The 54,547-nt window shown below is 60.0% G+C and carries 63 protein-coding genes, 1 rRNA gene, 1 other RNA gene and 1 riboswitch (1 of these 66 cut by a window edge); of the genes, 38 read left to right on the plus strand and 27 right to left on the minus strand.

All coding sequences use genetic code 11. The features are described from left to right. The 3 genes from rrf to ACB033_RS10440 form a co-directional block, all read left to right on the plus strand. Window positions 1-103 (plus strand): 5S ribosomal RNA (gene rrf / locus ACB033_RS10430); the annotation flags it as partial. A gap of 295 nt (window positions 104-398) precedes the next feature. Further along, the gene (gene tmaR / locus ACB033_RS10435; RefSeq protein WP_139725713.1) at window positions 399-716 is read left to right on the plus strand and encodes a PTS system regulator TmaR; all 318 of its coding nucleotides are present in this window, start codon (window positions 399-401) and stop codon (window positions 714-716) included. A gap of 216 nt (window positions 717-932) precedes the next feature. Continuing rightward, window positions 933-4,016: a transglycosylase domain-containing protein gene (locus tag ACB033_RS10440; RefSeq protein WP_124249689.1), complete on the plus strand. Its 3,084-nt coding sequence runs from the start codon at window positions 933-935 to the stop codon at window positions 4,014-4,016. An 85-nt stretch (window positions 4,017-4,101) separates the two neighbouring features. On the opposite strand, the gene yjgA is transcribed toward ACB033_RS10440, so the two are convergent. After that, entirely contained in the window at window positions 4,102-4,626 is a 525-nt protein-coding gene (gene yjgA / locus ACB033_RS10445; RefSeq protein ID WP_005306010.1) for a ribosome biogenesis factor YjgA, read from the minus strand. A 113-nt stretch (window positions 4,627-4,739) separates the two neighbouring features. On the opposite strand from yjgA, the gene pmbA reads away from it, so the two are divergent. Continuing rightward, window positions 4,740-6,083 carry a metalloprotease PmbA gene (pmbA, locus tag ACB033_RS10450; RefSeq protein WP_139725712.1) on the plus strand — a complete coding sequence of 448 codons (1,344 nt, stop codon included), beginning with the start codon at window positions 4,740-4,742 and terminating at the stop codon, window positions 6,081-6,083. Window positions 6,084-6,169: 86 nt separating this feature from the next. On the opposite strand, the gene murA is transcribed toward pmbA, so the two are convergent. The 7 genes from murA to mlaF are packed head-to-tail and all read right to left on the minus strand — an operon-like array spanning window position 6,170 to window position 10,690. Then, window positions 6,170-7,426 carry a UDP-N-acetylglucosamine 1-carboxyvinyltransferase gene (murA, locus tag ACB033_RS10455; RefSeq protein ID WP_010635923.1) on the minus strand — a complete coding sequence of 419 codons (1,257 nt, stop codon included), beginning with the start codon at window positions 7,424-7,426 and terminating at the stop codon, window positions 6,170-6,172. 17 nt (window positions 7,427-7,443) lie between these two features. Next, window positions 7,444-7,701, minus strand: coding sequence for a BolA family iron metabolism protein IbaG (gene ibaG / locus ACB033_RS10460; protein WP_005306001.1), 258 nt, complete (start codon window positions 7,699-7,701; stop codon window positions 7,444-7,446). Beyond that, window positions 7,701-7,973 carry a lipid asymmetry maintenance protein MlaB gene (locus ACB033_RS10465; protein WP_005305991.1) on the minus strand — a complete coding sequence of 91 codons (273 nt, stop codon included), beginning with the start codon at window positions 7,971-7,973 and terminating at the stop codon, window positions 7,701-7,703. Before ACB033_RS10465 ends, ibaG begins: the two co-directional genes overlap by 1 nt. Next, window positions 7,970-8,602, minus strand: coding sequence for a phospholipid-binding protein MlaC (gene mlaC, locus ACB033_RS10470; protein WP_005305988.1), 633 nt, complete (start codon window positions 8,600-8,602; stop codon window positions 7,970-7,972). Before mlaC ends, ACB033_RS10465 begins: the two co-directional genes overlap by 4 nt. A 9-nt stretch (window positions 8,603-8,611) precedes the next feature. Then, complete coding sequence (gene mlaD / locus ACB033_RS10475) at window positions 8,612-9,103, minus strand: outer membrane lipid asymmetry maintenance protein MlaD (RefSeq protein ID WP_099359775.1); 492 nt, start codon at window positions 9,101-9,103, stop codon at window positions 8,612-8,614. A gap of 7 nt (window positions 9,104-9,110) precedes the next feature. Beyond that, window positions 9,111-9,890, minus strand: coding sequence for a lipid asymmetry maintenance ABC transporter permease subunit MlaE (gene mlaE / locus ACB033_RS10480; RefSeq protein ID WP_005305981.1), 780 nt, complete (start codon window positions 9,888-9,890; stop codon window positions 9,111-9,113). Further along, entirely contained in the window at window positions 9,890-10,690 is an 801-nt protein-coding gene (mlaF, locus tag ACB033_RS10485; RefSeq protein WP_005305979.1) for a phospholipid ABC transporter ATP-binding protein MlaF, read from the minus strand. Before mlaF ends, mlaE begins: the two co-directional genes overlap by 1 nt. A 207-nt stretch (window positions 10,691-10,897) precedes the next feature. Here mlaF and ACB033_RS10490 point away from each other — a divergent pair, with 207 nt between their 5' ends. The 10 genes from ACB033_RS10490 (at window position 10,898) to npr (ending at window position 17,712) form a co-directional block, all read left to right on the plus strand. Continuing rightward, on the plus strand, window positions 10,898-11,893 hold the full coding sequence (locus ACB033_RS10490) for a KpsF/GutQ family sugar-phosphate isomerase (protein WP_139430587.1): 996 nt from the start codon (window positions 10,898-10,900) through the stop codon (window positions 11,891-11,893). Next, window positions 11,893-12,447 (plus strand): 3-deoxy-manno-octulosonate-8-phosphatase KdsC, encoded by a 555-nt coding sequence (kdsC, locus tag ACB033_RS10495; protein WP_017766397.1) that lies wholly within the window; start codon window positions 11,893-11,895, stop codon window positions 12,445-12,447. Before ACB033_RS10490 ends, kdsC begins: the two co-directional genes overlap by 1 nt. Further along, a complete protein-coding gene (gene lptC / locus ACB033_RS10500; RefSeq protein WP_010635927.1) occupies window positions 12,444-13,004 on the plus strand; it encodes an LPS export ABC transporter periplasmic protein LptC in 561 nt (186 codons plus the stop codon). The genes kdsC and lptC overlap by 4 nt, the downstream gene beginning before the upstream one ends. Continuing rightward, the gene (gene lptA / locus ACB033_RS10505) at window positions 12,991-13,518 is read left to right on the plus strand and encodes a lipopolysaccharide transport periplasmic protein LptA (RefSeq protein WP_010635928.1); all 528 of its coding nucleotides are present in this window, start codon (window positions 12,991-12,993) and stop codon (window positions 13,516-13,518) included. Before lptC ends, lptA begins: the two co-directional genes overlap by 14 nt. Before the next feature lie 3 nt (window positions 13,519-13,521). After that, window positions 13,522-14,247 (plus strand): LPS export ABC transporter ATP-binding protein, encoded by a 726-nt coding sequence (gene lptB / locus ACB033_RS10510; RefSeq protein ID WP_005305964.1) that lies wholly within the window; start codon window positions 13,522-13,524, stop codon window positions 14,245-14,247. A gap of 65 nt (window positions 14,248-14,312) precedes the next feature. Continuing rightward, a complete protein-coding gene (locus ACB033_RS10515; protein ID WP_010635929.1) occupies window positions 14,313-15,752 on the plus strand; it encodes an RNA polymerase factor sigma-54 in 1,440 nt (479 codons plus the stop codon). A 21-nt stretch (window positions 15,753-15,773) separates the two neighbouring features. After that, window positions 15,774-16,061 carry a ribosome hibernation promoting factor gene (hpf, locus tag ACB033_RS10520; RefSeq protein WP_005305957.1) on the plus strand — a complete coding sequence of 96 codons (288 nt, stop codon included), beginning with the start codon at window positions 15,774-15,776 and terminating at the stop codon, window positions 16,059-16,061. Between the two features lie 2 nt (window positions 16,062-16,063). Further along, entirely contained in the window at window positions 16,064-16,510 is a 447-nt protein-coding gene (gene ptsN, locus ACB033_RS10525) for a PTS IIA-like nitrogen regulatory protein PtsN (RefSeq protein WP_005305951.1), read from the plus strand. A 42-nt stretch (window positions 16,511-16,552) separates the two neighbouring features. Continuing rightward, the gene (gene rapZ, locus ACB033_RS10530) at window positions 16,553-17,419 is read left to right on the plus strand and encodes an RNase adapter RapZ (protein ID WP_371140510.1); all 867 of its coding nucleotides are present in this window, start codon (window positions 16,553-16,555) and stop codon (window positions 17,417-17,419) included. Window positions 17,420-17,439: 20 nt separating this feature from the next. Further along, window positions 17,440-17,712, plus strand: a complete 273-nt coding sequence (npr, locus tag ACB033_RS10535) for a PTS phosphocarrier protein NPr (protein WP_005305943.1) — start codon at window positions 17,440-17,442, stop codon at window positions 17,710-17,712. A 15-nt stretch (window positions 17,713-17,727) separates the two neighbouring features. Here npr and ACB033_RS10540 read toward each other — a convergent pair whose 3' ends face one another. The 12 genes from ACB033_RS10540 to ACB033_RS10595 form a co-directional block, all read right to left on the minus strand. Then, window positions 17,728-19,632 (minus strand): transcription antiterminator, encoded by a 1,905-nt coding sequence (locus ACB033_RS10540; protein ID WP_258118569.1) that lies wholly within the window; start codon window positions 19,630-19,632, stop codon window positions 17,728-17,730. A gap of 104 nt (window positions 19,633-19,736) precedes the next feature. Beyond that, window positions 19,737-20,477: a KDGP aldolase family protein gene (locus ACB033_RS10545; RefSeq protein WP_371140511.1), complete on the minus strand. Its 741-nt coding sequence runs from the start codon at window positions 20,475-20,477 to the stop codon at window positions 19,737-19,739. Further along, the gene (locus ACB033_RS10550) at window positions 20,477-21,592 is read right to left on the minus strand and encodes a DgaE family pyridoxal phosphate-dependent ammonia lyase (protein ID WP_371140512.1); all 1,116 of its coding nucleotides are present in this window, start codon (window positions 21,590-21,592) and stop codon (window positions 20,477-20,479) included. Before ACB033_RS10550 ends, ACB033_RS10545 begins: the two co-directional genes overlap by 1 nt. Next, the gene (locus ACB033_RS10555; protein WP_139725708.1) at window positions 21,576-22,715 is read right to left on the minus strand and encodes an amidohydrolase/deacetylase family metallohydrolase; all 1,140 of its coding nucleotides are present in this window, start codon (window positions 22,713-22,715) and stop codon (window positions 21,576-21,578) included. Before ACB033_RS10555 ends, ACB033_RS10550 begins: the two co-directional genes overlap by 17 nt. 43 nt (window positions 22,716-22,758) lie before the next feature. Further along, a complete protein-coding gene (locus ACB033_RS10560; RefSeq protein WP_011707606.1) occupies window positions 22,759-23,409 on the minus strand; it encodes a DUF4310 family protein in 651 nt (216 codons plus the stop codon). An 11-nt stretch (window positions 23,410-23,420) separates the two neighbouring features. After that, window positions 23,421-24,197 (minus strand): DUF4311 domain-containing protein, encoded by a 777-nt coding sequence (locus tag ACB033_RS10565; protein WP_016352193.1) that lies wholly within the window; start codon window positions 24,195-24,197, stop codon window positions 23,421-23,423. A 40-nt stretch (window positions 24,198-24,237) separates the two neighbouring features. Then, window positions 24,238-24,534, minus strand: coding sequence for a DUF4312 family protein (locus ACB033_RS10570; protein WP_005305919.1), 297 nt, complete (start codon window positions 24,532-24,534; stop codon window positions 24,238-24,240). Further along, window positions 24,534-24,899: an SFCGS family glycine-rich protein gene (locus ACB033_RS10575; RefSeq protein ID WP_139725707.1), complete on the minus strand. Its 366-nt coding sequence runs from the start codon at window positions 24,897-24,899 to the stop codon at window positions 24,534-24,536. Before ACB033_RS10575 ends, ACB033_RS10570 begins: the two co-directional genes overlap by 1 nt. Further along, a complete protein-coding gene (locus tag ACB033_RS10580; RefSeq protein ID WP_139725706.1) occupies window positions 24,900-25,262 on the minus strand; it encodes a PRD domain-containing protein in 363 nt (120 codons plus the stop codon). Between the two features lie 298 nt (window positions 25,263-25,560). After that, window positions 25,561-26,682: an outer membrane-stress sensor serine endopeptidase DegS gene (gene degS / locus ACB033_RS10585; RefSeq protein WP_005305911.1), complete on the minus strand. Its 1,122-nt coding sequence runs from the start codon at window positions 26,680-26,682 to the stop codon at window positions 25,561-25,563. 89 nt (window positions 26,683-26,771) lie between these two features. Further along, entirely contained in the window at window positions 26,772-28,133 is a 1,362-nt protein-coding gene (locus ACB033_RS10590; RefSeq protein ID WP_042049868.1) for a Do family serine endopeptidase, read from the minus strand. Between the two features lie 81 nt (window positions 28,134-28,214). After that, window positions 28,215-28,595: a YhcB family protein gene (locus ACB033_RS10595; protein ID WP_005305902.1), complete on the minus strand. Its 381-nt coding sequence runs from the start codon at window positions 28,593-28,595 to the stop codon at window positions 28,215-28,217. A gap of 140 nt (window positions 28,596-28,735) precedes the next feature. Between ACB033_RS10595 and zapE the strand changes: the two genes are divergently transcribed. The 8 genes from zapE to ACB033_RS10635 all read left to right on the plus strand — a co-directional run bounded on the left by zapE (window position 28,736) and on the right by ACB033_RS10635 (window position 34,909). Then, window positions 28,736-29,830, plus strand: a complete 1,095-nt coding sequence (gene zapE, locus ACB033_RS10600) for a cell division protein ZapE (protein ID WP_139725705.1) — start codon at window positions 28,736-28,738, stop codon at window positions 29,828-29,830. 266 nt (window positions 29,831-30,096) lie between these two features. After that, window positions 30,097-30,525: a 50S ribosomal protein L13 gene (gene rplM, locus ACB033_RS10605; RefSeq protein ID WP_005305895.1), complete on the plus strand. Its 429-nt coding sequence runs from the start codon at window positions 30,097-30,099 to the stop codon at window positions 30,523-30,525. A gap of 15 nt (window positions 30,526-30,540) precedes the next feature. Then, on the plus strand, window positions 30,541-30,933 hold the full coding sequence (gene rpsI / locus ACB033_RS10610; RefSeq protein WP_005305893.1) for a 30S ribosomal protein S9: 393 nt from the start codon (window positions 30,541-30,543) through the stop codon (window positions 30,931-30,933). A gap of 295 nt (window positions 30,934-31,228) precedes the next feature. Further along, window positions 31,229-31,819 (plus strand): ubiquinol-cytochrome c reductase iron-sulfur subunit, encoded by a 591-nt coding sequence (gene petA, locus ACB033_RS10615; protein WP_139725704.1) that lies wholly within the window; start codon window positions 31,229-31,231, stop codon window positions 31,817-31,819. Between the two features lie 2 nt (window positions 31,820-31,821). Then, window positions 31,822-33,039, plus strand: a complete 1,218-nt coding sequence (locus ACB033_RS10620; RefSeq protein WP_005305888.1) for a cytochrome bc complex cytochrome b subunit — start codon at window positions 31,822-31,824, stop codon at window positions 33,037-33,039. Beyond that, a complete protein-coding gene (locus tag ACB033_RS10625; RefSeq protein WP_017788266.1) occupies window positions 33,036-33,770 on the plus strand; it encodes a cytochrome c1 in 735 nt (244 codons plus the stop codon). The genes ACB033_RS10620 and ACB033_RS10625 overlap by 4 nt, the downstream gene beginning before the upstream one ends. A gap of 87 nt (window positions 33,771-33,857) precedes the next feature. Continuing rightward, on the plus strand, window positions 33,858-34,487 hold the full coding sequence (sspA, locus tag ACB033_RS10630; protein ID WP_010635939.1) for a stringent starvation protein SspA: 630 nt from the start codon (window positions 33,858-33,860) through the stop codon (window positions 34,485-34,487). Then, window positions 34,484-34,909: a ClpXP protease specificity-enhancing factor gene (locus ACB033_RS10635; protein ID WP_005305878.1), complete on the plus strand. Its 426-nt coding sequence runs from the start codon at window positions 34,484-34,486 to the stop codon at window positions 34,907-34,909. Before sspA ends, ACB033_RS10635 begins: the two co-directional genes overlap by 4 nt. A 45-nt stretch (window positions 34,910-34,954) precedes the next feature. Here ACB033_RS10635 and dolP read toward each other — a convergent pair whose 3' ends face one another. The 4 genes from dolP to ACB033_RS10655 are packed head-to-tail and all read right to left on the minus strand — an operon-like array spanning window position 34,955 to window position 38,358. Continuing rightward, on the minus strand, window positions 34,955-35,533 hold the full coding sequence (dolP, locus tag ACB033_RS10640) for a division/outer membrane stress-associated lipid-binding lipoprotein (protein WP_005305875.1): 579 nt from the start codon (window positions 35,531-35,533) through the stop codon (window positions 34,955-34,957). Between the two features lie 4 nt (window positions 35,534-35,537). Next, a complete protein-coding gene (locus ACB033_RS10645; RefSeq protein ID WP_005305871.1) occupies window positions 35,538-36,128 on the minus strand; it encodes an SIS domain-containing protein in 591 nt (196 codons plus the stop codon). Window positions 36,129-36,137: 9 nt separating this feature from the next. Continuing rightward, a complete protein-coding gene (locus ACB033_RS10650; protein WP_026458929.1) occupies window positions 36,138-36,509 on the minus strand; it encodes a YraN family protein in 372 nt (123 codons plus the stop codon). Further along, window positions 36,451-38,358 carry a penicillin-binding protein activator gene (locus ACB033_RS10655; RefSeq protein WP_081013004.1) on the minus strand — a complete coding sequence of 636 codons (1,908 nt, stop codon included), beginning with the start codon at window positions 38,356-38,358 and terminating at the stop codon, window positions 36,451-36,453. Before ACB033_RS10655 ends, ACB033_RS10650 begins: the two co-directional genes overlap by 59 nt. A gap of 79 nt (window positions 38,359-38,437) precedes the next feature. Here ACB033_RS10655 and rsmI point away from each other — a divergent pair, with 79 nt between their 5' ends. The 16 genes from rsmI (at window position 38,438) to lfiJ (ending at window position 53,572) form a co-directional block, all read left to right on the plus strand. Then, a complete protein-coding gene (rsmI, locus tag ACB033_RS10660) occupies window positions 38,438-39,271 on the plus strand; it encodes a 16S rRNA (cytidine(1402)-2'-O)-methyltransferase (RefSeq protein ID WP_139430593.1) in 834 nt (277 codons plus the stop codon). Window positions 39,272-39,333: 62 nt separating this feature from the next. Then, window positions 39,334-39,720, plus strand: an RNA gene (gene rnpB / locus ACB033_RS10665) — RNase P RNA component class A. 228 nt (window positions 39,721-39,948) lie between these two features. After that, window positions 39,949-40,824 (plus strand): lateral flagellar motor switch protein LfiM, encoded by an 876-nt coding sequence (gene lfiM, locus ACB033_RS10670; RefSeq protein WP_371140513.1) that lies wholly within the window; start codon window positions 39,949-39,951, stop codon window positions 40,822-40,824. A gap of 7 nt (window positions 40,825-40,831) precedes the next feature. Further along, window positions 40,832-41,209, plus strand: a complete 378-nt coding sequence (lfiN, locus tag ACB033_RS10675; protein ID WP_005305855.1) for a lateral flagellar motor switch protein LfiN — start codon at window positions 40,832-40,834, stop codon at window positions 41,207-41,209. Further along, window positions 41,209-41,943, plus strand: a complete 735-nt coding sequence (gene fliP, locus ACB033_RS10680; RefSeq protein WP_005305852.1) for a flagellar type III secretion system pore protein FliP — start codon at window positions 41,209-41,211, stop codon at window positions 41,941-41,943. Before lfiN ends, fliP begins: the two co-directional genes overlap by 1 nt. Window position 41,944: 1 nt before the next feature. Beyond that, a complete protein-coding gene (lfiQ, locus tag ACB033_RS10685) occupies window positions 41,945-42,214 on the plus strand; it encodes a lateral flagellar biosynthetic protein LfiQ (RefSeq protein WP_005305849.1) in 270 nt (89 codons plus the stop codon). Further along, on the plus strand, window positions 42,211-42,993 hold the full coding sequence (lfiR, locus tag ACB033_RS10690) for a lateral flagellar biosynthetic protein LfiR (protein ID WP_005305847.1): 783 nt from the start codon (window positions 42,211-42,213) through the stop codon (window positions 42,991-42,993). Before lfiQ ends, lfiR begins: the two co-directional genes overlap by 4 nt. After that, window positions 42,990-44,126 (plus strand): flagellar biosynthesis protein FlhB, encoded by a 1,137-nt coding sequence (flhB, locus tag ACB033_RS10695; protein WP_005305844.1) that lies wholly within the window; start codon window positions 42,990-42,992, stop codon window positions 44,124-44,126. Before lfiR ends, flhB begins: the two co-directional genes overlap by 4 nt. 3 nt (window positions 44,127-44,129) lie before the next feature. Next, window positions 44,130-46,205: a lateral flagellar biosynthesis protein LfhA gene (gene lfhA, locus ACB033_RS10700; protein WP_005305840.1), complete on the plus strand. Its 2,076-nt coding sequence runs from the start codon at window positions 44,130-44,132 to the stop codon at window positions 46,203-46,205. 195 nt (window positions 46,206-46,400) lie between these two features. Further along, a riboswitch (cyclic di-GMP riboswitch) is annotated at window positions 46,401-46,488 on the plus strand. A 138-nt stretch (window positions 46,489-46,626) separates the two neighbouring features. Further along, window positions 46,627-48,003: a lateral flagellar response regulator transcription factor LafK gene (lafK, locus tag ACB033_RS10705; RefSeq protein ID WP_139725703.1), complete on the plus strand. Its 1,377-nt coding sequence runs from the start codon at window positions 46,627-46,629 to the stop codon at window positions 48,001-48,003. Window positions 48,004-48,015: 12 nt separating this feature from the next. Continuing rightward, window positions 48,016-48,342, plus strand: a complete 327-nt coding sequence (gene lfiE / locus ACB033_RS10710; protein ID WP_017409393.1) for a lateral flagellar hook-basal body complex protein LfiE — start codon at window positions 48,016-48,018, stop codon at window positions 48,340-48,342. A gap of 17 nt (window positions 48,343-48,359) precedes the next feature. After that, the gene (gene fliFL / locus ACB033_RS10715) at window positions 48,360-50,102 is read left to right on the plus strand and encodes a lateral flagellar M-ring protein FliFL (RefSeq protein WP_099359814.1); all 1,743 of its coding nucleotides are present in this window, start codon (window positions 48,360-48,362) and stop codon (window positions 50,100-50,102) included. Beyond that, a complete protein-coding gene (fliGL, locus tag ACB033_RS10720; RefSeq protein WP_005305826.1) occupies window positions 50,089-51,117 on the plus strand; it encodes a lateral flagellar motor switch protein FliGL in 1,029 nt (342 codons plus the stop codon). The genes fliFL and fliGL overlap by 14 nt, the downstream gene beginning before the upstream one ends. A gap of 12 nt (window positions 51,118-51,129) precedes the next feature. Further along, window positions 51,130-51,822: a lateral flagellar assembly protein FliH gene (lfiH, locus tag ACB033_RS10725; protein WP_139397679.1), complete on the plus strand. Its 693-nt coding sequence runs from the start codon at window positions 51,130-51,132 to the stop codon at window positions 51,820-51,822. After that, window positions 51,815-53,146, plus strand: coding sequence for a lateral flagellar FliI-like assembly ATPase LfiI (lfiI, locus tag ACB033_RS10730; RefSeq protein WP_139397680.1), 1,332 nt, complete (start codon window positions 51,815-51,817; stop codon window positions 53,144-53,146). The genes lfiH and lfiI overlap by 8 nt, the downstream gene beginning before the upstream one ends. A gap of 9 nt (window positions 53,147-53,155) precedes the next feature. After that, window positions 53,156-53,572, plus strand: coding sequence for a lateral flagellar protein LfiJ (gene lfiJ, locus ACB033_RS10735; RefSeq protein WP_099359789.1), 417 nt, complete (start codon window positions 53,156-53,158; stop codon window positions 53,570-53,572). 3 nt (window positions 53,573-53,575) lie between these two features. Here lfiJ and lfgN read toward each other — a convergent pair whose 3' ends face one another. The 3 genes from lfgN to lfgA all read right to left on the minus strand — a co-directional run. Continuing rightward, window positions 53,576-54,019: a lateral flagellar protein LfgN gene (gene lfgN / locus ACB033_RS10740; RefSeq protein WP_371140514.1), complete on the minus strand. Its 444-nt coding sequence runs from the start codon at window positions 54,017-54,019 to the stop codon at window positions 53,576-53,578. Continuing rightward, entirely contained in the window at window positions 54,016-54,291 is a 276-nt protein-coding gene (gene flgM, locus ACB033_RS10745; RefSeq protein WP_017782423.1) for a flagellar biosynthesis anti-sigma factor FlgM, read from the minus strand. Before flgM ends, lfgN begins: the two co-directional genes overlap by 4 nt. Before the next feature lie 76 nt (window positions 54,292-54,367). Further along, window positions 54,368-54,547, minus strand: the 3' end of a protein-coding gene (gene lfgA, locus ACB033_RS10750; RefSeq protein ID WP_193557972.1) for a lateral flagellar basal body P-ring formation protein LfgA. It continues 621 nt past the right edge of the window; only the last 180 of its 801 coding nucleotides appear in the window; its start codon lies off the right edge, out of view; its stop codon occupies window positions 54,368-54,370.

A 54,547-nucleotide genomic window follows, 5' to 3' on the forward strand; every position in this document is an offset into this window, starting at 1 on the left:
AGCGCAGTGGAACCACCTGACCCCATGCCGAACTCAGAAGTGAAACGCTGTAGCGCCGATGGTAGTGTGGCATTCGCCATGCGAGAGTAGGACACTGCCAGGCACCCAATTGAAGAAGCCCGCTCATCTGAGCGGGCTTTTTTATTGCCTGAAATTTAGCTTGATTCGTATTTGACCGCGGTTCTTCGATGCATGAGCAATGCCTGCCTCACACCTTATTCCCCACTCGGCTCTCCTCTGCCGAAACCCGGCGTCAGAGCTGCAATTAGGGTTGTATCTGCTTCATAACTCGGTAGAGTAAAGGGCATCTTGGGTTGGCCCGTACTCTCTCATGCTCGTTTCTCTGGTACGGATGCAACTTGGCCTGCTTTTATCAACCTTACGTCAGTGGTATCGATATGGAACAAGTAAACAAGTCCACCTTCAGCGATGTACTGGAATATGTGCGTATGTCCCGTCGTCAGAACAAGCTCAAGCGTGAAATTGCAGACAATGAGAAGAAGATCCGTGACAACCAGAAGCGGGTGCTGCTGCTCGACAACCTGAGCGATTACATCAAGCCTGGCATGAACATCGATGAGGTTCAGGCCATCATCGCCAACATGCGCGCTGACTATGAAGAGCGGGTGGATGATCACATCATCAAAAACGCCGAGCTCTCCAAGGAGCGTAAAGACCTGGGCACCAAGCTCAAGGCGATGAGCTCCAGCAAGTAAGCTCGCTCATTATTCTCCCAAAACACCGGCCCATGGCCGGTGTTTTGCTTTCTGCCATCAGCTCGGATCTCTCGCCGCTCTGCAACAATCGGCTCCCCTTTTCATGATCGCCCTGTTACCATCACTACAAAGCGGTCAATAGATTTCAAGCCATTGACTTGAAACGACTAAGCTTGAGTGAAACACAATAAATTGCGCAACCATGGTGGGGCTGATATGGGCGCATCAGAACAGACGGATTTGAACAAAGTGGCATATCAGGATTCATCTGTCCCAAGCGCGGACGGGAAGTACAAGCGCAAGCGTCGTCCCTGGTGGCGCTGGTTGTTCTGCTTTCTCTTTTTGCTGTGCCTGGCCGCCGTGATTGCTCTGGTGGGCTATGAGATGCAGACATCGCGCCTGCAGTCGCAGGAGATCTCCCGCTATGCCGCCAAGCTGACCTATCAGGTCGAGCCCGGTCTTAGCAAGCAGATTGCCTTCCCCGAGGATGGCCCCTTCGACAAGCGGCTGGGTTATGTGCTGCTGCCCATGATGCAGGAACGTCTGCTGCAGCGCGGCTACCAGGTCAGCGAGCAGGTGCATTTCTCCGATGCCTTGTATGACTACGCCAGCCGCGGCTTCTTCGTCCCCTATACCGAGAAGGTCCAGGCCGGTCTGACCCTGCATGATTGCCGGGCAGAGCCCTTCTATCAGTTCAAGTATCCGACCCACTATTATCCGGACTTTGCCTCCATCCCGCCGCTGGTGATCCAGTCGCTGCTGTTCATCGAGAACCGCGATCTGCTCAGCAATGAGCATCCGCTGGCCAACCCGGCCGTGGACTGGCCCCGTTTTGCCAAGGCGGCCATGTCCCAGGTGGGCAAGGCGCTGGATATGCAGGATCAGTCGGCCGGCGGCAGTACCCTGGCGACCCAGGTCGAGAAGTACCGCCACTCGCCGGATGGCCTGACGCTCTCCCCCACCGAGAAGATCCGCCAAATGGCGTCCGCCAGCGTGCGGGCTTACCGGCTTGGGCCGGAGACCCTGGAGGCGCGCAAGCTGGTTGCCTGGGCTTATCTCAACTCGGTGCCACTCTCGGCGGCCCCCGGTTATGGCGAGGTGCACGGTCTGGGTGATGGCCTCTGGGTCTGGTTCGGTGCCAATGTTGACGAGGTGAACCGGCTGCTGGATCCCGCTCGCAACCAGGATGCCTCGCTGGCGGAGCAGGGGCTGGCGCTGCGTCAGGTAGTCTCGTTGATGATTGCCCATCGCCGCCCCTCCTATTACCTGGCTCAGGGACGAGAGGCTCTGGCCACTCTGACCGACAGCTATCTGCGCCTGTTCGTGCAGGAAGGGATGATCACGCCGCCGCTGATGGAGGCTGCGCTGAAGGCCAAGATCGCCTTCCGTGACTTCCTGCAGTCTCCGGCGGTGACCAAGGTCAACAACAACAAGGGGTTGCAGGTTGCCCGTACCCGTCTCAGCCGTCAGCTCGGGGTGCAGCTCTACGATCTGGACCGGCTCGATCTGACGGCCGACACCAGCCTCAACATGCCGCTGCAAAACGAGGTTTCCCATTACCTGCAACAGTTGGCTGATCCGACGTTTGCCGCTCAGGTCGGCCTGTTTGGTGAGCGCCTGCTCTCGCCGGAGAAGACGGGGGATGTGAAGTACAGCTTCACCCTGTTCGAGAAATCGCCGCAGGGCTTCAAGGTGCGGGTGCAGACCGACAACACGGATCAGCCGTTTGACATCAACGAGGGCAGCAAGCTGGAGCTGGGCTCTACCGCCAAGCTGCGGGTGCTGACCACTTATCTGGAGATCGTCTCCGAGCTGCACGACAGTTATGCCGGCATGTCGGCCGAGAGCCTGCGCAAGATAGAGGTGTCGGATCAGGACAACATCAGCCGCTGGGCCGTCTCTTACCTGATGACTGCCAAGGACAAGAGCCTGCCCCTGATGCTGGAGGCTGCGCTGGATCGTAAGTATTCCGCCAGCCCGAACGAAGGGTTCTTCACCGGTGGCGGCATGCACACCTTCAACAACTTCCGGCGCGAAGACAACGGCCGTATTCCGGCCATTCGCGACGCCCTGCGCGAGTCCATCAACCTGCCGTTCGTACGCTTGATGCGCGACATCGTTCGCTACAGCCTCTATCGGGAGGGCAACCGCGCCCAGTTGCTCAAGGATGACAAGGATCCGCGCCGCACCGAATATCTGGCCAAGTTTGCAGACAAGGAGGGGCAGACCTATCTGCTGCGCTTCTGGCGCAAATACCGTGGCAAGACTCCGGAGGAGCAGCTCGACACCTTCCTGGATGGCCTCAAGCCCAGCGCCGTGCGCCTTGCAGCCGTGCACCGCTACCTGATGCCGGATGCCTCGCAGGAGACCTTCGCGGCCTTCCTGGCCAAGCGTCTGCCTCGGGAGAAGCTGAGCGAGAGGCGCATCGAACAGCTCTACACCAGCTATGGCCCCGGCAAGTATTCGCTGCCGGATCAGGGCTATATCGCCCGGGTACACCCGCTGGAGCTGTGGTTGCTCTCCTATCTCAAGGAGTTTGACAAGGCGACCTTCGCCGATGCCGTCGAGGCGAGCCGGGACGAGCGGCAGGAGGTTTACAGCTGGCTGTTCAAGACCCGTCACCGCAGCGCCCGGGACAGCCGGATCCGCACCATGCTGGAGGTCGAGGCCTTCCTCGATATCCATCAGCGCTGGGCCAGACTGGGTTATCCGTTCGATCACCTGGTGCCGTCGCTGGCTACCGCGCTGGGCAGCTCGGGCGACCGCCCTGCTGCGTTGGCCGAGCTGATGGGGATCATCCAAAATGGTGGCATCCGCGCGCCGACCCTGCGCATCGAGCACCTCTCGTTTGCCAAGGGCACGCCGTTCGAGACAGAGTTCACGCCGGCGCAGACCGAGGGGACCCGGGTATTGCCGGTAGAGGTAGCCACTGCGTTGCGCAACGCGTTGTCGAAGGTGGTGGAAGGGGGCACCGCCAGGCGCATCGCCGGCGCCTTTGCCCTGCCGGACGGTACAGTGCTGCAGATGGGGGGCAAGACGGGGACCGGTGACAACCGGATCGAGACGGTGGGCCGCTACGGCAACGTGACCAGCTCGCTGGCCCGCAACCGGACCGCAACCTTCGTCTTCTACATCGGGGATGATCACTTCGGCACCTTGACGGCCTATGTGCCTGGCAGCCAGTCCGACAAGTTCCGCTTCACCTCGGCCCTGCCGGTGCAGGTGCTCAAAGGGATGGCGCCGCTGCTGATGCCCTATCTGCAACCGGAAACCCACACCCAGTGCGTAGCGGGTAACTGACCCTTCACGCCATGAAAAACGGGGCCGTATAGGCCCCGTTTCATTTTGTGTTGACCGCCGCCTGTCGGCGAACGTGAGTCATCACTTACAGCAGATCTTCGATCTCGCCGCGCAGATACTGGTACATCTCGCGATAGGCTACCGGCGGCTTGTTCAGCTCCCGCTCCTTGTTGGCGGTGCGGATCAGCTGGCGCAGCTTCTGGCGGTCCAGCTCGTGGAACTGGGACATCAGCTCGTTGAGGGCGCTGTCGCCTTCGCTGATCAGCCGCTCGCGCCACTGTTCCAGCCGGTGCAGGCGGGCGTTGACGGTGGAGTGGCGATTCTTGATGATGGAGAGCGCCTCGACGATGGGCTCCACATCGCGGCTGCGCATCAACCGGCCGATGAACTGCAGGTGGCGGCGGAAAGACTCGTCCTTCTTCGGCTTGAGCTTGCGGCCCAGTTCGACCGCTTCGGCCAGCTCTTCATCTAGCGGGATCTTCTCCAGTTCGCTGTGGCTGAGGGATACGATCTCTTCCCCCATCTTCTGCAGCGCCTCGGCATCACGCTTGAGCTGGCTCTTGCTGGGGCCCCAGTCTTCCCACTCGTTGTCGTCTTGATATTGACTCATCGGTCTCTTGATTCCTGTCATTCACGTTTGGCGGATATGTTACCAGCTTCTCCCGCTGGGCGCAGGGGTCTGATATGCTTAGCCTCTTTCCTTCCTTCATACAGATGTGAGTTATGGATCAGCAAGACCAAATCCGCCAGGATCAAGCCCATCTCGAGGCCGTGGTTGCCGAGGCCCTGGATATCGCCAAGGGGCTGGGCGCCTCGCTGGCCGAAGTCTCCATCAGCAAACAGACCGGGCTGTCGGTCAACACCCGCGGTTGTGAACTGGAAAGCATCGAATTCAACAAGGATGGCGCGCTCGGCATCGCCGTCTATCGCGATGGCTGTAAGGGCTCCTCGTCCACCACGGATCTGAGCCCGTCGGCCATTCGTGCCGCCGTGGAAGCGGCCATGGAGATTGCCCGCCATACCTCCCCTGACGAGTGCGCCGGTCTGGCAGATGCAGATCTGCTGGCCTGGAACGCCCCGGATCTGCAGCTGTGCCACCCGGTCGCGCTGGATCCCCAATATGGCATCGAGCTGGCCACCGAGTGCGAACGGTTGGCGTTGGGGCGCGATGCCCGCATCAAGCACTCCGACGGTGCCGGTTTCTCCAGCCACCTCGGCATCAAGGTCTATGGCAACAGTCACGGCTTCGTCAAAGGCTATGCCGCCTCGCGCAACTCCCTGAGCTGCGTGCTGATCGGCGAGCAGGATGGCGACATGCAGCGCGATTACGGCTACTCCTCCAGCCGTACCCTGGAGGGGCTCTGGAGCCCGCAGCGCATTGCCGATGAGGCGGTGGAGCGCACCGTCTCCCGCCTCGGTGCCCGCAAGATCGCCACCCGCCATGCACCCGTCCTGTTCCATCCCGATACCGCGGCCGGGCTCTGGGGCCATCTGGTGATGGCCATCAGCGGCGGCAACCTCTACCGCAAGTCGAGCTTCCTGCTGGAGAAGCTGGGCAAGCAGATCCTGCCCGAATGGCTCACCATCCAGGAGTTCCCCCACCTGCTGGGGGGGCTCGCCAGTACCCCGTTCGATGGGGAAGGGGTGCTTACCCGCGACATGGACATAGTGCGCAATGGCGAGCTGATGAGCTGGCTGCTTACCTCCTACTCCGCCCGCAAGCTGGGGCTGACCAGCACAGGCCACGCCGGCGGCATCCACAACTGGCAGGTCTCCAGCACCGGTCAGGATTTCAATGGCATGCTCAAGGAGATGGGCACCGGCCTGCTGGTGACCGAGCTGATGGGGCAGGGGGTCAACATCGTCAATGGCGACTACTCCCGCGGCGCCGCCGGTTTCTGGGTGGAGAACGGCGAGATAGCCTATCCGGTCGAGGAGATCACCATCGCCGGCAATCTGGCCGAGATGTTCAGCCATATCGTGGCGGTGGGCAGCGACGAAGATGAGCGCTCCAGCCTCAAGACAGGCTCTGTGCTGGTCGAGAACATGAAGCTGGCCGGCCACTGATCCCGGCATCAGCGGATTGCAGCCATGAAAAAGGCCCCTCGCTGTGCGAGGGGCCTTTTTGTATCGGCTTTGCTCAGGGGCAGCAATCAGCCCTTGATGCGCTCGATGCGGCCGCCGAGGCCTTGCAGCTTCTGCTCGATGTCTTCGTAGCCACGGTCGATGTGGTAGATGCGATCGACTATGGTAGAGCCTTCGGCCACGAAGCCGGCCAGCACCAGACTGGCGGAGGCGCGCAGGTCGGTTGCCATCACCTGGGCACCCTTGAGCTGCTCGGTGTCGCGGCAGATGGCCACGTTGCCCTGCAGTTCGATGTCGGCGCCCATCCGTACCAGCTCGGGCACGTGCATGAAGCGGTTCTCGAAGATGGTCTCGGTGACCATGCCGGTGCCCTTGGCCACCGCGTTCAGCACGGTGAACTGGGCCTGCATGTCGGTCGGGAAGGCCGGGTAGGGAGCGGTCTTGATGGTGACCGGCTTGAGGGTGCGACCGGTCATGTCGAGGGTGATCCAGTCTTCACCCTTCTCAATCAGGGCGCCAGCTTCTTCCAGCTTGACCAGAACCGCTTCCAGCAGGGTCGGGTCGGTCTTGCGGCAGGTGATCTTACCGCCGGTGACCGCGGCGCCCACCAGGAAGGTACCGGTTTCGATACGGTCAGGCTGGACGCTGTAACTGCCACCGTGCAGACGCTCGACACCGTCGATGATCAGGGTGTCGGTGCCAGCGCCCTGGATCTTGGCGCCCAGCGCGTTGAGGAAGTTGGCCAGATCGACCACTTCCGGCTCGCGCGCGGCGTTTTCGATCACGGTACGGCCGTCAGCCAGGGTGGCGGCCATCATCAGGTTTTCGGTACCGGTGACGGAGACCATGTCCATCAGGATGTGGGCACCCTTCAGGCGACCGTCGACGCGGGCCTTGATGTAACCCTCCTCGATGACGATCTTGGCGCCCATCAGCTCCAGACCGTGCACGTGCAGGTTGACCGGACGGGCACCGATGGCGCAGCCGCCGGGCAGGGAGACGTCAGCCGCGCCAAAACGGGCGGCCAGCGGGCCCAGCGCCAGGATGGAGGCGCGCATGGTCTTCACCAGCTCGTAGGGGGCGACGTGGTTGTTCACGGCGCCGGTCAGCACGGTCACGTTGCCGTTCACCTTGGTGGTGGCGCCCAGCATCTCCAGCAGCTTGATGGTGGTCCCCACGTCTTTCAGACGCGGCACGTTGGAGAGGTGGATCTCCTCGTCACACAGCAGGGTGGCGAACAGGATCGGCAGAGCGGCGTTCTTGGCGCCAGAGATGGTCACTTCGCCGTTGAGAGTACAACGACCATCGATCTTGAATTTGTCCATTTACGTTTGATACCAAATCAGGAGGGCAGTAGAAATTTACGTTCGCGTTTCCACTCGGCATCGGTAAAGGCCTTGATGGAGAGTGCGTGAATGGCGTTGCTGGCGATCTTGTCCATCAGCGGGGCATAGATGGCCTGCTGCTTCTTGACCCGGCTCATGCCGTCAAACATGTCACCGACGGCGATCACTTGGTAGTGACTGCCATCCCCTTTGACATGGACTTCGGACAATGGCAGAGCCTCGAGGAGTATCGCTTCAATTTCAGAGACTTGCATTATGCGTCCTCAGTTGTGAGCGGGGTTGATTGAAACAATCCGGCCACTCCGTAGAGGTTGGCCAGGGTATAGAAATCAGCGGAGGCACCCACCAGTTGCGGTGTGGCGCCTCGTGCCAGAGCGGCTTTGGCCCATTTGACCAGCAGGGCCAGCCCGGCGGAATCCAGCGTGGTCACGTCGCCGAGCTCGAGCAGATCTTCCTGCCACCAGTCAGCCCGCCGTTGCCACAGCTCAATCACCTGAGCCGCCTGCAGCTCGCCGCTCAGTCTCATGACTTGAGCACCAGCGGCTTGGCATTGTGGGCGCGCAGCTGGGCGATCACCGCATCGATGCCGTTCTGGCGAATGAGGCCACCCAGCTCGTTCTGTTTGGCAGAGAGCAGGCTGATCCCCTCGGCGACCATGTCGAAGGCTTTCCATTCGCCGGTCTTGTTGTTCTTGCGCAGCTTGAACTCGAGGAAGATATCCGGCTTGCCGGCCTCTTTCACGCTGACGTTGACGGCGGTGATGTTGCTGTCACCGGCGGCCTTGCCCGGCTCGACCTTGACGGTCTGCTTGTCGAAATGGGCCAGGGCGTCGGCGTAGGAGCTCACCATGTACTCGGTGAACACCTCGACGAAGGCGTCACGCTGGGCCGGGGTGGTCTGCTTGATCTGGTTGCCGAGCACCTTGTAGGCGGCGAAGCGGTTGTCCACGTAGGGCAGCAGCTCTTCGCGGATGATCACCCGCAGGTGATCCGGGTTGCTCTTTACCTGAGCCTGATCGGATTTCAGGCGGGCGAAGGTCTGCTTGGCTGCCTGATCCACCAGGGCGTAGGGGTCGGTGGCGTCGGTAGCTTGCGCGGTCAGGGAAAACAGCATGCTGGTCATCAGGCCCAGCAACAGGGCGATCTTCTTGAACATGGTTACTCCTTACTTGCTGTCTGACTTGGTGTCGGAAGACTGGCTGTAGAGGAACTTGCCAATCAGGTCTTCCAGCACAATGGCGGATTTGGTGTCTTCAATCATGTCGCCATCCTTGAGCATGCTGGTGCCCATCTCCTCATCGGTAAAACCGGGTACCAGGCCGATGTACTGCTCACCCAGCAGGCCTGAGGTCAGGATGGAGAGGGTGCTGGTCTCGGAGAACTCGCCGGCGCTCTTCTGCATCTGCAGGGAGACGACCGGAACCTGGCTCTTGGCGTCCAGGCTGATGTCGCTGACCCGACCGACCACCACGCCGCCCACCTTGACCGGAGAGCGTACTTTCAGGCCGCCGATATTATCGAAATGGGCGTGCAGGGTATAGGTTTCTCCTTCCGGTTTGAAACTCAAACCGGCCACTTGCAGTGCCAATGCCAGAATGGCACCGATGCCGGCCAGCATGAAGGTGCCAACCAGGAATTCTACTTTGCTGAACTTCATCTTTACCTTATCCAAACATGACTGCGGTGAGTATAAAATCCAGGCCGAGCACGGCCAGGGAGGAGTGGACCACTGTGCGGGTCGTGGCCTGACTGATCCCGGCCGAGGTCGGCTTGGCATCATAACCGTTAAAGAGCGCAATCCAGGTGACCACCAGGGCGAAGATCAGGCTCTTGATGGCGCCCTGCATGATGTCATCCTGCCAGTCGACGGAGGCCTGCATGGCGGACCAGAAGCCCCCCTCATCGACCCCCAGCCAGTCCACCCCGACCAGCTTGCCGCCGAAGATGCCGATCAGGCTGAACATGAAGGCCAGCAGCGGCATGCTGATGACCCCGGCCCAGAAGCGCGGCGCCACCACCCGACGCAGCGGATCCACCGCCATCATCTCGAGGCTCGAAAGCTGCTCGGTGGCCTTCATCAGGCCGATTTCGGCGGTGAGGGCGGAGCCCGCACGACCGGCAAACAGCAGGGCGGTCACTACCGGGCCCAGCTCCCGCAGCAGGGAGAGGGAGACCAGCGGGCCCAGGCTCTGCTCGGCGCCGAAGTCCTTCAGGACGTTGTAGCCCTGCAGCGAGAGCACCATGCCGATGAACAGGCCCGACACCAGAATGATGGCGACCGACTGCACCCCGACCACATAGAGCTGCTGTACCAGCAGCGGAAAGTGCTTGCGCGGCGCGGGTTTGCCCGCCAGCGCGTGAAACAACATGATGGTGGCGCGGCCGATGGCGCTGATGAACCGCACCCCGCTTCGCCCCAGTTTGCTTACCTGGCTTGTCAACATCAGAGATCCTGTAGCAGCTCGCCTGCCGGAAAATGAAACGGAACAGGACCGTCGGGCAGTCCCTTCAGGAACTGCTCGACCTCGGGATTGTGCTCCTCGCGCAGCTGGGCCGGCGTGCCGTGCGCCACCACCTTGCGGTTAGCGATGATATAGGCGTAGTCGGCGATGCTCAGCACCTCCTTCACGTCGTGGGTGACGATGACGGAGGTGATGCCGAGGGCATCGTTCATATCCTTGATGAGCTTCACCAGCACCGCCATGGTGATGGGATCCTGGCCGACGAACGGCTCGTCATACATGATGAGGTCCGGATCCAGCGCGATGGAACGGGCCAGCGCCGCGCGTCTGGCCATGCCGCCGGAGAGCTCGGAGGGCATCAGCTTTGCTGCGCCGCGCAGGCCCACCGCCTGTAGCTTCATCATGACGATGGTGTGGATCAGCTCTTCGGGCAGGCCGGAGTGCTCGCGCAGCGGGAAGGCCACGTTGTCGTAAACCGTCATGCCGGTAAACAGGGCGCCGCTCTGAAACAGCATGCTCATCCGCTTGCGCACTTCGTACAGGCGCGAGCGGGAGAGGGTGGGGATATCTTCCCCGTCAAACAGGATATGACCGGACTCGGGCTTGAGCTGGCCGCCGATCAACCGCAGCAAGGTGGTCTTGCCGATGCCGCTGGGGCCCATGACCGCAGTGACCTTGCCACGGGGAATGGTCAGGTTTATCCCGTCGTATAACAGCCGATCTCCGTGACTGAAGGTCAGGTCGGAGATGGTGATCAGGTCATCGTTCAAACAATTGTCCATCCGGTGTAAATGAAGAGCGAATTTTATGGGCTAGTCTAGGTCTAAGCAACAGCAAGGAACAACTATTGAACAGTCTGCCCATCCAGACGCGCGACAGTTTTTTGTAACCAATTGTCTCTCTTTTACGCCCAAGAAGTATCCGATTCGCTTATCTCGACAGACTTTTTTATAATCCCGCAGCAAATTTCAGCCCGGAGCTGTGTCTTTATGTCTGTAAAGTCTGAAAAAGTGTCTGAACTGTTCGATTTTCGTCGCAGCGCCCGTACCGTGCTGGACATCGAGAAACAAGCGATTGATGGACTCTACCAGTACCTGAACGATGCCTTCGATCAGGCGTGTGAGATGATACTGCGTTGCAGTGGCAAGATAGTGGTCACCGGCATGGGCAAGTCAGGTCATGTCGGAAGCAAGATAGCGGCGACCCTGGCCAGCACCGGTACTCCCGCTTTCTTCTTGCACCCGGGTGAAGCCAGCCACGGCGATCTGGGGATGATCTCCGGCGGCGATCTCATCATCGCCATCTCCAACTCCGGTGAGAGCGACGAGATCCTGGCCCTGCTGCCGGTACTCAAGCGCCGCGGCATTCCGCTCATCTGCATGACCGGCAACCCGGCCTCCACCATGGCAAAAGAAGCCAACGTGCACCTGTGCATCAAGGTGGAGAAGGAAGCCTGCCCGCTGGGGCTGGCGCCGACCTCCAGTACTACAGCGACCCTGGTGATGGGCGATGCGCTGGCGGTGGCCCTGCTGGAAGCCCGCGGTTTTACCGCCGACGATTTCGCGCTCTCTCACCCAGGCGGGTCGCTCGGCAAGCGCTTGCTGCTGCGAGTCGGCGATCTGATGCACAGCGGCGAGCTGTTGCCCCAGGTGGGGATAGATGCCACCATCAGCCAGGCACTGCTGGAAGTGAGTCGCAAGGGGCTCGGCATGACGGCGGTGGTTGATGGCAACGGCGTGCTGGCCGGCCTGTTTACCGATGGTGACCTGCGCCGCATTCTGGATCTGCAGGTGGATATCCATCACACCCCGATCAGCCGCGTCATGACGGTGAACTGTGTTACCGTGGGACCAGAGATGATGGCGGCCGAGGCCGTCAAGCTGATGGAAACCAGAAAGATCAACGGATTACTGGTCGTGGATGGCGACAAGCGCCCGCTGGGGGCCTTCAACATGCACGACCTGCTGAACGCCGGAGTAATTTGATGCAAAACGTACCGACCCTCTATGGTCCGGTGACGCGCAGCCAGTTTGATCAGGCGGCGCAAATCCGCCTGCTGGTGTGCGATGTGGACGGGGTGCTCTCCAACGGCCTCATCTACATGGGAAATGACGGCGAAGAGCTGAAAACCTTCTGCACTCGCGACGGCGCCGGCATGCGGGCGCTGCTCAATGCCGGCATCGAGATTGCCATCATTACTGGCCGCAACTCCCGCATCGTCAGCGATCGGATGAAGAGCCTGGGGGTGCAGCACCTGGTGCAGGGGGCGGATCAGAAGCTGCCCCACTTCGAGGCGCTGCTGGCCAAGCTGGGGCTGGATGCATCGCAAGCAGCCTATATGGGAGATGACACCATCGATCTGCCGGTGATGCAGGCCTGTGGCCTCGGCATTGCCGTGGCCGACGCCCATCCGCTGGTGCTGGCGCGGGCCGACATGGTGACCCGGCTGGCCGGTGGGGTGGGGGCGGTGCGCGAGGTGTGCGATCTCATCCTGCAGGCTCAGGGGCTGGGTGATTATCAGCCTGAGGCCTCGGTATGAGCAGACAGACCCTGTTGTTTGCCCTGCTGTTTCTAGTGGCGCTGGCGGCCTGGCAGCTCGGCGATATCGAGCTGGCACCGGAGCCGACCACCAAGGTGGAAAATTATCAGCCGGACTTCACCGCCAAGAATCTGGTGACGACCCGCTTCAATGCCGAGGGACTGCGTACCGAACGGCTCGAGTCCCGCTACGCGGAGTATTACCAGATCCTGGAACAGGCCACCTTCGACAAGCCGGTGGTCTACATGTTCGACAAGCAGGGCGAAGCCGAGTGGAAGGTCAACGCCGAGACCGGGGTGCTCAACACCGATGACAACGTGATCCTGCGGGACAAGGTACATCTGGACGGTCTGCTGCCCACCTCCTTCATCTCCACGCTGGATACCCCCTATCTGGAGCTGGATCTGGTGACCCAGAACGTGAGAAGCAATCAGCAGGTCAGCATAGTGGGTAAGGACTTCCAGACCGAGGGCGTTGGCCTGAAGGGTCATCTGGAACGCAAATATTTCGAATTACTGGATCAGGGCCATGCCATCTATTTCAATGAAAAACGCTAATCTGGCCCTCGCGGCCCTGCTGCTGTGCGGCACCGTGAGCGCCAAAGAGTCCGACTTTGCCGAGAAGGTCTATGTGGACGCGGTCAAGCAGGTGGCCGAGCTGCAGGACAACCGCATCACCTTCGAGCAGGATGTGACCATCACTCAGGGCTCCATCAAGATCAAGGCCGACAAGGTGGTGGTGATCCGCTCCGGCGAGAAGGGTGCCGAGGTGATGACGGCCTATGGCAAGCCTGCCACCTTCTTCCAGATCCTGGACAACGGCAAGCCGGTCAATGCCCACGGCAACAGCATTCGCTATGAGCTGAAGAACCGGCTGGTGACCATTACCGGCGATGGCCAGCTCAAGCAGGAAGACAGCCAGGTCAATGGCGATCTCATTCGCTACGACATCGTCAAACAGAAGATGGTTGCCGAGAGCAAGACCCCGAACCAGAGGGTCAAGACGGTGTTCCTGCCGGATCAGGTCGAGAGTTTCGACAAGCCGGCCGATCAGAAGAAGCAGGGAAAATAAGCCATGGCAGTGTTGAAAGCAGCCGGCCTGCAGAAGAGCTACAAGCGCCGCATGGTGGTCAGCGATGTGAGTCTGGAAGTGGGCACCGGTCAGATTGTCGGCCTGCTCGGCCCGAACGGTGCCGGCAAGACCACCTCCTTCTACATGATCGTGGGGCTGGTGCAGAGCGATGCCGGTCTCATCACCATCGATGATCAGGACATCAGCCTGCAACCCATGCATATCCGCGCCCGCAACGGCATCGGCTATCTGCCGCAGGAGGCCTCCATCTTCCGGCGTCTGTCGGTGTTCGACAACCTGATGGGGGTCATGCAGACCCGCAAGGGACTGAGCCGCGAGGAGCGGGAGGACAAGGTCCAGCAACTGCTGGAAGAGTTCAACATCACCCATATCCGCGACAGCCTGGGCCAGAGCCTGTCGGGCGGTGAGCGGCGTCGGGTCGAGATCGCCCGTGCGCTGGCGGCGGAGCCGCGTTTTATCCTGCTGGATGAACCTTTTGCCGGGGTAGACCCCATTTCTGTGATAGACATCAAGAAGATCATCCAGCACCTCAAAGATAGAGGCCTGGGCGTCTTGATCACCGACCACAACGTCAGAGAGACTCTGGACGTATGTGAGAAGGCCTATATCGTCAGCCACGGCAAGATGATTGCCGAAGGGGCACCGGCGGAAATACTCGCCGATGAGCAGGTCAAGCGCGTCTATTTGGGCGATCAATTCAGTCTATAGTAAGGGGGCATCTCTTCATTTCCTGTGACGACTGCCTCGCTGACCATAAGGATATCCCGACGTAGATGAAGCCGACATTACAGTTGCGTCTCGGTCAGTCCCTGACCATGACGCCGCAATTACAACAAGCGATTCGTCTGCTCCAGCTCTCCACTCTGGAACTCCAGCAGGAAATTCAGCAAGCGCTCGACAACAACCCCTTGCTGGAGCAAGAGGAAAACGACGTTCAGGAGACCAGCCCGGTCGACCAGGTGGACGTCAGCCAGCTCGATTCCAGCGATGCCATGGCCCAGGACCAGATGCCGGACGAACTACCGGTGGATACCACCTGGGAAGAGGTCTACTCGGCCGGCACAGCCCAGAGCGCAGGCCCCATCCATGACGGGGAAGACAGCATCTATCAGGGTGAGACCACTGAGAACCTGCAGGACTACCTGTTGTGGCAGATGCGCTTGACCCCGTTCAGCGACGTGGATGCCGCCATCGCCCTCGCCATCATAGATGCCATCGACGAATCTGGTTACCTGACGGTGTCGCTTGAGGATATTCAGGCGGCGGTGAGCAGCGAGGATGTCGAGGTGGAGCTCGATGAAGTGGAGGCCGTGCTCAAGCGGGTGCAGCATTTCGATCCGGTCGGCATCGCCGCCCGCTCGGTGCAGGAGTGCCTGCTGATCCAGCTGGGCCAGTACTCCCCTGATTTGCCCTGGCTCAACGAAGCCAGGGAGGTGATCCTCGAGCACATGGATCTGCTCGGCAACCGCGATTACCGCACCCTGGCCCGCAAGACCAAGCTGAAGGAGAACGACCTCAAGGAGGTGCTGGATCTCATTCAGCAGCTGGAGCCGCGGCCCGGTAATGGCGTCATCCAGAGCGAATCCCAGTACGTGATCCCGGATGTTTCCGTGGTCAAGAAGGGCAACAAGTGGGTGGTCGAGCTCAATCCGGACTCTGCCCCGCGCATCCGGGTCAACGAGACCTATGCCGCCATGGCCAGACAGGCCCGCACCAGTCAGGATACCCAGTTCATCCGCTCCCACCTGCAGGAAGCCAAGTGGTTCATCAAGAGTCTGGAGAGCCGCAACGACACCCTGCTCAAGGTGGCCAGCTGCATCGTCGAGCAGCAGCAGGGCTTCTTCGAATACGGTGAAGAGGCTATGAAACCCATGGTGCTCAACGACATCGCCGAAGCGGTGGAGATGCACGAGTCGACCATCTCGCGGGTGACCACCCAGAAGTACATGCACACGCCGCGCGGCATCTTTGAACTGAAGTTTTTTTTCTCCAGCCATGTGAACACCGAGGGAGGAGGAGAGTGCTCATCGACCGCAATTCGCGCGCTCATCAAGAAGCTGGTCACGGCGGAGAATCCCGCCAAGCCGCTAAGTGATAGCAAGATCGCGGATTTGCTGGCCGAACAGGGTATTATGGTGGCGAGACGCACGATCGCAAAGTACCGTGAATCCTTGTTGATCCCGCCATCCAATCAGCGCAAACGCCTGGTTTAGGCAAAACAAAAGGAAGACGTTATGCAAATCAACCTGACCGGACACCATGTCGAGATCACCGAAGCTCTGCGTGATTATGTGAACAACAAATTTGCCAAACTCGAGCGTCACTTTGACCACATCAACAATGTTCATGTGGTGTTGAGCGTAGAAAAACTGAACCAGATCGCCGAAGCCAAGCTGCATGTCAGCGGGGGGGAGGTGTTCGCCAACTCGCAGCATGCCGACATGTATGCGGCGATTGATACCCTGCTGGACAAGCTGGATCGGCAGATCATCAAGCACAAAGATAAGTTAAACCAAAAATAACCATGCAACTTGAACACATACTGAGTCGGGACTGCACCAAAAGTGCGGTCCCTTGTACCAGCAAGAAACGCGCCCTGGAGATCATCAGCGAGTTAGCCGCTGAGCGCCTGGGGACCTCTCGTCAGGTGCTCTTCGAGTGCCTGCTGGCGCGAGAAAAGATGGGCAGTACCGGGATCGGTGCCGGTATCGCCATTCCCCACGGCCGGATCGGCGACGAGTTTCCGCCGACCGCGATCCTGATGACCTTTGCAGAGCCTATCCCCTTCGATTCCATCGACAATCAACCGGTTGACCTGCTGTTTGCCCTGCTGGTGCCGGAAAGCGAGTGCAAGCAGCACCTCAAGACCCTTTCCCTGATGGCATCCAAACTGGGCGACAAGGCGGTATGCCGCCAGTTGCGCCAGGCAACCAGCGATGAAGAACTCTATCAGATCATGACATCGGCCTGAGATGCAGGCCCTTGCAATGACGCCAAGCGGTGAGGGAAGAAGATGCAATTAATAGTGGTGAGTGGGCGCTCCGGCTCGGGCAAGACAGTTGCCCTGCGTGTGCTGGAGGATCTCGGTTATTACTGCGTGGATAACCTGCCGGTCAACCTGCTGCCTCAGCTGATCGTCTCGGTCGAGAGCCAGTATGACAAGCTGGCGGTCAGCATCGACGTGCGCAACCTGCCGGCGAGTTCCGACAAGCTGGAAACCCTGCTGGCCCAGGTACGCAACGAGGGGCGTGTGGAGTTCACGAGCTTCTTCTTCGATGCGGAAAACTCCACCCTGCTCAAGCGCTACGGCGAGAGCCGCCGGCTGCACCCTCTGTCGCGCAACAAGCTGTCGCTCGACGAGGCGATCCGGGAAGAGACCCACCTGCTGGCGCCGCTCTCCTCGACGGCCGATCTGCGCATCGACACCACCAACCTCAGCATCCACGACCTGAGCGAGCTCATCAAGACCCGGGTGCTCGGCAAGAAGGAGAACGAGCTGGTGCTGGTGTTCGAGTCGTTTGGCTTCAAGTACGGTATCCCCAAGGATGCCGACTTCGTGTTCGACGCCCGCTTCTTGCCCAATCCGCACTGGATCCCGGAGCTCAAGCCGTTTACCGGCAAGGATGAACCTGTAGCCCGCTACCTCTCCAGCCAGCCCGACGTGATGCAGTTCATCCTGCAGATCGAGAACATGCTGGTGACCTGGTTGCCCCACCTGGAGCGCAACAATCGCAGCTATGTGACGGTCGGGATTGGCTGTACCGGTGGTCAGCACAGATCGGTATTCATTGCCGAGCAGCTGGCCGGCGCCTTCCGCCTGCTGGGCAAGAACGTCCAGATCCGCCACCGCACCCTTGACAAGAGTGCGCCGCAATTTTGATGGACCAATAGGAAGATCAGATGACCGTCTCAGCCTCGGTGGAAGTGAAAAACAAACTGGGCATGCATGCCAGACCGGCCATGATGCTGTTCGAGCTGGTGCAGGGGTTCGATGCCCACGTGTTGCTGCGCAACGAAGAGGGGGTCGAGGCCGACGCGGACAGCGTGATCGGCCTGCTGATGCTGGACTCCGCCCAGGGCAAGCAGGTGGAGGTTCAGGTGGAGGGGCCCGAGGAAGTGGAGGCCCTGGCCGCCGTGGTGGCGCTGTTCACCTCGGGTTTCAACGAGGAGTAGCGGGCCTCTTCATACTCAAGGTGCGCTGCGTGCCAGCGCCTTGAAGGCGGTAAAGTCCCGACAAGCCAGCAGACTCCTGCTGGCTTTTTCGTTCATCAGCGCCAGGAACAGGTCGTAGAGCCCCATCGCCTCTTCGTAGTCGGCCTTGGCGATGGCCAGCACGAAGATGAGGGTGGCGCTCTCGCCGTTGCCCCAGTCGATCCCCTGCGGGGCCAGCACGGTATAGACCAGAGTGCGGCACGCCAGCAGGCCGAGGGAGTGGGGCAGGGCAATGCCGTCCCCCAGCAGGGTGGAGACGATCCGCTCCCGCTCCTGCAAGGATCCCCGAAAGCCGCTCTCCACCAGATCCTCCGCCTCCAGCTGGCTGCAGATGCGATCAAACAGCGCCCCCTGGCTGAGCGGTTCGCTGACCACCATGAAGTGGTCGGCATCGAAGTACTTGTCGAGCAGGTAGGGGCGGGTGCGATCGACCAGCACCAGCTTGCCGAGCTGCTCCAGCTGGTATTGGGTGGGGAAGGGGGCGACCTGCACCACTGGCACGTTCTTGTCGCTCACCTTGACGGTGCTGATGACGAAATCCTGCTCGACTCGCGCCAGCCCTTCGTAATCCCGCACCGACTCCAGTGTGGTCAATTGCAGCTGGGGATACTCCCGCTTGATGCGAGCCTCCAGCACCCGGAAGGTGGCGTTGCCCGCATCGCACAACAGCAGCGCCTGGGGACGGCGGGTGTAGCCGATGTCGTAGTGACGCTCCAGTCCAACCCCTATGTGGATCACCAGATAGCCTATCTCGTGGTGGGTCAGCCGGTAAGGGGTCTGCTTGATCCACTCCGAGATGGCCGCCAGCGTGATGTCGTAGGCGAGGGGGTAATACTGCTTGATGTGGTCCGCCAGCGGATTGTGGCTGCCAATCTGGTATTTGACCCGCAGCAGCATGGCACTGATATGGGTCTGCAGGTCGGCCCGCAGTTGCAGGTCGCCGCGCAGGTCATAGGGGTAGTGCTGGTGGATGTAGGCGAGCAGGTGCTCTACCAGCTGCTCGCTCTCGGCCGCCATGGCCGGGCTGAGCTGGGGGGCATCGGCGGTGAGGCGGGCCTGGATCTGGATGGCGAGGCAGGCTATCTCCTCTTCCCCCGGCGGGGTCAGGGTCGGCAGCTCGCCATAGGTATCGCGGGCGACCGCCAGCAGTGGCGCCGTGAGATCCTCGCCGGTGAATTGGCGCAGCTCGTGGCCCGCGGCCTGGCGCAGCAGGGCGACGGCGCAGTAGATGGCGAGCTGCTGCAGACTCTCGTCGGCCAGACGCAGCTGGTGGCGGCCGAGTTGCTCGTGGATGTGATTGCCCACTACCTCCAGCGTCTTGCTGGGACAGAGGTTGGGCAGCAGGCTCTGCAGTGGGTTGCTGTGCAGCAGCTCCTGATAGAGCAGCTGGGTGAGGCAGGCGCGGATGGCCGTCTCACCCCCCTGGATCCGCATCCCCTGCCTGGGCTTGCTGTCGATGGCGAGGTCGAAGTGGGCGAGCCGATCCCGCACCTCCGCCATGTCCCCCTGCAGTGCCGCCCGGCTCAGATACCAGGTGTCCGCCAGCTCGTCGAGCTTGATGCCCTGCTCCGCCGTCAACAGCAGGATCTGCAGGTGCAGCACCCGCTCGCGGCTGGTGCGGGGCAGCCCGCTCTCCTGCTCCTGGGCCGCCAGCAGCGCCGCGAACAGCTCCTGATTGTAGATCTTGAGCTGGTAGCCGCTGCCGCGCTGGTGGATCAGGTGGGCGCCCCGGGTGGCGATGATCTCGTTGAGGGTCGCCACATCGGTGCGCACGGTGCGGGTGGAGACATTGAGGCGGCGGGCCAGCTCCTCCTGCGGCAGCGGTTCGGCGTGGAGCAGGGTGAGCAGTTGCTGGAGTCTGGGATGGGGCAGCTTGGTCATGAGGGGGGATCGGACTCCTGTCGCAGAATAAAAAACCGATGTTAACAAGCGAGTCAATGACAAGCCAGGCACCGGCCAGTGATCGGACCGGTGCCTGAGGGCGATCAGGCCAGCAGCCGCTTCACCGTGGCCAGCAGGGTACGCACATCCTCGGGACGGGTCTGACCGCTCGTACTGTCGATGATGGAGCTGTAGACGTGGGGGATCACCTTCTCGACGCCGGCATCCAGCGCGATTCGCACTATCTCCTCGAAGTTGTCGAGATCGATGCCGCCGGTGGGCTCCAGCCAGAAGCCGTGGCGTGCACAGGCCTCGGCCACCGCCTGATACTCGGCGCGGCAGGTCAGCCCGCCCATGGGGAAGAACTTGACCGAACTGCCGCCCATGTCCTTGAGCAGGGCGATGGCGGTGTCGATAGGTACTATGCCGTCCGGTTGCTGGCTACTCAGGGGACCGGTGGAGATCTTCACCATCCCCGGGGTGCCGGTGGGGGAGACAAGGCCATTGACGAGGGTGTCAGACTGGCCGAGCAGCGCCCTGCTGGCGCCGACCCCGGTGAACACCTGGTTGACGTGCTGGGGCTGCAGCTGGCGAGCCAGCTCGGCCACCATGGCTGACTGGCGCGGATCGCCGGCCCCCAGCCCGATGGAGAGGGCGTTGTCGATAAGCTTGGCGTAGGCCTGCATGTCAGCGACGGCGGAGGGCACATCCGTGTAGTTCTTGGAGAGCACACCGACCAGCACATGGCCCTCGGCAGCCTCATAAATGTCGACGGCATTTTGTCGGGAGCCGGCCAGCACGTTGAGGCAGACCCGATCGCGGTAGTAGTTGGGAGTCAAAGACATCAGTTGTTCTCCTGAACGAGGTGGGCAATGGCGGCATGGATCTGGTCCAGCTGGGGCGGGGTGACGCTGCGCACGTCGATCTCGATGTGCCCCTCGTTGGCCTTGTAGCCGCGGCAGTAGATGGCCGGCGTGCCCTGCTGGAGACGGGCAACTACCTGCACTGTGGTCATGCCGATCTGCTGGTGATCGAAGGCGATATCGGTGCGGGCGATGTCGCGCCCCGCGCTGTCCCACACCACCTTGGCGCTGACGCCGGGCAGTTGGTTGAGGCGCTCGATGAAGGGGGTCATCTTGGCGACCATGGCGGCGCCGCTCTCCTTCTCTTTGGCCAGGTAGCGCTCGATGGCGTGAGTCAGGCCGAGGATCCCCTCCTTGCCCACCTTCATGGCACGGCCGATGCCGTTGCCCTGCTGCTTGACCCACGCCACGTATTGGCGCTTGCCGAGCACCAGGCCGCTGGTGGGCCCCTCGATGGCCTTGGCACCGCTGTAGATGACGAGATCCGCTCCCTGGTTGTAGTAGAGGCGCAGATCCTCCTCGGCCGCCGCATCGACGATGAGCGGTAGTCCATGGGTTCTGGCCACCTCGGCCGCCTCGGTCACCGACAGAATGCTCTTCTGCACGCAGTGGTGGGACTTGATGTAGAGGATGGCGGCGGTATTGGCATTGATGGCGGCGGCCAGTTGGGCGGCAGAGCACTCGTTGGCATAGCCTGCCTCTACCACCTTGCCGCCTCCCAGGTTGACCATGGTGCCGACGGGGGCACCGAAGTTCACGTTGTGCCCCTTGGGCAGCACGATCTCGCTCGGCACGCCGTGAGCATGGGCGTGGAGGTGTTCGAGGCGGTAGGGGTCGCCACGCACTATCACGGCGGCCACCGACTGGGCGATGCCGGCGCTGGCGCAAGAGACCACCACCGCATCCTCGGCCCCCAGCAGGCCGGCGATGTAGGCGCCGGTCTTGTCGATCAAGTCTTTGACCTCGAAGTAGTGGCCGAGGCCGAAGTTGACCGCGTCGACCACCTCCTGCTCGGGGGTGGAGACGCCGAGCAGGGTCATGCGCCCGGAGGCGTTGATCACGGGTTTGAGCTGATATTTCTCATACACGGAAGACATGGTGTGATTTCCCATAGTGAGTCAGAACCAGTTCGCCCCCCACCAGGGCGGCGAGCGGCAGCAACTGCCGATCGCCATTGCGGGCGCCGGCTTCGGTATCGGTAAAGAGGGTGGGGCCGCTCATCACCTCGAACAGGGTCATATCGGCATCGGCGCCCACCTCGAGTCGCCCCTTGCCGGACAGGCGCAGGGCATCGGCGGCATGGTGGGTGACGCAGGCCAGTACCTGCTCCAGGGTCATGCCGATGGCGAGAAACTTCGACATCACGTGGGCCAGGCTGTAGACCGGCCCCTTGATGCGGTTCTTGCAGTAGATGTCGGAGCTGATGGTGCGGGGCAGGATCCCCTGGGCAATGGCCAGCTCCGCCACCTCGAAGCTGAAGCTGGCGCCGCCGTGGCCGATGTCGAGCAAGAGGCCCCGCCGCATCGCCTCACGCACCGCCTGGCGCAGTTCACCGGCCGGGGTCAGGATGCGGTTGGGCTTGCCGTTGAAGCAGTGGGTCAGCAGATCGCCATCCCCCAGCAGGGCGACGATCTCGTCCAGATCCGGCGGCGTGTTGCCCACGTGTACCATCAGCGGCAGCCGACCGTGGGCCTGTTGCAGTGCCTTGGCCATGCGCAGCGGCCGCAGGCCGTTCTCACCCACCACGCTGCCGCTCATCCGCGCCTTGATGCCGACGATGAAGCCGGGGTGGCGGGCAATGGCCGCCGAGGCGAGATCCATATCGAGGTCCCGGCTGTCAGCCAGCTCGTTCTGGCGCAGCAGGCCGATGCGGGAGATGTTGAGCAGGGCGTGCACCCGGGTCTTGCAGCCGGCGGCGAGACGCTGGAAGTCATCCACGTCGTCGGCCCCGGTGCTGCCGGCGTCGATGACGGTGGTGACGCCGGACTCCACACCCACCTTGTCCGGCTCATCGTGATAGAGGGGGGAGGCGGGGTAGCAGTGGGTGTGGCCGTCGATCCAGCCGGCGCTCACATGCACCCGGCCGCCGAGATCCAGGGTCTGCTGCGCCATGGCCGTCTCCGGCAGGGTGCCGATGGCGGCTATCTTGCCCTCCCTGATGGCGATATCGACGAGCTGGCCATCTCCCTGGCGCCCAGCTCTGATGATGATGTCGTACATGCTAGATGGCCTCTCGAGTGCCGCCCCGCAGGGCGGCGGATGGTTATGCAAGTGCAACCGGGAAGAAGGTACCGAGCAGCATGGCCCCCAGGATGGCACCGCCGGTGATGGGCTTGCCCCACACGTAGAACAGCAGCGCACCCAGCAGAGAGCCGATGCCGATGGGAATCGAGGCGCCCATGGCGGAGAGGATGATGAGCGGACCGAGGAAGCGGCCCGAGCTGTTGCCAGCCCCCATCATCACATCCGCCCCATAGGTGGAGTTGCTCTGGTTGATGGTGAACTTGCGCGCCAGGATGATCACGTAGCCGATGGCCAGACCAATCCCCATGCCGGTTGCCAGGGAGGCACCGAAGTTCTCCACCGGATAGACGATGCCGGCCCCCAGCAGCAGGGCGGGCACGCCGAGGCCGACCCCGGTCTGGATGGCGCCGCCGATATCCAGGATCCCCACCAGGGAGCCCTCGATGATACGGGCAAACAGGAAGCTGGCGCCGAAGGCCGCCACCGCACCATAGGCACCGGTGTCCATGCCGGCCTTGAGCATGGCGACGAAGGCCACCTCGTTGAAGGCGCCGACCCCGTACAGGTAGAACATGTGGGTACCGGCAAAGACCCCGGCCGAGAGCAGGCCGACAAAGATGGGGAAGGACCAGTCGGCGTACCAGAAGTTGTTTTTCAGTTTCTCATCCACGGTGTGACCCCTTATTTGCCGCTCAGCAGGTTATGGACGTTTTCCAGCCACAGGGGAACACCCAGATGGAAGGACTCGATGAGTTTCATGTCGAAGCCGCGGAAGAAGCCGCTCAGCACGAACAGCAGGACGATGGCCGCCATCATCACCTTGGTGACATGGTTCCAGCCGCTCTCTTCCACGCCCTTGCCGATCAGGATGCCGAGCACCAGGCCCGGTACCGCGTTGCCCATGATGAGCTGGGCCAGACCGCCGAAGATGGTGGCCCAGAAACCGGACTTCTTGCCCGCCTCGATGGCGGCCAGCCAGAAGATCACCGGCATAACGGTGTTGACCAGCAGGTTGGCCGCCGGTACCAGCACCTTGACCGCGGTGACCTGCAGGGCGGCCGGAACGGCGGCGGCCGTGCTGTTGAGGAAGGCGACCACGATGGCACCTATGATGCCGCCGGCAATAGCCATCTTCTTCGGGTCGTGCAGGGTGGTGGCGAGATCCCGGTTCTTGAACAGCAGTGCCGCCGTGGCCCAGTGCGGAATGATGCGGTGATCCACATCCTGGGTGAAGGCGCCGGCCGCCACGGTGGAAGCCCAGGCGTTGAAGAAGAAGCCCAGACCAAACGAGAAGTGGGAGGCAGGATCCCCTTCGCAGGAGTTGAGCTCGCCCAAGGTACGGAAGGCGCCCATCCCCTGCACGGTCGGGGCGTGGAACATCCGTGCCGCGCCGGCCCCCACCCCGACGCCAACCAGGCCGCCAATGATGAGTGACTTGATAAATATGATTAGAAACATCCCATGTATCCTTCTTGTGGCGGTGTTGCCGCGGGCGGCGTCACACCCGGGTAAAGGTCACCTTGTCGGTGTCCAGGCTGGTGACCCTGACCGTGATGGCGAGCCGAACCCGGTATTCGTGGCGCTGGCGCGGCAGGAAGAAGAACAGGAACTTCTCCACCCGGACCGACTCCTCGGCCTCGATCACCTCGACCTCGACCGGTTCGATGCGCAGCAGCACCCGCGGGTTGTCCTTGAGCAGCGTGGATTGCACTTGGCTGAGGGCGGCGGCGAACGCCTGCTGACGGGTCGCGCCCTTGCCGTTGACGGTGACCCGGGTGGTGAAGTCCTCTTTCATCATGCGCGTCCGTGTTTCTTAACGAAGGCTTCGATCAGCTTCTGACCCAGCTCTTCCTTGTCCATGAAGCCGAAGCCGAGCACCACGCACCCCTCGTTGATGGCGGTGACGCCCTCTTCGATGGAGCGCATGCCGTAGCGGCACTTGTAGCCGTACTTGGTCTGGGCCGTGATGGCGCCGGCACCGCCGCTGCCGCAGAAGGAGATGCCGAGATCCGCCTGCTCCTTGTTCATCACGTCGCCGAGCTTCATGTCGGCGGCCATGCCGGGGATGACGGTCACGCTGGCGCCGGCGGCTTCCGCGCCTGCTCCCACTTTCTGGCCCTTGCCGAGGCGATCACCGATCACGAGTTTGATGGCTGTCATTTAGCATTCTCCTTTGACTGAACTGAGTTCGTTTTCTTTGGCTACTTCGAAATGGACGGACAAGAGGTGTGCCTCTTCATAGGCGAGCCGCTCCAGCCAGCTGACGACCTGCTCGGCCAGACGCAGGGAGAGGGGAGAGATCTCCTCGAACAGGCTGAGGTCGACCTCCGGCAGCGGTTCGCCACTGTGGGAGCGCCACACCATGGCTTTGATGTGAGAGGCCAGCATCTGCTGCTGTACCTCGTTGGGGCGAATGCCCTGTTCGGCCAGCAGGATATGGATGCGCGCCAGGATCTGGTCGGTTTGGCGCAGCAGGGCCGGGCTGTCCGGGGTCAGGGGCTGGTCATGGGTCTCTGTGTGCAATGTCTGCTCTCCAAGGCTGGCAGAAGGGATAGCGTTACCCTAAGCCGGTCATGTTCGGGAGAGGAGGCACCGTTTTTCCGATTCGAAGCGGAAATTCGCGCGTCAGCTGGCCAATTGAAGCCGCTTTTGCGGCATCAAGCGGAAAAGAGTGCTCATTGGCGCCTATTTTGTGTGATCAGGGGCGCACTTGGCGTTGGATGAGGGGCTGCTGGCCCTTGGCTGAAACTGTGAGTCGCCTCACGGCCGGGAGGAGGAAAAGGAGGAGAGGGGGCGACTCGTCGCCCCGACCGTGGGGATGTCAGCTGGCGGTGGCCGCACTCGCGCTGGCCCGGTTCTGGTAGCGCAGATCCTCTTCGATGGTGACCTCCACCTCGAGCGGTTTGCCATCGCGGATCACCGAGATGGTGAGTTTGGTGCCGGGCCGGCTCTCGACGATCTTGTCCATGGCGGCCCGCACGCCACTGATGGCCTCGCCGTTGATCTTGAGCAGCACGTCGCCCCGCTTCAGCCCGCCCTTGGTGGCCGGCCCGTTGGGATCCAGGCTCTCCACCACCAGACCGCGCAGGTCACCCAGATTCATCATGCGGGCGACGATGGGATTGATCTCGACGCTGGAGATGCCGAGGTAGCCGCGGATCACCCGGCCGTTGGCGATCAGCTCGTCCATGATGCGCTTGGCCAGCTTGTAGGGAATGGCGAAGCTGATGCCGTAGCTCTCCTGATTGCCGTTGAGGTGGTAGGCGGCGGTGTTGATGCCCACCAGATCGCCGCGGGCATTGACCAGGGCGCCCCCCGAGTTGCCCTCGTTGATGGCGGCATCGGTCTGCAGCAGATCCTGCCGGCCGTTGCTGTCCGGCCCCATGCTGGAGAGGCCGATGCGGCCGGTGGCGCTGATGATGCCCTGGGTGATGGTCTGGCCGACGTTGTAGGGGTTGCCGATGGCAAGCACCACGTCGCCCACGTCGGGCAGCCGCTCCGGATCCTGCGGGATCACCGGCAGGTTGTCCGACTCGATGTAGAGCACCGCCAGGTCGGTGAGCTGGTCGGTGCCGACCAGTTCGGCGCTGAACACCCGTCCGTCCTGCAGCGCGACTATGATCTGGTCCGCATCGGCGATGACGTGATAGTTGGTCAGCACGTGGCCGCGCTGGTTCATGATGACGCCGGAGCCCAGCCCCTGCGGCCTGAGTTCGGTCTGGTTGCCCTGATTGCGGGCGAAGCTGCGGGTATAGATGTTGACGACGGCAGGGCCGGCGCGGTGCGCCGCGTAGGAGAAGCTCAGTTCACGGGCATTGGTGATGAGGCCGGGCAGTTGGGCCCCGCCCCGAAAATTGGGAAACAGCAGCAACAGTAGCGCCGCCACGGTGAGACCGAAGCCGACAGACTTGCCCAAGTAACTGACTATAGGGGGGATTTTCATGTCATTCTCATCCGTACATAGAGCGGGCAGAGAATAACACTATCGGTGGATAAAAATCACCCGCGGCAGGCGCCGCGGGTGAGAGGAGATTAACGAATTACCAGGTAGAGCGAAGAGTCGCCGCGCTGGATGTTGAGGGCCAGCACATCCGGCTTGTTCTTCAACGCCTTGCTCAGCTCTTCCAGCGAGTTGATGCGCAGGCGGTTGACGCCGATGATGACGTCGCCCTTCTGCAAACCGGAGGCGGCGGCAGGGGAGCGCGGATCGATCTCGGAGACGGCCACGCCGGTGACCGGCTCGCTGGTGGTGCTCAGCTTGGCCCCTTCCAGTGCCGGGTGCAGCGCGCTGGCCAGGATTTCGCTGTCATCCGCCTTCTTCAAGGTGACCTTGACGGTTTGCTCCTTGCCATCGCGGATCAGGCCCAGTGCCACCTGCTTGTCGGCCCCCATGGTGGCAATCTTGGCCCGCAGTTCGCCGAAGGAGCGGATGGCCTTGCCGTCGATGCTGACGATGATGTCGCCCGGCTTGATGCCTGCTTTGGCGGCCGCGGAGTCGGGCATGACCTGGTTGACGAAGGCGCCGTCCTTCTTGTTGTAGCCGAAAGTCTTGGCCACTTCGGAGGTGAGCTCGGTCCCTATGATGCCCAGCTGGCCGCGACGGACTTCACCGTATTTCACGATCTGTTCGGACAGGTCGCGCACCATGTTGGACGGAATGGCAAACCCGATGCCGATGTTGCCACCGTTGGGGCCCAGGATGGCGGTGTTGATGCCGATCAGCTCGCCACGCAGGTTGAGCAGGGCGCCACCCGAGTTGCCCGAGTTGATGGCCGCATCGGTCTGGATGAAGTTTTCCAGGTTCTCGATGTTGAGGCCGCTGCGGCCGAGCGCGCTGACGATGCCGGAGGTGACGGTCTGGCCGAGACCGAACGGGTTGCCGATGGCCAGCGCATAGTCACCGACCCGCAGCTCGTCAGAGTCGGCGAATTTGATTTGAACCAGATCCTCGGCCTTGATTTGCAGCAGGGCGATGTCGGACTGCTTGTCTTCGCCGATCTTCTTGGCGGCGTATTCACGGCCATCTTTCAGGTTGACCTTGATCTCGTCCGCCTCGTGCACCACGTGGGCGTTGGTGATCACGTAGCCCTTCTTGGCGTCGATGATGACGCCGGAACCGAGCGCCTGGAAGGGCTGCTCGCTCACCTGTTCGTCAGGCATGTTGGGGCCGAAGAAGAAGCGGAACTGTTCCGGCAGACGCTGGCGGGTGATCTTCTTGCCGGAGACGGAAATGTTGACCACGGCAGGGGTGACCTGTTCGAGCACCGGCGCCAGGCTCGGCATCTCCTGATTGTTCGCCAAAAGGGAGGGCAGTGCAGCCTGCACGGGGGCCGCAGACATGGCGATACCGACACTGAGGGCTAACACACTGAGCACAGAAAGAGGTTTACGCATATGAAAAACAGCTCCCAGAAAAAGTTGCAATGCAATCGTCAAGGTCTGACCACGATACAGCGCAATTAGTTCCGCGGGGAACTAACTGGACTGCTTGAGCAGACCGGAGGCCCCTGCATAGTCACGGGGCGGTACACCCGGTTCTTCATTGGCCGGGACATCGCTGCTCTCGTCGAGCAGGGTTTCACGGAACAGCGGCTCCTGGGCCTTGGCCAGGAATTTGCTCTGCTCCGCCATATGGCGATAAAGGGTCTGGTACTGCTCGGCCAACTGCTCCATCAGGGCGGCACTGTCGGCGAAGTGGGTATTGATCTGACCCTGGTAGCTTTCCAGTTCCTTGTGAGCCTTCTTCAGTTCTTGTTCCAGACGGCCGGCATCCCGGCTGCGCACTGTGAAGCGACCGATGATGATACCGATAATCAAGGCGGCGACAGCCAGCAGGATCCCGTTTAACAGACTCATAGATGCTCCTTGTTACAGCTAAACCAATGTATGTTAATGCGGCCTGAACGGCCGCTACGCCTTGATGGCACTATACCGTGCACCCCGAGGGCGTGATACCATTTTGTCCTTCATTCAGGGACTTGAAGGCAATTGACAGGATGACCCCGCAGCAAAAATATCAGCAGGATTTGCAGCGCCCCGGCTTCGTGGCCGACCCCGCTCAGGCGATGGCCGTGGCCCGTCTGGAGCGACTCTATCAGGATTTGTGCCAAACCCCGACTCCGACCAGATCCCGCGGTCTGCTGGGCTGGCTGCAAAAGCCGAAGCCCCGTACGCCCATCCTGGGGCTATATATGTGGGGTGGCGTGGGCAGAGGCAAGACCTGGCTGATGGATACTTTTTTCGACAGCCTGCCAGGGGAGCGCAAACTGCGTATCCACTTCCACCGTTTCATGCACCGGGTGCACGATGAGCTCAAGGGACTGACCGGTCAGGCCGATCCGCTCAAGCTGATCGCCCGCAAGCTGGCCGACGAGACCGACGTCATCTGCTTCGACGAATTTTTCGTCTCCGATATTACCGATGCCATGCTGCTGGGGACCCTGTTCCAGGAGCTGTTCGGCCATGGGGCCGTGCTGGTGGCGACCTCGAACATACCGCCGCAGGACTTGTATCGAAACGGCTTGCAACGTGCCCGTTTTCTACCGGCCATTGCCCTCATAGAGCGTCATTGCGAGATACTTAACGTAGATGGCGGTACCGATTATCGCCTGCGCACGCTGGAGCAGGCGGAGATATATCACTTCCCGCTGGATCGGCAGGCAAAATCCAATCTCGAGCTCTATTTTCAACAATTAACCGGGCTGCAACAGGCCCTGCCGGGCCAGGTCGAGATCAATCACCGTCAGCTGGCGTCGCTGGGGATGGGGGAAGGTGTGCTCTATATGGAGTTCGAGCAACTTTGCTGCACACCCCGTTCCCAGAGCGACTATATCGAGCTGGCGCGACTGTTTCACACCGTCCTGCTGGCCAATGTGCAACCCATGGGGGCAGGCACGGATGACGCGGCGCGCCGCTTCATCGCCATGGTGGACGAGTTCTATGAGCGGCACGTCAAGCTCATCATGTCGGCGGCGGTGCCCATGCAGGAACTCTATGGTCACGGGCTGCTGGATTTCGAATTCCAACGTTGTCTTTCACGGCTTCAGGAAATGCAATCGCACGAATACCTTGCCAGAGTGCACCTTCCTTAGTCACAATACCGCGCCTGCCAGTCGGATGGGCATCTGCGGCAGGTAGGGCCGGGCGACATTTGCTAGCTTCATGGCAGTGAAATTAGCAGGTGATATTTAAGGCAACTTCACTTATAATCGCCCGGCCCACGTTACAGCTGTCGATAAGACAGCAACACTTTAAGCTTTACTTGTATTCGAAGGGGTACAGGTAGGCCATCGTTTGTTGTTTGTGGGAGAGCCCCCATAAGCAATTGGGTCTGTAACAGGTAATTGGGTTTAACTTAATGAAAACTTTCGTTGCCAAGCCAGAAACCGTAAAACGTGACTGGTACATTGTGGACGCAGAAGGTAAAACTCTGGGTCGTATCGCAACCGAGATCGCTGCTCGTCTGCGTGGTAAGCACAAAGCCGAGTACACTCCGCACGTTGACACCGGTGATTACATCATCGTTGTAAACGCCGAGAAGGTACACGTAACCGGTAAGAAATCTACCGACAAAATGTACCACGCTCACTCCGGTTTCCCGGGTGGTATCAAGTCCATCAGCTTCGACAAGCTGATTCAGCGTAAACCGGAAATGGTAATCGAAGCTGCCGTCAAAGGCATGCTGCCGAAGGGTCCGCTGGGCCGTGCCATGTTCCGTAAACTGAAAGTTTACGCAGGCGCCGAGCACGCTCATGCTGCTCAGCAACCTCAAGTACTGGATATCTAATCGGGAACTGGCAACATGGCAGAAAATCAATACTACGGTACTGGCCGTCGCAAAAGCTCCACTGCTCGCGTATTCATCAAAGCGGGTAGCGGTAAAATCGTAATCAACCAGCGCTCCCTGGAGCAGTACTTCGGCCGCCCGACTGCCCGCATGGTAGTTCGTCAGCCGCTGGAACTGGTTGAGATGACCGAGAAACTGGATCTGTTCATCACCGTTAACGGTGGCGGCATCTCCGGTCAAGCTGGTGCGATCCGTCACGGTATCACTCGTGCTCTGATGCAGTACGATGAAACCCTGCGTTCCGAACTGCGTAAAGCTGGCTTTGTTACTCGTGATGCCCGTAAGGTTGAGCGTAAGAAAGTCGGTCTGCACAAAGCTCGTAAGCGTCCGCAGTACTCCAAGCGTTAATTCGCTTTTTGTACGCACTCTCGCGAGTGTCAAAAAAGCCTGGCCACGTGCCAGGCTTTTTTTATTGGTAATATTACGAACCACATTGCTAACACCACGTCACAAAAGACAAAAAATTGTGTATTTATTGTTTTTGACCTTCGCTTCTCTTTCTTGTCAAGTTGTTATCTTTTCTTTAAAATTCCCTCGGTTTTTCTGTGACAATTGTAACTCCGCTTCCGCCGCTGTTGTCACGGAAGAAAGGGGAACAGGGACACAATAAGAATGTGCGGAGTCCACATGGGAGAGTTTTTGGATGAGCAATGCGCCAGTTGATACCGGTCGCCGCAGATTTCTTACCTGGTCAACGGTCGCCGTTGGTGGGGTAGGAGCTGCTTTTACCGCAGTGCCGTTTATTAAGTCATGGAACCCGAGTGCCAAAGCCAAAGCGGCGGGTGCTCCGGTTGAAGTGGATATCAGTAAGTTGGAACCAGGCCAGCTCATCCGTGTTGAGTGGCGAGGCAAGCCGGTCTGGGTGGTGAAGCGCACCAAACAGACGCTGGATGCCCTGACCGCGCATGACGACAAGCTGCGCGACCCGGCTTCTGACGAGCCCCAACAACCCGACTATGCCCACAATGGCTACAGATCCATCAAGCCGGAGATCTTCGTGGCCGTCGGTATCTGTACTCACCTGGGTTGCTCTCCCTCCTACTTGCCGGACAACTTCGGCGAACAGGTGCAGGGGGTGACTTCCGGTTTCTTCTGCCCGTGCCATGGCTCCAAGTTCGACATGGCTGGTCGAGTGTTCCAGGGGGTGCCTGCGCCCTTGAACCTGGTCATTCCGCCGTACCAATATCTTAGCGACACCACCATCCTGGTCGGTGCCGATGGCAAGGAGGCCTGACCATGTTTGCCAAACTGATGGGCTGGATTGACTATCGCTTTCCGCTCACCGCCATGTACAACGACCACATGGCCAAGTATCCGGCGCCCAAGAACCTGAACTTCTGGTACTTCTTCGGCTCGCTCGCCATGCTGGTGCTGGTCAACCAGATCATCACGGGCATCTGGCTGACCATGAACTACAACCCCTCCGCCGAAGGTGCCTTCGCCTCCGTCGAGTACATCATGCGGGATGTGGATTACGGCTGGCTGCTGCGCTACATGCACTCCACCGGCGCGTCCGCCTTCTTCATCGTGGTCTACCTGCACATGTTCCGCGGCATGATCTACGGCTCCTACCAGAAGCCGCGCGAGCTGCTGTGGATCTTCGGCATGCTGATCTTCCTCTGCCTGATGGCGGAAGCCTTCATGGGCTACCTGCTGCCGTGGGGCCAGATGTCCTTCTGGGGCGCACAGGTCATCATCTCGCTGTTCGGTGCCATTCCGGTCATCGGTGACGATCTGACCCTGTGGATCCGCGGTGACTACGTCATCTCCGGTGCTACCCTCAACCGCTTCTTCGCGCTGCACGTCATCGCCCTGCCGCTGGTGCTGGTGATGCTGGTTGCCATGCACATCCTGGCGCTGCACGAAGTGGGGTCGAACAACCCGGACGGCATCGACATCAAGAAGCACAAGGATGAGAACGGCTGGCCGCTGGATGCGGTCGCGTTCCACCCCTACTTCACCGTCAAAGACATGATTGGCGTAGCCGGTTTCCTATTCTTCTTCTGCGCCATCATCTTCTTCAAGCCGGACATGTGGGGCTACTTCCTCGAGAAGCCGAACTTTGAAGTGGCCAACGGCCTGAAGACCCCGGCACACATCGCGCCCGTATGGTACTTCACCCCCTTCTACGCCATTCTGCGGGCGGTACCGGACAAGCTGCTGGGCGTCATCATGATGGGCCTCTCCATCGTGGTGTTGTTCTTGCTGCCCTGGCTGGATCGCTGCAAGGTGCGTTCGGTGCGCTATCGCAGTACCCTGCACAAGCTGAACATCGCCCAGTTCGTGGTCTGCTTCATCATTCTCGGGGTGCTCGGCGTGCTGCCATCGACTCCGACCCTGACGCTGATCGCCCAGATCTGTACCCTGGGTTATTTCGGGTTCTTCGTCCTGTTGTTCTTCTACAGCAAGAATGAAAGCACCAAGCCGCTGCCGGAAAGGGTGACATTCAAATGAAAAAAATAATATTTGCAGTGCTGACCCTGCTGCCGTCACTGGTGTTTGCCAACACCGGGGCCGTGCATCTGGACAAGGCTCACTATGATCTGAACGACAAGGCGTCCCTGCAGCGTGGTGCCGCCACCTTCATGAACTACTGCTTTGGCTGTCACAGCACCCAGTACCAGCGTTACAACCGGGTAGCGGCAGACATCGGTATCCCGGAAGACCTGATGGCGGCCAACCTGATCGTCAATGGCGCCAAGATCGGTGATCTGATGGAAAACTCGGTGCCGGACAAGGATGCGGCCAAGTGGTTTGGTGCACCGCCCCCCGATCTGACGCTGGTCGCCCGGGTGCGTGGCGCGGACTGGATCTACACCTATCTGCGTTCCTTCTACGTGGACGAGACCCGTCCATTCGGGGTGAACAACGTCGTGTTCCCGTCCGTGGGCATGCCCCACGTGCTGGAGCCGCTGCAGGGGACGCCCCGCGCCGAGTTTGCGACCCACCAGGTCGATGGTGTCGACGTTCAGCAGGTTGTCAGCATCAAATCTGACGGCAACGGTGAAATGAATAACGAAGAGTATGATCAGACGGTGCTGGATCTGGTAAACTTCTTGGTCTACTCGGCTGAACCGGTACAACAGGAGCGCGAACGCATGGGCTTCTGGGTGCTTGGTTTCATCGTGATCTTCTTCATCTTCACTGTGCTGTTGAAGAAGGAATTCTGGCGCGACGTTCACTAAGCGACCAGATCCGGGTAATATAATGCACGGCAATGAAGTCCAAGATGCTTCATTGCCGTTTCTGCTTTTTAATGACGGGAGGGTTCAATGGCTGTAGCTGCCAATAAGCGTTCGGTAATGACGCTGTTTTCCGGTGCCAACGACATGTTCAGCCATCAGGTGCGCATTGTCCTGGCGGAGAAGGGTGTTAGCGTAGATATTTGCCAGGTAGACCCTGCCAACCTGCCGGATGAGCTGGCCGAGCTGAACCCGTACAACACTGTACCGACCCTGGTTGATCGGGAGCTGGCTCTCTACACCTCGCGCATCATCATGGAATATCTGGACGAGCGTTTCCCGCACCCGCCTCTGATGCCGGTATACCCGGTGGCGCGCGGCAACAGCCGTCTGATGATGCATCGCATCGAGCTGGACTGGTACTCCCTGGCCGACAAGATCATGGCGGGTACCGACGTGGATGCGGCGCGTGCCGAGCTGCGGGACAACCTGCTGGCCATCGCCCCCATCTTCGGTGAGATGCCCTATTTCATGAGTGAAGAGTTCGGTCTGGTCGACTGCTACATGGCCCCGCTGCTGTGGCGTCTGCCGAGTCTGGGCATCGACTTCACCGGTCGTGGTGCCAAAGAGCTGAAGGCCTACATGGTTCGTCTGTTCGAACGTGAATCCTTCCAGGCTTCCCTGACCGAAGCCGAGCGCGAGATCCGTGCCGGCGTATGAGCATGGAACCGACGATGACGCCCAGTCGCCCGTATCTGTTGCGGGCGTTCTTTGACTGGTTGCTGGACAATGACCTGACCCCTCACCTGGTGGTCAACGTCAACATCCCCCATGTGATGGTGCCGATGCAGTTCGTCCAGGATGGGCAGATTGTGCTGAACATCGCACCTCGTGCGGTTGGGCAGTTCCACATGGACAATGATGCCATCAGCTTCAGCGCCCGTTTTGGTGGAGTTTCCCAGCAGGTCTACATCCCGATGGCGGCCGTGCTGGCCATTCATGCCCGGGAAAATGGCGTGGGCACCATGTTCCCACCCGAGCCTGGGTATGATCTCTGGCTGGAGCAGGCCGAAGCGCCGGTGGAGCCCGAGCCGGAACCGCCGCGCCCGAGCGGCCGTCCGACCCTGAAGGTCATCAAATAAAAAACGCAGCCAATTGGCTGCGTTTTTTTATGGCGATCAACAAGGTCAGTTCTGGGCAAACTCGAAGGCCTTGATCACGCGCTTCACGCCGCTGACGTGGCGGGCGATCTCGACGGCCTGATCCCCCTCTTGGCGGGTCACCAGGCCGATCAGGAACACCTCGCCATTCTCGGTGACCACCTTGACCTTGGCGCTGTCGAAGTTCTTGGCGCCCAGCATGTCAGCCCGCACCTTGGAGGTGATCCAGGTGTCGTTGCTGCGTACCCCTATGCTGACCGGCTGGCCGAGGCGCAGCTCGTTGTAGACGTGGCGCACACCCTCGATACGGGCCACTATCTTGCCAGCCTCGAGCTTGTAAGCGTCAGAAGGTGTCTGACCGACCAGCAGTACCCGGCCGTTGTTGCTGTAGACGCTGATCTTGCTGGCCGCGCTCAGCGGCTTGTTGTCGGCCAGCAGGTTAGCCGCCTTCAGTTCGATGGCCTGATCGTCCCATTGGGCGCCCAGGGTGCGGCGATCGCCGGAAGCCTTGGCGGTACCGGCGGCACCACCGACCACCACGGCCGCGCAACCTTGCAGCAGCAGGGTGCCGGCCAGCAGGCCGAGCAGGAGCGTTTGCTTCTTCATGGTTTCAATCTTCCTGTTGCGGGAAAAGAGTCTGGTCGATGAGATCACACAGGCAGTGCAGGGTCAACAGGTTCACTTCCAGAATGCGGGGACGACGGGCAGACGGCACCCGGATCTCCACATCGTTGGGACCGAGCAGACCGGCGATCTCGCCGCCATCACCGCCCCCCAGCACCACTATGGTCATGTCGCGGGAGAGGGCGGCCTCGGCGGCTTTGATCAGGCTGCGGCTGTTACCCGTGGTGGTGATGACCACCAGGATGTCGCCGGGCTGACCGAGTGCACGGATCTGCTTGGCGTACACCTCTTCAAAGCCGTGGTCGGTGGCGATGGCACTGATGGTTGCCATGTCCGGGGTCAGCGCCATGCCGGGCAGGGAGGGACGCTCGGTTTCGTAACAGTTGACCAGCTCAGAGATAAACAGCTGGGCCAGTGCTGCGGAGGGACCATTGCCGCATGCCATCACCTTGTGGCCATTGAGCAGACAGATGGTCAGCATCTGGGCTGCAGTATGGATGGCATCCGGCAGCGCCTCGGCGGCGGCTATCTTGGTCTGGATGCTCTCGGTGTAGTTTTCTTTGATGCGGTCAGTCATGGGGTCCTCTTAAAATGCGTTCTGGATCCAGTCCGGCTGGTCGCCTTCGAACGCGATCACATCGAATCGGCAGGCCTGGTTGGCCTCGTTGATGGCATGTTGCTTGAAATAGTGGCGTGCCGCCAGCACGATCTTGTGCTGTTTGCGTCGGGTGACGGAGCTGGCGGCGCCGCCGTGGCTGGCCTGGGCGCGATAGCGGACTTCAACAAACACCAGGATCTCCCCCTGGCGCATGATGAGATCGATCTCGCCGCCCCGACAGCGATAGTTGCGGGTCACGGGTTGCAGGCCGCGGGCCTGCAACCAGCGCTCCGCTACCTGCTCAAAGTGCTGTCCCTTGCTCGTTGGTGACGGGAACAGGTTCTGTAACTGCCGGCGCATCCGTGCCAGAAGTACCTTCATGGGGGACTCCCTCGAGCTGGGGCATGGCGCTGTCACTGACCAGCTTGCCATTCTGGTAGGTGGCCCAGTCCAGTACCCGTACTATGTTGCCGCCGGCATCCACGCTCAGCTGACCGCTCATGCCGGGCTGCTGCATGGCGTTGACCTTGCGCATCTGCTGCAGGTTCTCAGCCAGGCTGACGGCGTCATAGCCCAGCGCAAACAGACGCAGCAGGTCGCCCTGGGTCTGCGGCCAGAGCAGGGCGATCTGCTCGCGCTGCTTCTCGTAACCACCAAGCAGCAGCGGCATGTCGGAGATGTGCATGCCGTTGAGCTCGGAGGCCACCTCGGTGGTGGCGCTGTCGTAGCTGCGCGAACTGCTGTAGATCGGCAGGCTGCCCATCGGATTGACCGAGATGTCGACGTAGGGCTTGATCATCCGGGTCTCCAGGCTGTTGGCGACCACATAGACCACGTCGATGCTGCGCGGGGCGGCAGCGGAGAGCTGAACCACTTCGCCAGCCCGGGCGGTGGAGCGGCCGCTCAACGCATTCTTGACCATACCCTGCACTTCGTTGCGGGCACCGAAAGTGGCCACGACCGGTTTGTCCTGGCTTACGGTCGCCCAGGCCTGTTCAAACGCCTTGATGCTGCTGTAGCCGATCCGTCCCTGTGCCGCGATCAGCAGCGGTTTGCGATAACCCTGGCCATAGAGGTACTGGGCAGCCTGCGTTGCATCGGCGGCGGCTGAGAGGGAGAAGTAATAGGTGGTGTCGTTGACGATCGGCTTGTCCAGCTCATTGAGTGCCAGTACAGGCACGGTCGGATTGGCCTTGAGCAGCTCCTCGACCCTGTCTTTGAGCAGCGGGCCGATGATCATGTTGGCCCCTTCCTGAATGGCCTGCTTGTAGAGATCCGCCGTCGACTTGGTCTGGGTATCGTAGAAGTTCAGGGTGAACTGGCTCTGATTTTCCTTGTAAGACATCAGCATGCCGTTGCGGATTGCCGCACCCTGCGGTTCCAGGTTGCCGGACAGCGGCAGGAAGACGGCGATCTGCTGCAGGGCATTGATGTTGCTGGTGGCCAGATCACCGAGTCCGGCCGGCATGTCTTTCTGGGCCGGGTGGTTCGGGAAGGCCTGTTTCCAGCCGGCCAGCTGGCGAGCCAGCTGATTGGGCTGGGCACCGAATTCATTCACCAGCGCTGCCAGCCGCAGCCAGCCGGTGGTGACATCGGGAGCCGGTGCCTCTTCCAGCGCCTGCAGGGTGGAAGGGGTCATGCTCTTGAGCAGGGACCAGATCTGCTGATGATTGGTGGCCAGCTCATTCTGGGCCAGGTATGGCTCCAGCAGGATCAGCGACTTGGCGGCACCAAACTTGTTGTTGATGTCGAGCTGCAGCACCACGCGCTGGCGGTACCAGTCCTTCTGGGTATCGGCGTCCAGCGCCACATCGGGCTTGCCTTCCAGCAGGATCAGCGCCTGGTTGGCATTGCCCTGGGCGAGCAGCAGGTGAGCCTGCAGCAGTTGCAGCTGGGCCTTCTGCTCGGCGCTCTGGGCCTGCTTCTGCAATTGCTGGAACAGGGCCGCGGCCGGCTTGGCCTGACCGAGCGCCAGATAGCTGCGCGCCGCCATCACTTGCCAGGTGAAGGCTTCGGCCGGTTTAGCCGGGTCCACCTGGGCCAGATACCACTGGGCATTCTTGGTAAGATCCGAGAAGGCCGACGGCATGCCGGACTGGCCGGCGGGTTGATTGGGCTCCGACGCACAGGCGGCGAGCAGGACTGCCGCGAGTAGGATGCCGAAGAGTCGTGATACACTTAGCTGCTTTATAACCCGGTTCAAGTTCATTCCCCGACCAGTGTTGAAATTCTCCATAGTGTAAACGGGCCAATATGGCGACACAATTGTCGGGACACTCGGAGCTCCCATGAGTGACATCCCAACCCTGTATATAGTCCCCACTCCGATCGGCAATCTGGCCGACATCACCCAGCGAGCACTGGATGTGCTGCGCAGCGTCGATCTGGTGGCCGCCGAGGATACCCGCCATACCGGCATCCTGCTCGGCCACTACCAGATCTCGGTGCAGACCTTTGCGCTGCACGATCACAACGAACAGCAGAAAGCCGACGTGTTGATCGGCCGTATCAAGGAGGGCAAGAGCGTGGCCCTGGTCTCCGACGCGGGCACGCCGCTCATCAGCGACCCCGGTTATCACCTGGTCACCCGTTGTCGTGAAGCCGGGGTAAAAGTAGTGCCGCTGCCCGGCCCCTGCGCCGCCATAACGGCGCTCTCCGCCGCCGGGTTGCCTACCGACCGTTTCGCCTTCGAGGGTTTTCTGCCGGCCAAAGCCAAGGGACGCGATGATCGCCTGCAGGCCGTGATTGAGGACACCCGCTCGCTGGTGTTCTATGAATCGCCGCGCCGGGTGCAGGAGACGGTGGAAGCGATCGCCCGCATTCTGGGTGAGCGCCAGGTGGTGGTCTGCCGCGAGCTGACCAAGACCTTCGAGTCGATCCACGGTCTGCCAGCCTCCGAGATGCTGACCTGGCTCGGCGAAGATGAAAACCGCTGCCGCGGCGAGATCGTGCTGGTGGTGGCCGGCGCCAGCAAGCTGGATGAAGAGCTGCCCGCTGAGGCTCTCCGCACTCTGGGGTTGCTGGTGGCCGAGCTGCCGCTGAAAAAAGCGGCGGCGCTGACCGCCGAGATCCACGGCGTGAAGAAGAATGCCCTCTACAAGTACGGCCTCGAGCACTATTAATTGCCGTAAACGGGAATTGCCGGTTTACCCCGCCGGCATCACGAGGCTATAATCCGCGCCTCGGAGTTGGCTGGGCAATCGCTGCTTCGTCGTTGTGTCCCTCGGGACAGACGGGCGGAGGGGAGGAAAGTCCGGGCTTCACAGGGCAGGGTGCCAGGTAACGCCTGGGGGGCGCGAGCCTACGACCAGTGCAACAGAGAGCAAACCGCCGATGGCCCGCAAGGGATCAGGTAAGGGTGAAAGGGTGCGGTAAGAGCGCACCGCGCGACTGGCAACAGTTCGTGGCACGGTAAACTCCACCCGAAGCAAGACCAAATAGGCCCCTATTGGCGCGGCCCGCGTTGGGGGCGGGTAGGTTGCTTGAGCCAGCGAGCGATTGCTGGCCTAGAGGAATGATTGCTACCCGGGGCAACCCGGTACAGAACCCGGCTTACAGGCCGACTCCGACCCAATTCAAGGTATGCAAATACCAACCAATCCCGGCACCTTCAGGTGCCGGGATTTTTATTATGGGGTTGCCAGACTGGCTCGTGGCGCCTTTTAGGGTTTTGTAATAAAGTTCTCGCCCATTCTGGTCGCTATAAGTCGGCTGGGTTATTTGTACCGATCACATAGCTGGCCTGATGGATGTCTCTGTGGCTGTAAGGCGAGATAAAAATGGCTAAGGTGGATTTTGAATGTCATCAAGCGGCGTAATGCTCACACCTTCCCGGTTGTTCTGTGCACAGCGGGGCAAAACTCTTCCTCATTATGACTTGCTTGGCGTCGAACGGGCTGACCAGGAGCGGCTCAAGCAGATCAACGCTCAGCTGGGTACCTTTTCTCTGCAAGCGGCAGGCTGTATGGCGCAGTTGTTCAATAGCGCCGATTGCGAACTGAGTTATCAAGAATTTACGACTGTGGCCTCGCACGTGCAAGACGATGGTCTGCTGTGGGTGGAAGCGCGCAGTGCGCTCGACGTACAACGGGTTGCCTATTTCTCCATTTCTCCTGCCGTTATATATCGCCTGGCCGTGCTCTTTTTCGGTGGTGCCTTGCGCGACCAGAGCGAGGCTCCCTCCCATGGTAAAGGGCTGACCGATACCGAGCAGCGTCTGATGCTGCGTCTTTGCCAATACCAGGTCGATATCTGGTCCTCATGTCTCGGATTGGGTGATCTTGGCTGGCAGCTGACTCTCATTACCAGGGATGCATTGCCGCAATCACGGCTATGGATGTCTGAAGCCAGCCTCACGGTTGGCAGTTTTGCACATGGCTGGCAGCTCTGGCTGGTGCCGCCGACCGAGAACTCTGGCCCCGCGGCCGGGCATGAGCTGCAGGATGGCGCGCTTGAGCAGGTGCTGACGCATGTTCCGGTACGTCTGCGTGTGGTAATGGGGCAGATGTCCATGACCCTGGCGGATCTGGAGTGCCTCAAGGTGGGCGATGTGCTCTCGCTGGATCTGCCGGAAGTCGTTCCGGCCCTGATTGGTAATCGTCCCTGCTTTAGCGGACGAGTCGCTGAACATAAAGGCAGCCTGGTGTATCAGGTCGCGACTGTTGTAGAGGAATAATCACATCATGAACGAGCACAATATGAATGACCCGCTGGATCTGGATGGACTGGATCAATTGTTTAGTGACGATATCAGCATGCCCAGCGCAGCCGACTACATGGCACCGACCAGCAACAGCAAGCAGCGGGACCTTTCCTTCTTCCGCCAGATCCCGGTCAAGGTAACCCTCGAGGTAGCCAGTACCGAAGTGCCTCTGGGCGATCTGATGCGAGTGGAAGAGGGGGCTGTGATTGAGCTGGACAAACTGGCGGGCGAGCCGCTGGATGTTCGGGTCAACGGCCGGCTGCTGGCCAAAGGCGAAGTTGTCGTGGTCAATGGCAAATATGGCTTGCGCCTGGTGGATGTGATCGACACCAATCTGCTGGGTGGCATGGACGACTGATGCGCCGGTTGCTGCTTGTCCTGCTGTTGTTTTCGCTGCCCAGTTGGGGGGCGGATATGACGTTGTTCTCGGTGATGCCGGGGGCTGAAGGAGGAGAGGACTACAACATCAAGTTGCAGATCCTCTTCTTCATGACCCTGTTGGGGTTGTTGCCGACGCTGTTGTTGATGATGACCAGCTTTACCAGGATCATCATAGTGTTGGCGATCTTGCGGCAGGCGATGGGACTGCAGCAGAGTCCTCCCAATAGGGTTCTGATCGGCATCAGCCTGATCCTGACGCTGGTGATCATGCGCCCGGTATGGACCGACATGTATCAGAACGCGTTTGTTCCCTACGACCAGAATGAAATCACCTTGTCGGAAGGGCTGGCGCGCGCCGAAAAACCGTTGCGCCACTTTATGCTGGCTCAGACCCGGGAGCCGGATCTGGAGCAGATGCTGCGCATTTCCGGTGAGCCCACCACCCTCAGCAAAGCCGACGTCCCGTTTGGTGTATTGTTGCCGGCGTTTGTGCTGAGCGAGCTGAATACGGCATTTCAGATTGGCTTCATGTTGTTTATCCCCTTTCTGGTGATCGATCTGGTGGTGGCCAGCGTGCTGATGGCCATGGGGATGATGATGTTGTCCCCTCTGATCATTTCGTTGCCATTCAAACTGATGGTGTTCGTGCTGGTGGATGGCTGGTCGATGACGGTCGGTACGCTGGCTGCCAGCTTTGGTGGGGGAGGCTGACATGACGCCGGAACAGAGCGTTGCGCTGGTTGGCGGTGCCGTCAACCTGGTCGTAGTGATGGTGTCGGTGCTGATTGTTCCGGGCCTCATCATCGGTCTCATTGTCAGTGTGTTCCAGGCTGCAACGCAGATCCAGGAGCAGACCCTCAGCTTTTTGCCCCGTTTTCTGGTGACTCTGATGACGCTCATCTTTACCGGAAACTGGCTGCTCTCCCAAATCACTACCCTGTTCCACGATCTGTTTTTGAAGATACCCGGACTAATCGGATGAATTCTCTGCTGTCCCTCAGCGCAGCCGACCTGACGGCCTGGTTGGGGCAGTGGTGGTGGCCGTTTATCCGGATCGCTACCGCCTTCTGGGTGATGCCCATCTTCGGTGATGGTCGGTTGCCACCCCAGGTCCGTCTGCTTTTTGCTTTCATCATCAGCCTGCTGCTGGCACCCATGCTCAAGGGCATGCCAGTGGTCGACCCATTCAGCACGGGCGCACTGGTGCTGACCATAGAGCAACTGTTGTTCGGGTTGCTATTCGGACTTTGTGTCCAGATGTTGTTTATGATCATGACCATGGCCGGTCAGATCCTCTCCATGCAGATGGGTCTGGCGATGGCAGTGATGAATGATCCCAGCAATGGAGATACGGCCCCCATCGTTAGCCAGCTGATGCTTATCTTCTGCTCATTGCTGTTTCTCGGCCTGAACGGCCATCTGGTCACGCTGGATGTGCTGGTGCAGAGTCTGCGGAGCTGGCCGCCCGGCTCTTCGCTCGACCTGCTGGACATGAAAGGCGTCATCGGTCTGTTTGGCTGGAGTATCGGAGCCGCCCTGATCCTGACTCTGCCAGCCGTGGTTGCCATGTTGATGGTCAACCTTACCTTCGGGGTGATGAACAGAACCGCCCCTTCCCTGAATATCTTCTCGCTAGGCTTTCCCATGACGCTGCTGCTGGGCCTGCTGACCATGGCCATTTCCATCAGCGGCGTGCCGGCTCGTTACCTTGATCTGGTGACCTATGTACTGGAACAGCTCAAGGCATTGACACCCTCATGAGTCAGAACAGCGCTCAGGACAAGACCGAAGAGGCCTCTTCCCAGAAACTGCGCAAGGCACGGGAAGAGGGGCAAATTGCGCGCTCAAAGGAGCTGAGTTCGGCCGGACTGCTGTTGCTGGGGGGGCTCGCCATGCAATGGATGGTGCCAAGCTTTGGCAACTTCTTTGCCGAGTTGATGAAACGTCCCCAGCGTTTCGACTGGCAGGGGGCCCGGGAGCCTCAGATGATGATCCACTGGACGGCTGAATCCTTGCTCAGCATGTTGTGGGTACTGCTGCCCCTGTTCGGTTTTCTCGCCCTGCTGCTGGTGCTGCTCAGTATTGTTCCGGGGGGCATGGTGCTGACCTGGAAGAAACTATTGCCCAGTGCGGAAAAAATCAATCCGCTCAAAGGGCTCAAACGGATGTTCTCGTCTCACAGCATGATGGAGCTGCTGAAGTCGGTACTCAAGATCCTGCTGATTGGTTCGACGCTGGCCCTGATGTTGCAGCACCAGTGGCCCTTGCTGATGATGATGAACCGTATGCCTCCCCAGGCTGCGATGGAGCAGGCGCTGCGCATTCTTTCGCAGGCATTCATTTTGCTTGGTTCCGTGCAGATGCTGATAGCCGTGCTGGACGTACCCTATCAGCGCTGGTCGTTGAACAAGCAGCTGCGCATGACCAAGCAGGAGGTCAAGGATGAACACAAGAATAGTGAAGGCCGGCCCGAGATAAAGGCCAAGATCCGTCAGGTTCAGGGAATGCTAGCCAGAGCGCGGATTGAACAGCGTGTGCCGCAGGCGGATGTCATCATCGTCAACCCGACCCACTATGCGGTGGCCATCAAGTATGATCCGGCGCGTGCCAATGCCCCTTATGTGATTGCCAAAGGGGTCGACGGTATGGCGGAGCGGATCCGCCAGGTCGCAAAACAGCACGACAAGATGATCATGAGCCTGCCGGAGCTGACCCGGGCCATTTATTACTCTACACGGGTGGATCAGGAGGTCCCGGCGGGCCTTTATACCGCTGTCGCCTATGTGCTGAACCATGTATTGCAGTTGCGGGCCTATGCAGCCGGCAAGGGAAAGAAACCTACCCCCCTTGCTCCCCTGTATGTGCCGCCCGAGTTACGTCAACCTGAGAGGTAAGTTGTGAACTGGCGTGTATTGACCCAATCCTATACCGCGATCCCCATGATGCTCTTGGCCATTCTGGCCATGATGATCCTGCCTCTGCCGGGTTGGCTGCTGGATACCCTGTTTACGTTCAACATTGTGTTGGCCGTGCTGGTTCTGCTGGTCTCCGTGTCGGCTCGTCGGCCACTCGATTTTTCCGTCTTCCCGACCGTCCTGCTGGTTGCGACCTTGATGCGATTGTCGCTCAACGTTGCCTCGACCCGGGTAGTGTTGCTGCATGGTCATGAGGGGCACGAGGCGGCGGGCAAGGTCATCCAGGCCTTCGGTGAGGTGGTGATCGGTGGCAACTATGTCGTCGGCCTGGTGGTATTCGTGATCCTGATGATCATCAACTTCGTGGTGATCACCAAGGGGGGGGAGCGGATCTCCGAGGTATCGGCCCGTTTCACCCTGGATGCCATGCCGGGCAAACAGATGGCGATCGATGCCGATCTCAATGCCGGCACCATGGATCAGCATCAGGCAAGGGCAAGACGGGACGAAATCGCCAGGGAAGCCGACTTCTACGGCGCCATGGACGGTGCGTCCAAATTCGTACGCGGTGATGCCATCGCTGGTTTGCTGGTACTCATCATCAATCTGGTGGGAGGTCTGGCCATCGGTATTTTCCAGCATTCTCTGCCTGTTTCGGAAGCGTTCCAGAGCTATGCACTGCTCACTATCGGTGATGGTCTTGTTGCCCAGATCCCTTCCCTGCTGATGTCCACGGCTGCGGCCATCATCGTGACCCGGGTCAGCGACGAAGGGGAGATGTCGGATCAGGTGGGCCAACAGATCCTGGCATCGCCGCGGGTAATCTACACGGCGGCAGCCATCATGCTGATCCTGGGCCTGGTACCCGGTATGCCTATGGTGGCATTCCTCAGCTTTGCGGCCGTATTGGCCTGGGCAGGCTGGAGCGTGAGCAAGCGGCAGGTCAGTCAGCCCGACCTGGAGGCAGCACATGAGCTGACGCGTCAGATGGTGCAACCGGAGCCGCAGGGCCTTGAGTGGCAGGATCTGCCACCCGTGGATACAGTTGCCATCGAGCTTGGCTACCGATTGGTCCCTTTGGCTGAAGCAGACAAGGGGGCTGAGTTGTTGGCGCGGGTGCGGGGTATTCGCAAGACGCTTTCTGAGCAGTATGGCTTCCTGTTGCCGGAAATCCGGGTACGCGACAACCTGCAACTGCAGCCGGATCAATACCGGATCAAGCTGTCAGGTGTGGGGTTGGCGAGCGGCAATGTTGATTGCCAGAGACTGATGGCGATCAGCAGTGGTGAAACCTATGGGGCCCTGGATGGAGAATTGACCCAGGATCCAGCCTATGGGATGAGTGCTGTCTGGATTTCGCCGGAGAACAAGGCCAAGGCGCTGAATTTGGGCTACTCGGTGGTGGACTCGGCGACCGTTATTGCAACGCATGCCAGCAAGCTGCTGAGGGAGCAGCTGGATAACTTGTTTGGTCACGATGAAGTCGGCAAGTTGGGACAGTATCTGGCCAGCCAGTCTCCCCGTCTGTCGGAAGAGCTAAACCTGGCGTTGACCCAGATGCAGCAGTTGCGAGTTTTTCGTCAACTGCTCAAGGAGCAGGTCAGCCTGACCGATATCCGGACCATCGCCACCACCCTGCTGGATGCGAGCGAGCTGACCAAGGATCCTGTCTTGCTGGCATCGGATGTGCGCTGCGCGCTCAAGCGCCAGATTGTGAGGCAGGCGATCGGCAGTCGGGATGTGCTGGCGACGTTTACACTGGATGACCGTCTGGAGCAAACCCTGCTGGCGGCCATGAACCAGTCACAGCAACAGGGGAAGATCCAGCTGGACAGCTTCCCTGTCGACCCTCAGCTTCTGGCCCAGTTGCAGCAAAACATGCCGCTGGTGAAGGAACAGCTGCAACAGCAGGGGCATGCCCCCGTGTTGGTGGTGATGCCGCAACTGCGTCCCCTGATGGCACGTTATGCCCGCTCATTTTCGAAAGGTCTCAAAGTGCTCTCTTATAATGAAATCCCGGAAGATTTACGGGTGGAAGTTATTGGTACATTAGGCTGAAGCAGAATTGCCATGTTAATGAAGTGACGGGAAGATGATATTCCGCATATCTACTTGAATTGTCATTAGAAGCCGCTATGATGTGACTGTTTTTGACGCAACGACGTTGAAGATTAATAACAAATATAACAATTCACATGTGCTATGCAGCTCTTCGTCAATAAGTTGAGCTGTCTTGTCCCAATACGGGCAGTCGCATGATAAAGGCAAACTGAACTGAAAAGTCAGGACGCAAAGCCTCCGGTCTAATAGCAGGAATGCTAATGATAGCGGGGTTACCAAGGCCATTGTTACCGCCTTGATACCATCAATAACCCACTTGTAGACGCTTTTTCGGCGCTTTTTTGGGCGTGGTGCGCTTTTATTTTTGACACATCAGTTCTGTTGATTGGTTTGTCCACAATCACGGGTTCGGGTTCTTATGCTTTCGGATTTATCTAACAAGAAAAACTCAAGGCCAATCGGTATTGAGAGTGTCCCTCATTTGTTATTGATTGGCACTTCGTTATCAAATGGAAACGATATTGCGGAAATATTGTTAGCGCAAGGCTATAACATCTCCTGCGTTGACTCGATTAAAAAGTCAAAAGTAATTCTCGCGGATAATTCAGTTGACCTGATCCTGCTTGATATGGATGTCATGACCGAGGCAGGCCCGCAATTGGTGCATGACTTCAGTGGTATCGATTGCATGGTTCTGGTCAATGAACATCAGGCCTATCTTGCTGCAGAAGCCATGCGGGCGGGGGCCATCGACTACATCATCAAGCCTTTCGGTGGTCGGCAGATGGTGGATGCGGTAAAGGGGGCGCTGCGTCTGCGCCAGTCCATTCCGAATCTCATCGCGGTCTCTGCCATGAGCCTGCAAGTGCTGCAACTGGCACGTCGTGCAGCCAAGACATCCGCCACCATCCTCATCGGTGGGGAGTCCGGTACTGGCAAGGAACGACTGGCCCGCTACATCCACGACATGTCCAGCCGGGCTGGCCGACCATTCGTTGCCATCAACTGTGCCGCCATTCCTGAATCTATGCTCGAGTCCATCCTGTTTGGCCACAACAAGGGGGCGTTCACCGGCGCAACGGGAGCCCAGGCCGGCAAATTCGAGCAGGCTCAGGGGGGGACTCTGCTGCTTGACGAGATCTCTGAATTGCCGTTACCGCTGCAGGCCAAACTGCTGCGGGTCTTGCAGGAACGGGAGGTCGAACGGCTTGGTAGTCACCAGACCATCGCTTTGGATGTACGGATCATTGCCGCCAGCAACAAGGATCTGCGTACTCTCGTTGTCGCTGGTCAGTTCCGGGAAGATCTGTTCTACCGTCTGGATGTGCTGCCCATGAACTGGCCCGCGCTGCGGGAGCGTCCCGACGACATTCTGCCGCTGGCGGAATACTTCATTGAACTGCATGCCCCGCAGCAGGGCTATCGCCTCAGTGAAAATGCGCGCAAGCAACTGCTGACATACGGCTGGCCCGGCAATGTCAGGGAGTTGGACAATGTCATACAACGTTCATTAATCATGGCTCGCGGATTGCATATTCAGGCCGTCGATTTGATGCTGCCCAGTTACACCATTGAATCCGACGATGCGTTGCCGGAAGTGCTTTCCGCCCCGGAAGGGCTGAGTGAGACTCGACGCTACGCAGAATTTCAATTTGTACTAGAGACCTTGCGCCGCTTTCGCGGCCATCGGACCCGCACGGCTGAAGCCCTTGGGATGACGACCCGGGCACTGAGATACAAGCTGGCGGCCATGCGTGAGCAGGGCATAGATATTGAACAGCAGCTTCAAAACTAAGGGATAAACCGAGTGAAGATTGAAATGATGTCATCACAGGTGACGCTCTTGCAGCAGATGCAGGAGATGCAGCGAGTCGCCAGCCAAACCCCTGTTATCGAATCGAATGATGTCTCGAACGTATCATTCGGTGATGCCATGCGCGACGTCGTTGGCCGGGTCAACGAGCAGCAAAATATCGCCTCACGGCTGATGACTGCCGTGGATGCGGGTCAGAGCGACGATCTGGTTGGTGCCATGGTCGCCAGCCAGAAAGCGGGACTCAGTTTTTCTGCCCTCATGCAGGTAAGGAACAAGCTGATGACCGGTTTCGACGACATTATGCGTATGCCACTCTGAGGTAAGTGATGACTGAACTGGTAACGTCCCCGCAAGGGGCTGCGGATTCCTTCAGAACACGCGTCCAGGAGGGCTTGCGCAACTGGCGCAGTCTGTCCCGCGACAACAAATCCATCCTGACCATAGCGTTGCTTGCCGCCATCGTGGCGGGAACCATCGTGGTGATCCTGTGGACTTCCAGCAAGAACTACGTGCCCTTGTACGGCAAACAGGAGTTGTATGACACCGCCAACATCATGGAGATGTTGGAAAAAGAGCAGGTCCCATTCAGGCTGGAGAAGAGCTCCGGCCAGATCCTGGTGCCGGAAAATCAGCTGGCCCATGTGCGCATGGCGCTGGCGGCCAGAGGGGTGAGGGCCGCCATGCCCGCCGGTCTGGAAGGGCTGGACAATGTGACGGGCCTGGGGACCAGTGAGTTCATGGAGGGAGCCCGTTACCGGCATGCGCTGGAAGGGGAGCTGGCGAGAACCATCATTTCACTGGATGCGGTGCGCAGTGCCCGGGTGCATCTGGCGATCCCCAAGCGGACGCTGTTCGTCGGACGGGATGAAGAGAAGCCCAGTGCGTCCGTCATGCTGGATCTGCAGCCTGGCCAGGCCATGGAGCCGGGGCAGGTCGAAGCGATCGCCAACCTGGTTGCTGGCAGCATATCCGGCATGAAGCCGGGGGCAGTAACCATAGTGGATCAGGCGGGTCAGCTGCTCAGTGCCGAACTGGGAGACAAGGCAGGCTTTGGCAAGCAGAGCGTGCAGCAGATGGAGTATGTGCGCAAGCTTGAACAGTACATCCGTCAGCGTGCCAGTGACATGCTCTATCCCATGCTGGGCACGGGTAACTTCAGGGTACAGATTGCTGCCGACGTGAACTTCAATGCGGTAGAAGAGACCCAGCAACAGCTGGATCCACAGGGCGTGGTCACCAAGGAGTCCAGCAAGTCGGATAAAACCATCGATGCACTGGCATTGGGGATCCCCGGTGCCTTGTCCAATCGCCCGCCCGAAACGACCCCCAAGAGCGAGCAGCCGGCTCAGAATCAGGGGGCTGCAAGTGCAGAAGCCCAGAAGAACGACTCTCGCACCGAGCGCCAAGAGGTCAACAAGCAGTACGAAAACAGCCGCACCATAGTGCATACCCGCTACCAGCAGGGTCGTTTGGAGAAGATGAACGTCTCCATTTTGCTGAACCAGCAGAGTGCCCCCAAGGGCGGCTGGAATGAGCAGCAGCTGGAGCAGATCCGGCAGATGGTGGAACGTTCGGTGGGATTTGACGATACCCGTGGCGATCAGATCAGCCTGCAGGTATTCGATTTTACCGGTGCCGTGCCGATCGCCCCGCCCGAGTCGAGTTGGTGGGAAACCCCGTATTGGCAGGACTCTCTGCGTTATCTGGTGGGCGGCCTGCTTGGCCTTACACTGGTGTTCTTCGGCATCAGACCGCTGGTCAAACATCTGGTGCGTACCCAGCAGTTGCCTGAGGAAACCGCGACCGAGGAGCAGGATGAACAGCTGGAACCGACAGTGGGTCTTTCCATGCGCCGGGATGATGATGCCGCTTTGGCTGCCCCCGCGATGGGCAATGGTTTGATTCGCTCTGACAACCAGATGGAGCCGCAGTTCTCCTCGCTGGATCTGGAGGCTTTGCCAGAGCCGGGCTCCGAACTAGAAGTACAGCTCAAACACCTGCAACTGCTGGTGGAAAAAGACACGGCGCGTGTTGCGGAAGTGGTCAGATCATGGGTGAGTGGCAATGAACAACGTTAACCTGAACCAAAACGCCGTCGATATCGACATCGACAACCTGGAGAAGGCCGCGATTCTGCTGCTGAGCATGGGGACCGAGGCCGCCGCCAAGGTGATGCAAAAGTTGTCCCGTGATGAGGTGCAACGACTTATCTCCAAAATGGCTGGCCTGTCGGGGGTCAGTTCGATGGAGGCCAAGTGGACGCTGCAACAGTTCTTCAACCAGTACCGTGAGCAGAGCGGCATCGGCAGCGCCTCACGCGAGTATCTGGAACAGACGCTGGATCTGGCGCTGGGTCAGCGCCTCTCCCGCAGTCTGCTCGACAGCCTCTATGGCGATGTGATGAGCCAGGACATCCAGCGTTTGCAGTGGGTGCCCGCCGAGGTGCTTGCCCGTTTCTTCCGCAATGAACATCCTCAGATGCAGGCCGTATTGCTGGCTTTCCTACCCCCGCAGACGGCATCCGCCGTGCTGGATGCTCTGCCGGGTTCGGTGCACGACGATCTGCTGGTTCGTGTCGCCAGTCTCAACAGCGTCAGCGAACACGTGCTGGGAGAACTGCGTCTGACCCTGGACCGTTGTCTGGCTTACGTTGCCGATCAGTCGGGAGCCAAGGTCAACGGGGTGCGCCAGGTGGCGGATATTCTGAACCGCTATCAGGGCGACAAGGAGCAGATGCTCTCTCTGCTGCGCGAACACGATGGCGACATGGCGCTGGAAATCGAGAAAAACATGTTCGATTTCATGGCGTTGCGCCGTCAGACCGACGAAACACTGCAGCGTCTGGTGCAGGAGCTGCCAAGCGATCTGCTGGCGCTGGCACTGAAAAATACCGAGGCCAGCTTCCGCAAGGTGGTGCTGGGCGCCATGCCGAAGCGGATGGCGCAGGCGTTGGAAGCCCAAATCCAGGGACAGGGCAGCGTCTCCTTGCGCAAGGTCGAACAGGCCCGCGAAGAGGTGATGCAGCTGGTTCGCGAATTGGTGGAGCAGGGCGAAGTCGAATTCCAGCTATTCGAAGAACCCACCGTCAATTAACAGGAGGCGTCCATGAACCACAGTGTGCGCAAGTTGGCGGCGGGAGCCACCCGTCTCTACCGTTTCCCGTCGTTGGGACAGAGTGGAGAAGAGGCACAGAGCCAGCAGGAACAATTCGAATTCGGCTATCAGCAGGGGCTGGAACAAGGCCACGACGAAGGGTATCAGTCAGGGTACCAGCAGGGCCTGACCAGCGGTCTGGTGGAAGGGGAAGCCAAGGGGCTGCAACAAGGGCAAACCCGCGGGTTTGCCCAGGGGCTGGCGGAAGGGCGAGCCTCTTTCGATCAGGCCATGGTGCCGTTTGCCAAATTGCAGGCGCAGTGGGAGTCCCTGACCCGCAGTCGAATGCAGGAACAGAAGGAACTGGTTGCCCAGCTGGTTGCCCAGGTGGCGAAGCGGGTGATCCAGGCCGAATTTACGCTCAATCCGCAACAGGTACTCAAACAGGTAGAACAGGCATTGGCGAGCCAGCCTGCCACCTCGGAAGAGCTGGTGATCTATCTCAGCGAAGGGGATCGGCAGCGACTGGCAGAGCAGGGGGTGACCCGCTGCGAGGGGTGGCCATTGCAGGTGGACCCGGCTCTGGGCATAGGCGATGCGCGCCTGGAAACCCGAGCGGCGGTCATAGAGGTCAACACGAGCGAACGTCTTGCTGCCTGTATGAAGCAGCTCAACAGCACACTGGAATTGTCCCAGGATGCATGAGGCCCTGCAACAGGCGCTCACATCGGCGCTGGACAGCTTTGACTATGTCCCCGGCTTTCGCCGCTATGGTCGGCTGGTGCGGGTGACGGGGTTGACGCTGGAGGTGGTGGGTTGCCAGCTGGTGATGGGTCAGCGTTGCCGGGTCGATACTGCGACAGGCACGCCATTGCTGGCTGAAGTGGTGGGCTTCAACCGTGATGTCTCCTATCTGATGCCGTTGCAACAGATGGGTGGTCTCTATGCCGGTGCCCGGGTGCTGCCCATCGACGGGGAAGAGACGATTCGGGTCGGTGAACACCTGCTGGGTCGAGTCGTAGATGGTCTGCTGCAGCCACTGGATGGCCGGCCGCTGCGTGATGAGGGGGAGCATGTGGCGCTGTTCTGTTCCCCTCCGAACCCCTTGCTGCGTACACCGGTTCGCGAGCCGCTGGATGTCGGTATCCGCGCCATCAATGGCCTGCTGACCGTCGGCAAGGGACAGCGGCTGGGCCTGTTTGCGGGCTCAGGGGTCGGCAAGAGTATGCTGCTCGGCATGATGACCCGCAATACCACCGCCCAGATAGTCGTCGTCGGCCTGATTGGTGAGCGGGGACGGGAGGTGCGCGAGTTCATCGAGCACAGCCTGGGGGCGGAGGGGCTGGCTCGCGCCGTGGTGATAGCTGCGCCAGCAGACCAGTCACCGCTGATGCGGCTGCGGGCGGCTCAGCTGTGCCACCGTATCGCCGAGTACTTTCGTGAGCAGGGTCAGGATGTGTTGCTGTTGATGGACTCTCTGACTCGCTATGCCCAGGCCCAGCGTGAAATAGCACTGGCAATAGGGGAACCTCCCGCGACTCGAGGTTATCCGCCATCGGTATTCAGCATGCTGACCCAGCTGGTGGAGCGAGCCGGTAATGGTACGCACCCGGATGGCTCTCTGAGCGCCTTCTATACGGTGCTGGCGGAGGGGGATGATCAGCAGGATCCCGTGGTGGATTCGGCCCGTGCCATTCTGGATGGTCACATAGTGTTGACCCGCAGACTGGCGGAGGAAGGTCACTATCCTGCCATCGACATTGGTGCCTCGGTCAGCCGGGTCATGCCGCAAGTGGTGCCTGCCGAGTGGCAGCAACTGGCCGTCACGCTGCGGCAACTGTGGGGCCGTTATCAGCAGGTACGTGAGCTGCTACCGCTAGGTGGCTATCAGCCTGGCGCCGATCCCCAGATGGATGAAGCCGTGCAGCGTTATCCAGCCATCGCCGCCTTCCTGCAGCAAGGCATCCACGAAGAGACCCCCCTCGCCCAGGTCACCGCCGGGCTCAGACAAGTGCTCGGAAGGCAATAAGGGGCGGCCGTGCTGAAGTCTTATCTTGGTTTGCAGCAGGATGCGCTGGAAAACATGGGCAAGGAGCGCCAACGACTGCGGGAAGAGGCCATGCGGGAAGAGCAGCGGGCATTGCGGTTGCAGGAGGTAATTGGCTCATTGCACTGCGGTTCAGCAACTTTTCACCCCCTGTTGTGGCAGAACAAGCATCAGATGGATGGTCAGCTGCGGCGACTGTTGGCCCATCAAATGCAGCAGTCTGCGCTGGCCAGACTCGATCTGGAGCGACACGAGGGAGAGGTGCTCAAACAGTTTGGTCGGGTCAAAGGGCTGGAGCTGTTGCTGGATAAACGTGAACAGGCACAGCAACGGCAGCTGGAGTCGAGCGATCAACGCCAGCTGGATGAGCTGGCCAGTCTGCGGCATCGCATGATGAAAGGGGAGTAGGGATTAATCCGGCAAGCGTTCCTGCTGCCCATAAGCGGGTTCATGACCCAGCAGCGTATTGATGGTTTCTATCTGGCCGGCCAGCAAGCGGCCGTTGAGCTCGTTCTGACGCAGACATTGCTGCAACAGTTGTTCCAGCTGCAGCCACTGTTTGGCAACCTTATGCTGCAGGTTGGCGGGCAGTTTTTCGATGAGTGCCGCCATCCCTTTTTCATCAGGCTTCAATCCCAGCGCCAGCAGATGCTGACAGCGTTGTTGCGCCTGTTGCTGCACCTGCATCATCAGTTGTGTTTGTTGCTGATTATGTTCAGCCAGTGCGTCAACGTCGTGAGCGGCCAGCAGACTGTGCTGACGCAGCAGCAGTTGTTGCAGGGCGACATAGCGGGTGCCGTCTTGCTGAATGCCCAGGATCAGCTCTTTGACCCTCTGCTTGGCGTCCATGCTCATCGACGATGCATGTCCAGAATGGCCTGACCCAGTGCATCCATGTCGAGTTCTAGCTTGCCCTCGCTGATGGCCTGTCGGATCCGGTTGACCTTGTCCATGTCCACGTCGGAAGTCGTAGCCAGTTCGGCCCTCGCCTGATTCACGAACTGGGCCGTGGTGCTGATCTGGGCATCAGCCTGGCTGGCGCGTGGCTGCGACGGCGTGGATGGCGCTTCCTGCTTGCGTTGCAACTGGGCCTGAACATAGAGCGGGTCGGTGCGTGTGATCTTCATAACGTCAATTCCTGATGGTCTATCTATGACAAGCGACCCAAGGTCGATGTAACTTAAATCAAACCCGTGCTTTGAATTAAAAACGGGTTTCAACTTCCCCCTTGTCGATCACCCAGGCCTGGATTTCCTTGCCCGAACTCAGATTTTTCACTCGGATTCCGTCGCCGATGGCCCCGTTGGCCAGTGCCCGTCCTCGCGTCGTAGCGGAAAATCCATCCTGGCCAGCCCGGATCAACACACCTTCACCTTCTCGTAT

The organism is Aeromonas sp. S15(2024) (assembly GCF_041402265.1).
GTDB classification, from domain to species: Bacteria; Pseudomonadota; Gammaproteobacteria; order Enterobacterales; family Aeromonadaceae; genus Aeromonas; species Aeromonas dhakensis.

Coding starts and splice junctions, on each gene's coding strand:
- ibaG (WP_005306001.1), bottom strand. CDS start 7,701: ATGCAAGTCTCTGAAATTGAAGCGATACTCCTCGAGGCTCTGCCATTG.
- npr (WP_005305943.1), top strand. CDS start 17,440: ATGACCGTCTCAGCCTCGGTGGAAGTGAAAAACAAACTGGGCATGCAT.
- ACB033_RS10635 (WP_005305878.1), top strand. CDS start 34,484: ATGAGCATGGAACCGACGATGACGCCCAGTCGCCCGTATCTGTTGCGG.
- lptB (WP_005305964.1), top strand. CDS start 13,522: ATGGCAGTGTTGAAAGCAGCCGGCCTGCAGAAGAGCTACAAGCGCCGC.
- yjgA (WP_005306010.1), bottom strand. CDS start 4,626: ATGAGTCAATATCAAGACGACAACGAGTGGGAAGACTGGGGCCCCAGC.
- ACB033_RS10540 (WP_258118569.1), bottom strand. CDS start 19,632: ATGACCAAGCTGCCCCATCCCAGACTCCAGCAACTGCTCACCCTGCTC.
- ACB033_RS10575 (WP_139725707.1), bottom strand. CDS start 24,899: ATGACAGCCATCAAACTCGTGATCGGTGATCGCCTCGGCAAGGGCCAG.
- murA (WP_010635923.1), bottom strand. CDS start 7,426: ATGGACAAATTCAAGATCGATGGTCGTTGTACTCTCAACGGCGAAGTG.
- pmbA (WP_139725712.1), top strand. CDS start 4,740: ATGGATCAGCAAGACCAAATCCGCCAGGATCAAGCCCATCTCGAGGCC.
- fliGL (WP_005305826.1), top strand. CDS start 50,089: ATGAACAACGTTAACCTGAACCAAAACGCCGTCGATATCGACATCGAC.
- sspA (WP_010635939.1), top strand. CDS start 33,858: ATGGCTGTAGCTGCCAATAAGCGTTCGGTAATGACGCTGTTTTCCGGT.
- lafK (WP_139725703.1), top strand. CDS start 46,627: ATGCTTTCGGATTTATCTAACAAGAAAAACTCAAGGCCAATCGGTATT.
- lptC (WP_010635927.1), top strand. CDS start 12,444: ATGAGCAGACAGACCCTGTTGTTTGCCCTGCTGTTTCTAGTGGCGCTG.
- rplM (WP_005305895.1), top strand. CDS start 30,097: ATGAAAACTTTCGTTGCCAAGCCAGAAACCGTAAAACGTGACTGGTAC.
- mlaD (WP_099359775.1), bottom strand. CDS start 9,103: ATGAAGTTCAGCAAAGTAGAATTCCTGGTTGGCACCTTCATGCTGGCC.
- ACB033_RS10515 (WP_010635929.1), top strand. CDS start 14,313: ATGAAGCCGACATTACAGTTGCGTCTCGGTCAGTCCCTGACCATGACG.
- ACB033_RS10655 (WP_081013004.1), bottom strand. CDS start 38,358: ATGAACTTGAACCGGGTTATAAAGCAGCTAAGTGTATCACGACTCTTC.
- ACB033_RS10570 (WP_005305919.1), bottom strand. CDS start 24,534: ATGAAAGAGGACTTCACCACCCGGGTCACCGTCAACGGCAAGGGCGCG.
- lfiN (WP_005305855.1), top strand. CDS start 40,832: ATGAACGAGCACAATATGAATGACCCGCTGGATCTGGATGGACTGGAT.
- dolP (WP_005305875.1), bottom strand. CDS start 35,533: ATGAAGAAGCAAACGCTCCTGCTCGGCCTGCTGGCCGGCACCCTGCTG.
- petA (WP_139725704.1), top strand. CDS start 31,229: ATGAGCAATGCGCCAGTTGATACCGGTCGCCGCAGATTTCTTACCTGG.
- rsmI (WP_139430593.1), top strand. CDS start 38,438: ATGAGTGACATCCCAACCCTGTATATAGTCCCCACTCCGATCGGCAAT.
- ACB033_RS10595 (WP_005305902.1), bottom strand. CDS start 28,595: ATGAGTCTGTTAAACGGGATCCTGCTGGCTGTCGCCGCCTTGATTATC.
- flhB (WP_005305844.1), top strand. CDS start 42,990: ATGAGTCAGAACAGCGCTCAGGACAAGACCGAAGAGGCCTCTTCCCAG.
- kdsC (WP_017766397.1), top strand. CDS start 11,893: ATGCAAAACGTACCGACCCTCTATGGTCCGGTGACGCGCAGCCAGTTT.
- rpsI (WP_005305893.1), top strand. CDS start 30,541: ATGGCAGAAAATCAATACTACGGTACTGGCCGTCGCAAAAGCTCCACT.
- ACB033_RS10565 (WP_016352193.1), bottom strand. CDS start 24,197: ATGTTTCTAATCATATTTATCAAGTCACTCATCATTGGCGGCCTGGTT.
- degS (WP_005305911.1), bottom strand. CDS start 26,682: ATGAAAATCCCCCCTATAGTCAGTTACTTGGGCAAGTCTGTCGGCTTC.
- mlaC (WP_005305988.1), bottom strand. CDS start 8,602: ATGTTCAAGAAGATCGCCCTGTTGCTGGGCCTGATGACCAGCATGCTG.
- ACB033_RS10645 (WP_005305871.1), bottom strand. CDS start 36,128: ATGACTGACCGCATCAAAGAAAACTACACCGAGAGCATCCAGACCAAG.
- lfiR (WP_005305847.1), top strand. CDS start 42,211: ATGAATTCTCTGCTGTCCCTCAGCGCAGCCGACCTGACGGCCTGGTTG.
- mlaF (WP_005305979.1), bottom strand. CDS start 10,690: ATGGACAATTGTTTGAACGATGACCTGATCACCATCTCCGACCTGACC.
- ACB033_RS10490 (WP_139430587.1), top strand. CDS start 10,898: ATGTCTGTAAAGTCTGAAAAAGTGTCTGAACTGTTCGATTTTCGTCGC.
- ACB033_RS10555 (WP_139725708.1), bottom strand. CDS start 22,715: ATGTACGACATCATCATCAGAGCTGGGCGCCAGGGAGATGGCCAGCTC.
- lfgN (WP_371140514.1), bottom strand. CDS start 54,019: ATGAGCATGGACGCCAAGCAGAGGGTCAAAGAGCTGATCCTGGGCATT.
- flgM (WP_017782423.1), bottom strand. CDS start 54,291: ATGAAGATCACACGCACCGACCCGCTCTATGTTCAGGCCCAGTTGCAA.
- fliP (WP_005305852.1), top strand. CDS start 41,209: ATGCGCCGGTTGCTGCTTGTCCTGCTGTTGTTTTCGCTGCCCAGTTGG.
- lfiQ (WP_005305849.1), top strand. CDS start 41,945: ATGACGCCGGAACAGAGCGTTGCGCTGGTTGGCGGTGCCGTCAACCTG.
- rapZ (WP_371140510.1), top strand. CDS start 16,553: ATGCAATTAATAGTGGTGAGTGGGCGCTCCGGCTCGGGCAAGACAGTT.
- ACB033_RS10440 (WP_124249689.1), top strand. CDS start 933: ATGGGCGCATCAGAACAGACGGATTTGAACAAAGTGGCATATCAGGAT.
- ptsN (WP_005305951.1), top strand. CDS start 16,064: ATGCAACTTGAACACATACTGAGTCGGGACTGCACCAAAAGTGCGGTC.
- ACB033_RS10625 (WP_017788266.1), top strand. CDS start 33,036: ATGAAAAAAATAATATTTGCAGTGCTGACCCTGCTGCCGTCACTGGTG.
- ACB033_RS10650 (WP_026458929.1), bottom strand. CDS start 36,509: ATGCGCCGGCAGTTACAGAACCTGTTCCCGTCACCAACGAGCAAGGGA.
- ACB033_RS10545 (WP_371140511.1), bottom strand. CDS start 20,477: ATGTCTTTGACTCCCAACTACTACCGCGATCGGGTCTGCCTCAACGTG.
- zapE (WP_139725705.1), top strand. CDS start 28,736: ATGACCCCGCAGCAAAAATATCAGCAGGATTTGCAGCGCCCCGGCTTC.
- ACB033_RS10620 (WP_005305888.1), top strand. CDS start 31,822: ATGTTTGCCAAACTGATGGGCTGGATTGACTATCGCTTTCCGCTCACC.
- ACB033_RS10590 (WP_042049868.1), bottom strand. CDS start 28,133: ATGCGTAAACCTCTTTCTGTGCTCAGTGTGTTAGCCCTCAGTGTCGGT.
- ACB033_RS10550 (WP_371140512.1), bottom strand. CDS start 21,592: ATGTCTTCCGTGTATGAGAAATATCAGCTCAAACCCGTGATCAACGCC.
- hpf (WP_005305957.1), top strand. CDS start 15,774: ATGCAAATCAACCTGACCGGACACCATGTCGAGATCACCGAAGCTCTG.
- lfiH (WP_139397679.1), top strand. CDS start 51,130: ATGAACCACAGTGTGCGCAAGTTGGCGGCGGGAGCCACCCGTCTCTAC.
- lfiI (WP_139397680.1), top strand. CDS start 51,815: ATGCATGAGGCCCTGCAACAGGCGCTCACATCGGCGCTGGACAGCTTT.
- tmaR (WP_139725713.1), top strand. CDS start 399: ATGGAACAAGTAAACAAGTCCACCTTCAGCGATGTACTGGAATATGTG.
- lptA (WP_010635928.1), top strand. CDS start 12,991: ATGAAAAACGCTAATCTGGCCCTCGCGGCCCTGCTGCTGTGCGGCACC.
- lfiM (WP_371140513.1), top strand. CDS start 39,949: ATGTCATCAAGCGGCGTAATGCTCACACCTTCCCGGTTGTTCTGTGCA.
- ACB033_RS10465 (WP_005305991.1), bottom strand. CDS start 7,973: ATGAGACTGAGCGGCGAGCTGCAGGCGGCTCAGGTGATTGAGCTGTGG.
- mlaE (WP_005305981.1), bottom strand. CDS start 9,890: ATGTTGACAAGCCAGGTAAGCAAACTGGGGCGAAGCGGGGTGCGGTTC.